The organism is Buttiauxella warmboldiae (assembly GCF_003818135.1).
GTDB classification, from domain to species: domain Bacteria; phylum Pseudomonadota; class Gammaproteobacteria; order Enterobacterales; family Enterobacteriaceae; genus Buttiauxella; species Buttiauxella warmboldiae.
Genome location: NZ_RPOH01000013.1, coordinates 1 through 43874 on the forward strand (window position 1 = coordinate 1; position 43874 = coordinate 43874).

Below are 43874 nucleotides of genomic sequence, written 5' to 3' on the forward strand. Positions count from 1 at the left end.
AAAACCTGCCGCGGCAGGTTTTTTTACGCCTGTTATTTAGCGCTTCACCTCTTTACATCCACATTTATTGCTGTTGGCACTCATTATCAGCAAGCAGATGAGCGAGAGCCTGATTTGTAACCAGCGCCTCGATAAAAGGCGGCGACAGAGAAAGCCTGCGGGCTGCACGTGGGTTGTTTGATCAATCCTCAACAATGGATGATTGCCTCACATGCGTTGCCACTAGTACTATGGCGGCCATTGCGAAACAGGAGAGAAAAGATGTCTGAACAATTATCCGCCGACCAGGAACTGGTCTCCGACGTGGTAGCCTGCCAGTTGGTGATCAAGCAAATTCTGGATGTTATTGATGTGATTGCGCCCGTTGAAGTGCGCGAGAAAATGGCTAACCAGCTAAAGACGATTGATTTTGCCACCCATCCGGCAGCGGCGGATCCGGTGACCCGCCGTGCGATTCAAAAAGCAATTAGCCTGATTGAGCTGAAGTTTACTGCGCCAAACGAAGCGCATTAATTTTGCCGCTTGATAGCCCTGGTGAAAGGGCGGTTTTCTCTCAAAAGAGAGTCATCACCAGCAGATAGCTCGCCGCGCAGGCACAGCTGACGCCGATAAGCCCGGGTAAAATAAAACTATGGTTAATGATAAATTTACCAATCCTGGTGGTGCCGGAACGATCAAACCCGATGCAGGCCAGATCGCTTGGATAGGTTGGCAGCACAAAGTAACCATAAGAGGCCGGGAAGAAGGCAATTAGCATTTTCGGTTCGACACCCAGCATCAACCCCATCGGGGCGACTGCGGTTAACGCTGCGGCCTGGCTATTCACCAGCTTAGAAACTAAAAACAGCACGATGGCGTAGGTCCAGGGGTGGTTTTTTACCACCCCTTCCAGCGCCATTTTCAGCTCTTCAAGGTGCGCCTGGAAGAAGGTGTCGCTCATCCAGGCCACGCCGAACACCGAGAAAATCGCCACCATCCCGGCTTTAAACACCGCGCCGTTGGAGATTGCCGCAGCGTTCACCTTGCACACCATCAGCATTACCGCACCCGCAATCAGCATCATCATCTGGATAACCAGATTCATCGACAGCGGCTTGAGCGCGCCTTTCATCTCAAATACCGGACGCAGCGTGGGAATCGCTCCCAATAGCACCACCACTAAAATCCCGGCGAAGAAGATCCACGTTGACCAGTAGGCCTGTTTTGGGAACACCTGGTTCATCAGGGTTTCGCTGCTGCCGTAGATAAATTCGCGCTGTTTTGGATCTGTCAGCTTTTGCTGGAACTCTTCATCATCTTCCAGATTTTTACCGCGCCGCAAACTCCACAGGGCGGCAATCAGCACGCCAAATAACGAGGCGGGCACGGAAACGCAAAGAATATCAAGAATGCCCCACGCGTGACCGATGCCGTGGTTAGCCGCCAGAATCGAAATCAGCGACACCACCGCTACCGAAACCGGAGATGCCGTGATCGCCATTTGCGATGCCACTGATGCGACCGCCATAGGGCGTTCCGGGCGAATCCCTTTTTTGAGCGCAATATCGGCAATAATCGGGAACATGGTGTATACCACGTGTCCGGTGCCGCACAGAAATGTCAGCATCCAGGTGGTGAAGGGGGCGAGCAGAGTAATATGCTGAGGATGTTTACGCAGCAGCCGTTCGGCGAACTGCATCATTACATTCAGACCGCCTGCGGTTTGTAATGTGGCGGCGCAACCAATGACGGCAAGAATGGTCAGCATCACATCAACCGGGGGTTTTCCTGGCTCAAGGCCAAATACGAAAGTGAGAATGAACAAGCCAATTCCGCTGATAAGGCCAAGCCCCATCCCGCCAAAGCGTGTTCCTACCAGAAGACATAAAATGATGACAATAAATTCAATGGTAATCATAGTAATCCCTTAACGTTACGCAGGTTAATAGCATTGCAGAACGTAAGGGTTACCAATGAGACATAGATCTTATTTGTTAAAAATCAATAAAAACAGATGGTTAATAACATTTCATTAACACCCCGCCCGGAAGCGGAGTGGCGATTTAGAACGGGCAGTGCGAACGCTGGAGGCGAGGAAGTTTTGTCTCGTCGTTTGTGATATCAATCACCAGCACATTTTCGCCCCGCTTAAGTGCAATTCGCATGCCTTCACTATCGGGCAAGACCTGCATATCGGTGATTGGCTGCTGGTTGTCAAAATCCCACGCGCAAACAAACTCAGGGCTTTTGTCATCGCTGCGCAAAACCAGATAACTTAGATCCTCAATAGCCGGATTATCGGGAGCCTTTCCTTGCCAGAGTTCGGCCTTCCCGTGTAGCCACAATGCCTGCCCATTCAGTGCCGTGCCAAAATTGCGCGGCTGGCTGTTAGTCAGTTGAGCGCAATACGCATCCTGCATAATTGCAAGCGGCCCGGTGTGGCTGAATGTCGCCAGTTCACCCTCGACATCAAGCGCTTTGCCATGAAGATGAAGTGTCCAGTCAACCTGTTGGCGATGCGGATTTTGCACGTTGCTGATGTCAATCAGGGTGTTGTCCAGCCACAGTAAACGGCGACGGAAACGCACATCGCGCCAGGCATCGCTATCCCACTGCACGCGCGTATGGCTATCCAGTTCCGGTGGCGTTTGCCGCCAGTCCACCTCTGCATCGAGCCAGCAAAACGCCTCGCTTTCATGATACTGGCGCACCACGGAAATCGCAGGCGGCTGGTTCGTTTGGTTAACGGAAATCGTATTATGCGTGGCGCTGTTTTTGTAATACGTGTAATGCATTGGCGCGCCGTAACCGGTCGTTCCCAGGTCGGGTAAAATTTCTTCCGCACCATTAAACAGCACAAGATTCAGGCGATCGTAGTGGTCATGTTCGCCACCGTAAGGGGCATGTTTCACCAGCAGAGCACGCTGCTTTGCAGCGTTGCGCCAGAGGGTCAGGCCGCAATCAGGGGCATGTAAATGCCCGGTGGGGATCAACTCCGGAACCTGTTCTGGCAATGGACGAGTGTAGAGAAATGCATCCAGATTCAGGCGTGGATGATACTGATTCATCGCCTTTAACGCGGCGGCATATTGGCTATCCTGATAGTAATACCACGCAAATTCATAAAGATGGCCGTGATCGAGTTTTTCCTGTCCGTAGATACAATCATTGATGCGCGGGAAGGTGCCGTCTGGCATCAACAACATCAGTGGGAAACTGAGCATCTTTTTATAATAGGGTTCATTGAGCAGACTCCAGCGTGTACCCATCGCCAGCTTTTCAAACGCCAGAAAACCTTGCAGGGCGTAGAAATGGTAATGAACCGAGCCTTCAAACCACAACCCTTCTTCAAACAGACCGTGTTCCAGTTGATAACGCAGCCCATAGGGCTGGTTTACCGCAAACTCCAGCAGCGAATTATCATCCAGAACCAGACCCATTACACCCACCGCGCAGCCGATTTTGACCTCATGGTTATGTAATTGCGCAGTGCGGTGAGCTATCAAAAATTGCGCACCTTCTCGCAGCAGGCGCGTGATGATGTATTCACGTTGCTCTGCGGTCAGTGCTTCAGCGATGCAATCAAACCCGAGGGTGAAATCCAGCAGGCAGTTGGCTTCGCACAGCGTCTGGGCGTTCATTTTCCCCGGCCCGTTATAAGGAATATCACCGTGAATGGCATAGCCTGGGTAAAACTCCGCATAGCGCATCAGCAAATCACGGACTTTCTCGAAATAAATGTGCTCACCGGTTAATTGCCATAACACACCAAGCTGGTGGCAGGCTTTGGCATTTAACCCGTTCAGCTCGCGCCACCATGCGCCGTCATAAGGCTCACCGCTAAACTGCCGCCCGTCTACCGGGCAGCAATGAGAGGCAGGGGAGTGTCTGTCCCACATCAGCCTGACCCCGTGGTCGGGGCAATAATAATAGAGATTCCACGTTGCCAGTGCCGTTTCAGGCACGTGCAACGGGTTGTTCAGAGCCACCGAATTATCGGCAATCAATTGTTCAATGATTGCTGGCTGCTGTTTAATCCGTTGCCGAAGAAGAATAAGTTGTTGCGTGGTGAACTGCTTCATCGCTCGATCCTTATTCTCATTCAGTGTTGTTTTAACGGGGTAATAAGATGAGAAATATCGTCCGGATATTTTGCCATTAACCACTCCGCTTTTTCAGTAAACAGTTTGTCGTCAGGCCACGCGCGAGCGACGCTCACCATATTCACCAACGCTTTTTTATCATCCATTTTATCAATATCCTTCCATGGCCAGGTTTTATTGCTATTCACGAAGTGTGCGACGTAGGTATAACCCTTGCGCAGGCTGTGATCGTCAAGATTGAAATTCCATACATCAACCCCGGTCACTTCCCCTAAACGCCCCAGCTTGTTGTAAGCCTCAAGGTGGAAATTGCTGTAATGCCAGGGGCGAGTGCGCTCAATTTCCGCCATCTGGCGGCCTTCTTTATCAAAATGAGAAGGGATTCGGCGCAGTTGCGTGATTTGCAGCCGTTTTTTAGCCGCCTGCACATCGCCACTAAACAGGGCAAATGACGCGGCCTGTAAATCAAAATAAGTGCCGTGGTTGTTGTGCCAGTTGTCCTCTTCAAAACCGTTCTGGCTGGTGGTCATCCAGTGATAAAAATCGCCATACCATTGTTTTATCTGCCGGTAGTCATCGTCGCTCAGAACATTAGCCGGGCGTAACAATTCAACAGCATCAATCACCTCCACCAGGGCGCGGCTATCAATCAGGCCGATTCCTCGTCCATCGTTAATGCCTGGAATAGCCTGCGCGTGTTGCAGATTTGGGTTCATGCGCGTTTCGGGCTTCACAAACCAGTTCAAAAGCTGAGCGCGGGCTTTTTCGGCATAGGCCGGTTTTTGCGTAAATTGCCACGCCAGCGCCAGCGTCCAGACATCATTGCTCATGTTGACCAGGCGTTTTTTGTCCGTGGCATCACTGTTGGCATCAGGGTTAGTCTGACCATCTTTGCGAATATACGGCAGCCCATCTTTGGTCGTTGGGTCCGGCCACCAGTATGGCGGGAAACTGTAGTAATCATGTTTATCACCGCTGGCCGCGGTAAGGGTTTTATCCATCACGGAATACAGCGGTTTGGTTAGCGCTTTATCCGCTCCGGCAATCAGTTTTTGATATGCGCCGATAAACTGCGGATTTTGTGCCTTTACCTGTTGTTGGCTGTAGCGTAAATCATCCAGCTTTATTTGCAGCGGATGCGCATCGGCGGCATACAACGGTGAAGTCATTAATACTCCTGCAACCGCCAGCGAAATGAATGACAGGCAGGGCAATAAAGTGGGTTTGCTCGAACACATATTTTCTCCGTCCATCGGTAGAATGAATTCAGGTTGATAAAAGCCATCACCTTATTAATTGTCGGTGTTATTAGTATTCATCGGTTATGAGAGTGGAAATAATATTATTGATGTTGCCTGCGCAGTGTAAGAGGCGGAATTAATTTTTATGTGATGTACTTCAAACTCTTGTTTATGATGCTAAATAACCCCTGAAAGCGAGTTGTAGATCACGAAAAAGAGCAGTTTTAAATCTAGTTTTATAATTTGCTAAATTTGTTTATATTTATATTGTCATGTTTTTATTGAACATTTTTTATTGTGTGTTTTGTGTCGCATTTTTAAATGTGATTGATGACACACTTCTGTATTGTGAAACGGCATTTCTGTTTTTGGTCGTTGTGTTTAACTCAACTATTCTATTTAATTATTGGGCAGCTTTTCTTTTATCAAAAATAATCTGCTTCACTCCATTTATTCAATTATCAAACCTCTTAAAATAAGGATGTGAAAATAAATGTTCGCTACAAAATTAAAATCCGTATTTCTGATATCCGCACTGGGGTTAAGTGCTTCACAAGCATTTGCAGCCCAAACGCTTAATGTCTGGATTCGTGCCAGCAACGACTCAAAAAATATCTACAAGCAAGAAGCGGAAACCTTTGAAAAAAAGACCGGCATTAAAATCGAATATTTTAATGCCACAACTGATTTCGAGCAGCGTCTGGCGCGTGCGGCGGCGGGCAATGCGCTGCCGGACCTTATCTTCAATGATGCGGTCGCCATTGGACAATTCATCCAGCTTGGCATCGCCGAAGAAATCGACCCGAAAGCAATCGCCGGTGGCGACAATATTTACCCAACCGCCTGGGAAAGTACCCGCTACACCGACGGGAAATACTATGGCGTGCCGACATCCGCTCAAACCTTCGCCCTGTTTGTACGCAAAGACTGGCGTGAAAAGCTGGGAATGCCCGCGCCAAAAACCTGGAGCGATATCGAGAAACTGGCAAAAGCCTTTACCACGCAAGACCCCGACGGCAATGGTAAAAACGACACCTACGGTTTTCTGTTGCCAGGCTCTACCACTCGCGGTTATGCCTGCTGGTTTATGAGTGCCTTCCTGTGGCAAGCCGGGGGTGATTTTATCCGTGAAGGGGCGATAAAAGGCACATTCAAAGCCTCGCTCGATGAACCCGCTGCGACGGAAGCCTTGCAGTTTATGCGCGGTATGTTGTGCGAAAAAGTGGTCCAGCCGGGCGCTATCAATGCCACGACGGCCGATATCATCCCTTCATTCCGCTCCAGCCAAACCGGCATGTTCTTCACCGGGCCGTATCATATCGCGTTATTTGATAAAGACCCCGGCAAAGACAAGTTTGAAGTGGTGATGCTCGAAGGCCCGAAAAACAGCGCCACGCTGGCTGAAGGCACCACGGTCTTTATGATGAAAAGCAGCAAGAACAAAGAAGCAGCCCGCAAGTTCATCGAATTTATGATTTCCCAGGAAGGGCAAGAAATCGGCATGGGTAAAGGCAGCAAACATATGCCAGTGGTGCGTTTGCCCGTGAACAAACAAGTAGACACGCAAGCGGTGTATGACGACGCGCGCTGGGAGAATTTCGCCAGACTCTACGCCGAACAAGGCCGCTATGTACCACAAGTGCCGAACTGGACGCCAATCCGCCAGATAACCGCCGATGGTTTTAACCGTGTTCTGGCTGACTGCAATAGCGATATCAATGCGGAGCTGAAAGCCACCAACGAGAAGGTCAACGCTGAACTTGCTAAACAGCAGGTGCTGGCGAAGTAGGTTTGGTGCCAAACGGTGGATGATGCTGCGTTTATCTACCCTACAAAACCAGACGTAGGGCGGATAAACGCAGCGCCATCCGCCACTTAACTTCAAAAAAGAGCAAAAAAACGATGTTAACTTCTCGCCAGAAACGAAACCTGGTGCCGTGGATATTTTTGGCTCCGGCACTGGTCATTTTTACCTGGTTTAAATTCATCCCCATGCTGCAAGGGTTGGTGATGAGTTTTTACAAGGTGAACTTCAATCAACCAGATGAATGGGTTGGGTTTGCCAACTTCGCCCGCGCTTTTGCCGATATCGAACTGCATTCAGCCGTGTTCAACACCTTTCTTTATGTCGTGGTGACGATGGTGGTTGGGGCGGTACTGGCATTTTTCCTGGCTATGTTGCTTGAAGGTCCCGCCCGCCATTTGCGCTTCATCCGTACCGCGATTTTCCTGCCTGCGGTAACGAGTGCGGCTATCGTCGCTGAAATGTGGCGCATCTTGTTTAACCCAACGCCGAACGGGGTGGTGAACCATATTCTGAGTTGGTTTGGCGTGGCCGACCAGGGGTTCCTCGCCAGCTCCGATCAGGCGCTGTGGGTGATCATGCTGCTGCATATCTGGAAAGCGGTGCCATACAACATGGTGATATTTATCGCCGGCCTGGCGGGTATCAGCCGTGATTTATATGACGCGTCAAATGTTGACGGCGCGAACTGGTGGAACCGCCTGCGCTACGTCACGCTACCTGGCATGATCCCAGCTATTTCCGTGGTGTTGATGCTCTCGTTTATCCGTGGTTTCCGCGTGTTTGCCGAAGTGTACGCCACCACCGGCGGCGGGCCGTCCGGTGCGACAGAGATGATCATGACCCACATCTATAAACTTGGTTTTGAGCAATTTGACTACGGCTATGCTTCGGCGGTGTCGTTCCTGTTATTCGCCTTCACCGTGGTGCTGACGATTTGTCATCTCACGCTGAAAAAGCGCATTGCCCGCTATTAAGGAGCTGCCCATGTTAGGTAAACGTTGGGATACCGTAGGCCGCTGGATGATTTATGGCCTGCTGTTAATGGTATTTGTCGGGCCGTTCTGGGGCATTGTTGCCACCGCATTCAGTGGTGCACCCGTGAAGCCTGGTGAACTGTTGGCCTGGCCGAATGAGTTTTCAATGGAGAATTTTATCTTTGCCTGGCAGGACATTGGTGTCTGGCAATACCTGTTGAACTCGATGGTAGTGGTGTTCTTCGGCACCATTTTGCAGGTCTCTGTCAGTGCGCTGGCGGCCTACGCCTTAGCGCGCAAAAAGTTCGTCGGCGTCTCGTTGGTCAGTTTGATCATCCTTTCCACCATGATGCTACCGGAAGAGGTGATCGCCATTCCGCTGTACATGATTATCAACTGGCAACTGCCGCTGATTGACTCGTCACTCTATAACACCTATCTGGGCATGATCATGCCGGTGGTGGGCTGGGCGTTTTCCATCTTCGTGCTTAGCGAATTTATGGCGGCGATCCCCAAAGAACTCGAAGAAGCTGCGCGTATCGATGGTGCCAATGAATGGCAGATTTTCTTCCACGTTATCTTGCCTCTGGTTAAACCGGCGCTCGGGACGGTTGTGACCTTCGGTTTCATCATGATTTGGGACCAGTACCTGCTGCCGCTGATTGTGGTGAACCACGACAGCCTGAACACCATTCCGGTGATCCTTGGCCGCTTGCGTACCGATGAAAGCATCACACCAAACATCTTTATTGCCATCACCTTACTGGCGATGTTGCCGAGCATCATTGTGTATCTCGGTCTGCAAAAACATTTCAATCGCGGGATTATGTCCGGCGCGGTCAAAGGATAAGGAGCGACACATGGGGTCTGTAGTGCTTAAAAATGTCTGTAAATCATATGGCGACGCACACGTTATTAAAGATGTCTCGTTGACCATTCCAGACGGTGAGTTCTGTGTGTTGGTTGGCCCGAGTGGCTGCGGCAAATCTACCTTGCTGCGCATGATTGCCGGGCTTGAAGAGATTACCGGCGGCGAGGTGGCGATTAATGAAAAAGACGTCACTGACGTTGAGCCGAAGCTGCGCGATATTGCGATGGTGTTCCAGAGTTACGCGTTATATCCGCAAATGACCGTGCGTGAAAATATGGGCTTTGCTCTCAAAATGGCCAAACTGCCAAAAGCGGAAATCAGCCAGAAAGTGGAAGCGGCAGCCGACCTTCTCGGCCTGGGTGTACTGCTCGACCGCCTGCCAAAAGATTTATCCGGCGGCCAGCGCCAGCGTGTGGCGATGGGGCGGGCCATTGTGCGTAATCCGCAGGTGTTTTTATTTGATGAACCGCTCTCAAACCTCGACGCTAAACTGCGCACTCAGGTGCGGGGCGAAATTCGTGAGCTGCATCGCCGCCTGAAAACGACCTCGGTCTACGTGACTCATGACCAAATAGAAGCCATGACCATGGGGCAGATGATTGTGGTGTTACGCGAGGGGCGTATCGAACAGGTCGGTAGCCCGCTGGAATTATACGACCGCCCGGCAAATCTATTTGTCGCCGGTTTCATCGGCTCGCCTGAAATCAACCAGTTAAAAGGTGAAGTGGTACTACAAAACGGAGAGGTGATGTTACGTCTTGCCGATGGCTCTTTGTTAAGCTTGCCGCCGGGCGTGCAGGTGAAACCGCAGCAAAAAGTAGTGTACGCAATACGCCCTGAACAGGTCAATGTGGTGGATGAAAGCGAGCAAAGCGGGGCGCTAAAGGCGACCATCACCGCCATTGAAAACACCGGCTCCGATATGCAGTTGTTCTGCAACACTGGCGGGGGATCCTTTACCTCGGTATTTAAGCAGCGATTAAATGTACGGGAAGGTGAAACGGTATGGCTGCAGCCCAGAGTGACCGGTATCCACATTTTTGATGCCGACAGTGGGCAGCGCGTAGCGTGTCATTAAGAAGGAGCGATTGATGAAGTTATACACCCTGGATGTCACGTGCCTGGAGAATGCCCGCCGTGGCTTACAGCAACCTTTTTCGCCGCTGCAACTGGCGCTGGGGAGACTGGTTAGCGAGGCGGATAAACTCCACGGGCAACCCCCTGAAAGCGTAGTGCATAAAAAGCTGCGCCCGGTGAGTGGCGACCCGCACGACTACTACAGCCTGGGGACTTACTGGTGGCCCAATCCACGCAGGCCGAATGGCCTGCCGTACATCCGCCGCGACGGGCACACCAACCCGCAATGCCAGAACAATGACACTGACACCACGCGCATTATTCGCATGTGTGAACGTAGCCTGACGCTTGGGTTGGCATGGTATTTTACCGGGCATCGCAAATACGCGCTTGCGGCGGCGGAGCAAATCAAGTGCTGGTTCCTTGATGAACAGACGCGCATGAACCCGCATTTGAATTACGGGCAGGCGATCCCAGGGATAGTCTCCGGGCGCGGCACCGGGCTTATCGACACGCGCTTATTGTGGATGGTTATCGACACCATCGGGTTGATAAGCGATGCAGGCGTACTGGATACCGACGACATTATCGGCTTGCATCAGTGGTTCCGGGACTTTAACCACTGGATGTTCTATAGCGATGTTGGCCATTCGGAGTACGTCTGGCACAACAACCACGGCACCTGGTATGATGCGCAACGCGCGGTGAATGCGCTGTTCTACGGTGATAAAGGGCTGGTGGCGCGGATTATCCAGCAGGGAATCACGCAACGCATGGCGGCGCAAATTGACCAGGAGGGCAAACAGACCATGGAACTGGAGCGCCCGGTGCCGTTCCACTATTCCTTGTTCAATCTCGAAGCCCATTTGCTGCTAAATCGCTATGCCGAACATGTCGAATTCGACCGCTGGAATGCGGAGCAAGATGGCCGAAGCGTGAAGCTCGGCATTGATTATTTAATGCCGTTTATTGCCGATCCTGATTTGTGGCCGTACCGCGATCTGGACGGTATCGTCTGGGATAGCGCTTTGCGCATATTACTGCAATCTATGCGTGGATACCCGAAAGAAGCTGCGCGATATAAAACCGTGCTGGCGAATTTCCCGGAAGATACGCTGAATTTACGCGAACAACTGATGTGGTGTGCCTGAAAAATAACAGAGGGAGTGTCGGGTGGTGACCACCCGACAGTTTAATAATTAATGATGCTGATGGTTGACGAAGGTTGTCAGAAGCTTATCCGTCTGGCTCATACATAATCCTGCTTTATGAGCGTGGCGTACTTCGTCGAGAATAGTATTAAGCAGCAATCCCTCCTCCTGTTGCTCCTGGTCCATGCTTTGTAGAAACGCCAGCGTCTGTTCGTCCTTTAACGCCGCCGCTTCAGCGCTCAATGTGCTTAAGATGGCGCAGCGCTGTTGATAATCCTCAACCATTTTTTCAAACAGCGCTTCCAGTGAGCTGCAGTCGCATCTGCCGGGTAGCGCTTCAATGCTGCCCACAAAGGGGTTGGCACCCGCCTGCTTCATAAAATTAAATATCCTCATCATCTGCGTCACGTTACATTGAGCCTGTTTTCTTAAGAAAGTTGCAGCACCCGTCAGGCTCTGTTCTGAACACCAGTTGCTCAACCGCAAATAGAGATTGGAGGAATAAAAATCACGGTTAATCTGTAAATTTAGTTTTTGAACCATACCTGAAGTTTCCATAATCATTTCCTTATTGAGCCGGAACATCGGGGTTAGCTTTGCGTATTACGATAAGCGAGCTGCCAGAGGAAATGACTGACAAAGAAGAAACGCGTTTTTCTTCTTTGCGATGGTCAGTCAAAAATTAATTTATTTTACTTATTGTTTACGGCTACCTCCGGCGCGCTTTGTGAGAATGCTTGCGGCTTGTCATCAGTCTGGTAGTTAACTTTGTAGGTTGTTATCGAACATAATTTAAATAACTCATTGTGGCTGTGATTGAGCGCTGAATAATGCATCCGTCATGCCGCAGTTTATTGTGTCAGATCATATTTTGTTGTCTGCTCAGCTTAGCCCGTGACCATTTGCGATATTGCAACGGCGTCTGCAGCATCATTTTTTTAAAACAGGTAATAAAGTAAGTCGCTTCAACAAAGCCGACCTCCTGGGCGATGGCATCAATGCTTAGGGGAGAAGTGCGCAGCAGATCGCAACTTTTCTTAATGCGCCGCGTCAGTAAATATTCATGAATACTGCCTCCGGTTTGCTGGCGAAAAACACGTGAGGTATAGCTGCGAGATAAACCGATGGATTGCGCCAGTTCATCCAGGACAAATTTCTCACCGTAATGGTTCTCTATCCAATGCATGATGCGCGCCGCAACGGTTTGTTGTTGCGGGATAAATTGCTGGGGAACAGCGGGCAGGAAAGCCATGATTTGCATCACCATCAACGCCACATCGCTGGCCGTGGAGTGGCTATTAGGATCGAGTTTGTCGAACTGCTCAAGAATGGCCTCCATAAATGCGGCCTGTTCACTTAAATCATACACCTGAGCCGGAACATGGCTGGCGCAGAAGGCGGAAAATTGTGCCTGCTGGCGCGGAAACGCAAGCAGCGTGCTGATAACAGAAGAGTGTTCGATGTGCATGGTGGTGCGGTGATACTGATTTTTATCGCTGGCATCGACATGCACCTTATGCAGCCGGAATGGCGGGAAGATAAAAAGTCGCCCCGGGCGTGCGGTGTAATGTTGATTATCTACCACAACGATGCCATATCCTTTTGAAATATAGAGAAACTCAACGCACTGGTGCCAGTGATAATATCGGGCGCTGGAAGCCCGCAGTCGATGAAATGAGATAACCTGGCTGTCGAGGGTAATTCGCTCCATTAATTGTGGTTCACTCATTTTCCCTCCAGGACAATAATTTTAAATTTTTACGCTATGGTTTGTAATTTATTACCCCGCTAAAAAGAAAAATCCAGCGAATATGAAATAACGGTTTATTTTTGTGATGCGGCTCACTCTGAGGCGTGACTAAAAGCGGCTACTCTTTGTCTCAATGCGCCGTAAAGCGTACTAAAAATATGAATAACAATAACTTAGTTTATTCTCGTGTCTGACGGGAGGACATGGTGCAACCTGAAAATATCATCCTGAATAACCCATTTAAAAGCAGGGTCGATCTGCGTGAGTTGGTGAGTGAATTATTGAATACCGTTTCGCCATTATTTAAAAAAGATGCCAGCCGTATCGACCTTTTAATCAGTGCCATTTTGGCAGGGGATGGCATCGCGTTTGAGGCGCAATCTTGCCCGCAAGCCATTATCAGCGAGGCTGCTGTACGCCTGGTGATGGGTCATCAAAGCAAACTCCTGAGTCTGGAGAGTCACCAATGAACATATCGACACCTACGCGTACCGCGCAGATAAAAATGAGCAGTTTTATCTTCCTTTATTTTTTCACCTGGTCTTCAAGCTTCGGGCTATATGCCCTGTGGCTGAGTCAAAAAGTCGGTTTAGACAGCATCACAATCGGCAGCGTTTTCGCCATCAATGGCGTCTTTGCGGTAGTGATGAAGCCGGTCTATGGCTACATCATGGACAAAATCGGTATGAGCAAATGGCTGCTCTATTTTGTCTGTGTTATTTCGGCGTTGATGGCACCATTTTTCGTGACCGTCTATCAGCCCCTGCTGCTGACACACACCACCATCGGTATTGTGGCGGGGGCGTTTTACCTGAGTCTCGGCTGGTACGCAGGCGTTGCGGCATCTGAATCTTATGCTGACCGCTTTAGCCGCTTGTACGGCCTCGAGTTTGGGCGCATTCGCATGTGGGGATCGCTCGGCTGGGCCATGGCAGCCTCGGTATCCGGTCTGTTATTTAACTACACGCCGCTGGCAAATTTCCTTGTCAGCAGCACCACCTCGGTATTGATGCTGTTGGTACTGATTAGCCTGAAGATTGGTGATGAACAGCTGCGCAATAACAATGTGATTTCAGCGAACAAAATCGTCTTTACGGATGTGCTCATGCTGCTGAAAAACCGTAAATTCTGGATGTTCAGCCTGTATGTGGCGGGAGTGGCCTGGATGATGTTTGTAGCAGAGCAACAGTTCCCGCGCTATTTCGTCTCGTTCTTCGCCACCAAAGAGCAGGGGAATGCGTGGTACGGCTACCTCAGCACGGTGCAGTCCGGCATGGAATTCGTGATGATGATGTTTATTCCGGTGCTGGTGAATCATTACGGTGCCAAAAAAGGACTGTTGTTATGCGGCTGCGTAGTAGGGTTACGCCTGATTGCTTCGGGCCTGACAACCGATCCGTTGGTGATATCCATTATCAAACCGTTCTACGGAGTAGAAATCGCATTACTGCTGATTTCGGTCTTTAAATACATTGCCGAACATTTCCACAAGAAAGTTAACGCCACTATGTATTTGCTGGGTTATCAGGCGATGATTTATGTCGGCTCAGTTGTTGTGGCACCGCCCGCGGGCTACCTGTATGACAAAATCGGCTTTGAACACACCTATTTAATGATGGGCTGCTGCGCGCTGATATTCACCCTGATTTCCGCTTTTACCCTTTCGCATTGCCAGGCAAAACGCGATGAACTCCACTCGAACACTCCCAATTTAGACGCCGTACCGGTTGAACCGGTAAAACATTAATTAAAGGAAACGTTATGACCCGTACTTTAGTCACTGAAAATGTGGTGACCGAGCCACTGCGCCCTATTGAATTACACCAGATAGACCGTCTGGCGCTGAGACATAAGCTGGATAAAGCTTTGCACAGCGTCACTAACAAGCTGGATAAGATTATTGTCATCGTTGGGGACAAATTCCCGAACGAAGCCTGTGAAGGCGGCAAGTGGAAACCTGCTGAGAATAACGAGTGGACCACCAGTTTTTGGCCAGGGCAATTGTGGCTGGCGTGGGAGATGACAGGCGATGACAAGTATCGTCAGGCAGCAGAGCGCTATTTGCCCTCTTTTACGCAGCGTTTAGACCAGCGTATCGAAACCGCGACTCACGATTTGGGCTTCCTCTATACGCTTTCGTGCGTCAATGCCTGGCGCTTAACCGGCAATGAAATGGCCCGTCAGACCGCATTACAGGCCGCAGATATTTTGATGGAACGCTACAACCCGGTGGCGAAAATTATTCAGGCGTGGGGGGATTTAAATGATCCAGAGCAGCAGGGGAGGATGATTATTGACTGTAATATGAACCTTCCGCTGCTTTATTGGGCAAGCCAGCAAACCGGTGACGCACGTTATGCGCAGGCTGCTACGGCGCACGCACAGCAGGCAGCAAAGTATATCGTTCGCCCGGATGCCTCGACTTTCCATACTTACTATATGGATGTGGTAACCGGAGAACCGCGATTTGGCAATACGCATCAGGGGTACAGTGATACTTCCTGCTGGTCGCGCGGACAGGCGTGGGGGATTTATGGTTTTCTGCTTACCTGGCGGTATACCGACGATAGAAGTATGGTGGAGCTCGCCCGAAGCCTCGCGCATTACTTTATCAACCGTCTGCCGGAAGATGATGTTTGCCACTGGGATCTGGCGCTGCTGGGAACCGATGCGGTACGCGATAGCTCAGCGGCGGCAATTACCGCCTGCGGCCTGCTGGAGCTGGTGAAAGCGCTGCCAGCGCTGGATGAGCACCGTGCCCATTATGAAGAAATGGCGCTGCGTATTATCGAGTCGCTCACCGATAACTATCTGGCGCGGGACGATGAAGCCTGTGAGGGGCTGCTGAAGCACTCGGTGTACCATATGGCAAGCGGTAAAGGTGTCGATGAGTGCTGTAGTTGGGGAGACTATTTCTATCTTGAAGCGCTGGTGCGTGTGCGCCAGACGTGGAGCCTCTACTGGTAAGCTGTGGCCCTCGCAGTAGTGCGGGGGCCATATTATGACAGTTAAATGTACGTACGCTTTTCTGTGTGAATACCCGTAGTAAGAGCCGTTCAATGACAGAAGCTGGCGGCTATACTGACTCTTTTCACCGGGAGTAAGCGATGCCTGGCGAAACCGACAGCCGACCCGGTTATGGGAAGCCGCGGAGGGGTTCATCAATTCTGGTCGCCCGCTCAACCGCAGGGATGCGTTGGCTATATTTATGGATGAATCTGCTAATTCATTTTTTATTTGTCCGACATAACCGTTTATTTTATGGCTTTAGCTGCTGAATATATGCACGGTTTTACTGTATTTCTGCCATGTGATTGCGCTCTCCTATGGACTTTTAATTTCCCGCTACAACTATCCCCAGCCCACAAAGTAAAAATCTCATGCGGCTAATAGATTGTTTTAACTAAATCTTACCCTACAGAAAATAAAATTGAGCGGGAGTTTACCATGCACAAATTTACTAAAGCGCTGGCGGCAATTGGCATCGCTGCCGTTATGTCACAATCCGCTATCGCAGAAACCATGAAGCTGGGCTTCCTGGTGAAGCAGCCGGAGGAACCCTGGTTCCAGACCGAATGGAAATTTGCTGATAAAGCCGGGAAAGACCTCGGGTTTGAAGTGATCAAAATTGCCGTACCGGATGGCGAGAAAACCCTTAATGCGATTGATAGCCTGGCGGCCAGCGGCGCGAAAGGTTTTGTTATTTGTACGCCCGATCCCAAACTCGGTTCAGCGATCGTCGCTAAAGCAAAAAGCTATGACATGAAGGTGATAGCTGTTGATGACCAGTTTGTTACCGCCAAAGGTAAGCCAATGGAAACAGTGCCTTTGGTGATGATGGCGGCGACTAAAATCGGCGAACGCCAGGGGCAAGAGCTGTACAAAGAGATGCAGAAACGCGGTTGGGATGTGAAAGCGTCTGCGGTGATGGCGATTACGGCGGATGAACTCGATACCGCGCGTCGTCGCACCTCTGGCTCAATGGCAGCCCTGAAAGCCGCCGGTTTCCCGGAAAAGCAGATCTACAAAGTTCCTACCAAGTCTAACGATATCCCAGGCGCCTTCGACGCCGCTAACTCCATGCTGGTTCAGCACCCGGAAGTGAAACACTGGCTGATTGTCGGCATGAATGACAATACCGTGCTGGGAGGCGTGCGTGCCACTGAAGGGCAGGGCTTTAAAGCACCGGATGTGATTGGCGTCGGCATCAACGGTGTGGATGCCGTTAGCGAACTGTCGAAAGCCAGCGCCACCGGCTTCTATGGTTCTCTGCTGCCAAGCCCCGATGTACACGGCTATAAGAGCAGCGAAATGCTCTACAACTGGGTCACCAAAGGTGTGGAGCCGGCAAAATTCACCGAGGTGACCGACGTGGTGTTGATCACGCGCGATAACTTTAAAGAAGAGCTGGCGAAAAAAGGATTAGGCGGTAAGTAATCCCCTGGGTGGATGGCGCTTGCGCTTATCCACCTTAGCCAAACCTCACTCTCGTAAACACAAACTGTTGGTCGGATAAGCGCATACGTCATCCGACATTGGGGTATGTCATGCAACACCAGACACCGTATCTCTCTTTTCGTGGTATTGGCAAAACCTTTCCCGGAGTGAAAGCCTTACAGGACATCAGTTTCGACTGCTATGCCGGGCAGGTGCACGCACTCATGGGGGAGAATGGCGCCGGAAAATCAACGCTTCTGAAAATTCTGAGCGGGAACTATGCGCCGAGCGAAGGCAGCATTGTGCTGCGCGGCGAAGAAGTCACCTTTGCCGACACGCCTGCGGCCCTTAATGCCGGAGTCGCCATAATCTATCAGGAGCTGCACCTGGTGCCGGAAATGTCGGTCGCCGAGAATATTTACCTCGGGCAGCTTCCGCACAAAGCCGGTTTTGTGAACCGCTCCTTGCTCAATTACGAAGCCAAACTGCAGCTTGAACATCTTGGTCTGGATATTGAACCGGGCACGCCGCTTAAATATTTATCCATTGGCCAATGGCAAATGGTGGAAATTGCCAAGGCGCTGGCGCGTAACGCAAAAGTGATCGCCTTTGACGAGCCGACCAGTTCTTTATCACGTCGTGAAATTGACAACCTGTTCCGCGTGATCCGTGAATTACGCGCCGAAGGCCGGGTGATCCTCTACGTTTCGCACCGCATGGAAGAGATCTTTGCCCTGAGAGATGCCATTACCGTCTTTAAAGATGGGCGCTACGTGCGCACTTTTGACGATATGCAGCAGGTCAACCATGACTCGCTGGTGCAGGCGATGGTCGGGCGTGAACTGGGGGATATCTATGGCTGGAAACCCCGGGAATACGGGGCCGAGCGTTTGCGTCTTGATAGCGTAAAAGCGCCAGGCGTGCGGACACCCATTTCGCTTTCGGTGCGCAGTGGCGAAATTGTCGGGCTGTTTGGTTTGGTCGGCGCCGGGCGCAGCGAACTGATGAAAGGGATGTTTGGCGGCACACGTATCACCGACGGCAAGGTGCTGATTGATGGCGATATCATCAATATCCATAAGCCCGCCGATGCGATACGTGCGGGCATGATGCTGTGCCCTGAGGATCGCAAAGCTGACGGTATTATTCCGGTGCACTCGGTGCGCGACAATATCAATATCAGCGCGCGGCGCAAGCATGTTAGCGCAGGTTGCCTGATTAACGAGCGCTGGGAAAGTGACAACGCCGCAGCGCATATCCGTTCCCTGAAGATCAAAACTCCCTCGGCTGAACAGCCGATTATGAATCTCTCCGGCGGCAACCAGCAGAAAGCTATTTTAGGGCGCTGGCTATCGGAAGAGATGAAAGTGATTCTGCTTGATGAACCTACACGCGGCATTGATGTGGGGGCAAAACACGAAATCTATAACGTGATTTATGCGCTGGCAGCCAAAGGCGTGGCGGTGCTGTTTGCCTCCAGCGACCTGCCCGAAGTGCTGGGCCTTGCCGATCGCATTATTGTGATGCGCGAAGGGGAAATTGCCGGTGAATTACTGCATGGCGAAGCCAGTGAGCAACAGGCCCTGGGCCTCGCGATGCCAAAAACCAGCGCGTCTGCCGCTTGAGTAAGGAGAAAAAAATGTCTGCATTAACCACATCGGGCAACAGCAAGAAGAAGCCGTCGAATCTGAGTTTCGGACGTATCTGGGATAACTACGGCATGCTGGTGGTGTTCGCCGTGCTGTTTATCGCCTGCGCTATCTTTGTGCCCAATTTCTCTTCTTTTGTGAATATGAAGGGGTTAGGGCTTGCCATTTCGATGTCGGGAATGGTGGCCTGCGGCATGTTGTTCTGCCTTGCGTCCGGTGATTTCGACCTCTCTGTGGCCTCGGTGATTGCCTGCGCGGGGGTCACTACGGCGGTGGCGATCAACATGACCGAAAGCCTGTGGATTGGCGTGGCGGCAGGGTTACTGCTTGGGATATTAAGCGGGCTGGTGAACGGCTTTGTGATCGCGCGGCTGAAAATTAACGCGTTGATTACCACGCTTGCCACGATGCAGATTGTACGCGGCCTGGCATATATTATTTCTGATGGTAAAGCCGTGGGCATCGAGGATGAGCGCTTCTTTACCCTGGGCTACGCTAACTGGCTGGGCCTGCCGGCACCCATCTGGTTGACGGTGGGTTGCCTGATAATCTTCGGTTTCCTGCTCAATAAAACCACCTTTGGGCGCAATACGCTGGCGATTGGCGGTAACGAAGAGGCCGCGCGTCTGGCGGGGGTGCCGGTCGTGCGTACCAAAATCATCATCTTTATTCTTTCAGGCTTAGTCTCGGCTGCGGCAGGAATTATCCTTGCTTCGCGTATGACCAGCGGCCAGCCGATGACCTCTATTGGCTACGAGCTGATTGTCATTTCTGCCTGCGTGCTGGGGGGCGTGTCGTTGAAGGGCGGGATCGGTAAAATTTCTTATGTGATTGCCGGGATTTTGATTCTTGGTACCGTAGAAAACGCCATGAACCTGCTGAATATTTCACCGTTCTCGCAATATGTGGTGCGCGGGCTAATTCTGCTGGCGGCGGTTATTTTCGACCGCTATAAACAGAAAGCCAAACGCGCCGTCTGAGTGTTGATATCGATTAGCCGGGAACGCCTGAAAAACAGTTTCCGGTTAATCTTTATTTGGCAGAAAATCCAGATATTAAATGTGATATTCCCTGCCTGATTAGTGGTTCATTCCATAAACTATTGCAAAGTAAGAGGTAAATCACTGTAACAGTTTCATGGCTAAAGTAGAGTCGGCAGCCTGAATTCGGCTTCAAGGAGATGAGCCAATGAGCAGTGATGTCAATTACACCAGCAGTAAAGTGCGCGTTCCTGGCAACCGTAAGTTCGATACAACCTGGGTTCTGAGTCTTTTTGGTACCGCAGTGGGGGCAGGGGTGCTGTTTCTGCCAATCAACGCGGGGATGGGGGGATTCTGGCCGTTAGTCGCGCTGGCCATTATCGTGGGCCCCATGACGTGGCTTGCCCACCGTGGACTCGCTCGTTTTGTCTTATCTTCACGCAACCCCGGCAGCGATATCACCGAAGTTGTAGAAGAACATTTCGGTGCGAAAGCGGGTATCTTAATCACGCTGCTCTACTTCTTTGCCATCTACCCGATTCTGCTGATCTACGGCGTGGGCATCACCAACACTATCGACTCGCTGATGGTCAACCAGCTGGGCATGACCCCGCCGCCGCGCGCGATCCTGTCGATTGTGCTGATTGTCGCACTGATGGCGGTGATGCTAACCAGCGAGCGAGTGATGCTGAAAATCACCGAGCTGATGGTCTACCCGCTGGTGGGAATTTTACTGTTCCTCTCCCTGTATTTGATGCCGCACTGGAACACCGCGGCGCTTTCCCAGGTGCCCACCGCCATGGATTTCACCACCACCCTGTGGCTGACTATTCCGGTGTTGGTATTCGCCTTTAACCACTCCCCGGCTATCTCCTCTTTTGCCCTGTCGCAACGCCGTGAATACGGGAATCAGGCAGATGAAAAGGCGAGCCAGACGCTGCGTAAAACCTCGACCATTCTGCTGGCCTTTGTGATGCTGTTTGTCTTTAGCTGCGTGCTCAGCGTGACGCCAGCCGATCTGATGGCGGCCAAACAGCAAAATATTTCGATGCTGAGCTTCCTGGCTAACAAATTCGATAATCCGTTAATCTCTATCTTTGGTCCACTGGTGGCGATTCTGGCTATTTCCAGCTCCTTCTTCGGCCATTATCTTGGCGCGCGTGAAGGCCTGCATGGTCTGGTGAAAAAAATTGCCCATCACAACGGCAAACACTTTGACGATCGCCAGCTGAATAAAGCCATTGCGCTGTTCTTTATGCTGAGCCTGTGGCTGGTGGCGACCCTCAACCCAAGTATTCTTGGCATGATTGAATCGCTGGGCGGCCCCATTATCGCGATGATTCTGTTTATCATGCCGATGTATGCGATTCATAAAATGCCGGCGCTGGCGCAATTCCGCGGCAAAGCGAGCAATATCTTTGTTACCGTAATGGGGCTGGTGGCGATTTCAGGTCTGATCGCCAGCTTCTTCTGACCCCTCCTCTCTTCCTGTCTTTTCCTACGCCAGGCTGAACGTAGCCTGGCGATTTATCCGGAAAAATTGCGACCCCCGTCACCCTGTCTATACTTACATGGCTAATCATAATCTACCGTTACGGTAGGGATATTCATTATCTAAGGAGGAGCCGCTGGTGGCTGAAGTATCATCTGTACCGCCTCTCTTTTCAGGAAATCTTGCCTTTTTCTTCGACCTTGACGGGACGCTTGCCGAAATCAAACCCCACCCGGATCAGGTCTATATTCCCGCCGCGGTGCGCACATTGCTGCAAAAGATGTCTGTCATGAGCGGTGGGGCACTGGCATTGATTTCAGGGCGCTCAATGGCCGAGCTGGACAGGCTCGCCACTCCTTTTCACTTCCCGCTGGCGGGCGTGCACGGAGCGGAGCGCCGCGACATCAATGATAACACCCATATTGTGACGCTCCCGGAGCAGGTCGTGGCTGCGCTGCAACAGCAGCTAAGCACCGCGCTGTTAGCCTTTCCCGGTACGGAACTTGAGGCCAAGGGTATGGCTTTCGCGCTGCACTATCGCCAGGCGCCTTACGCGCAACAGGCCATTTTTGCACTGGCGCAACAAATGACGCAGCGTTACCCGGAACTGGCTTTGCAGCCGGGAAAGTGTGTTGTGGAGCTAAAACCATTGGGCATTAATAAAGGATCGGCGATTCGTTCGTTTATGCAGGAAGCGCCGTTTGCGGGCCGGACACCTGTTTTTATTGGTGACGATCTGACCGATGAAGCGGGGTTTCAACAGGTTAATGCCCTGGGCGGCGTCACCATCAAAGTGGGTGTCGGTGAGACGATGGCCAAATACAGACTGGCGAATGTACGCATGGTTTATCACTGGCTTGGCCGATTAACGCAGCATATAGAACAACAAAAATCAGACATTTTACGGGGAGAAGGTTATGAGTCGCTTAGTGGTAGTCTCTAATCGCATTGCGCCGCCGGATGACAAAAAAAGTAGCGCTGGTGGTCTGGCCGTAGGCATTTTGGGCGCGCTAAAAACGGCGGGCGGATTGTGGTTTGGCTGGAGCGGTGAGGTGGGCGATCCTGACGCGCCATTAAAAAAGAGTAAACGCGGTAATATCACCTGGGCCTCATTCAACCTCAGTAAAGAAGATTATCAAAGTTACTATCTGCAATTTTCCAATGCCGTACTTTGGCCCGCCTTTCACTATCGCCTGGACCTGGTTGATTACCAGCGTGAAGCCTGGGAAGGGTACTGCCGCGTCAACACGCTACTGGCGAGTAAGCTAAAGCCGCTGCTGGAAAACGACGATATCTTGTGGGTTCATGACTACCATCTGCTGCCATTTGCGGCGCAGTGCCGGAAGCAGGGGCTTAATCATCGCATTGGTTTTTTCTTGCATATTCCCTTCCCGACGCCGGAGGTGTTTAACGCGCTGCCGCCGCATCAGGAGTTACTTGAAGCGCTGTGCGAATACGATTTACTGGGTTTTCAGACGGAAAACGATCGCCTCGCTTTTCTCGACTGTATATCAAGCCAGACGCGCCTGGACCATAAGGGTAGCAACCAGCATCAGGCTTTTGGTAACACCTTCCGCACCGAGGTCTACCCGATAGGTATCGAGCCGGAAGAGATTAAACAGAGTGCTCAAGGACCGCTGCCACCAAAACTGGCGCAGCTCAAGGCTGAGCTGGGAAGCATCAAAAACATCTTCTCGGTTGAGCGGCTGGATTATTCCAAAGGCTTGCCGGAACGCTTTCTCGCTTTTGAAGCGCTGCTGGAAAACTACCCGCAGCATCACGGTAAAATTCGCTACACGCAAATCGCGCCAACTTCACGCGGTGATGTACAGGCCTATCAGGATATTCGTCATCAGCTGGAAACGGAAGCGGGGCGCATCAACGGTAAATATGGGCAGCTGGGCTGGACGCCGTTGTACTACTTAAATCAGCATTTTGATCGCAAGCTGGTGATGAAAGTCTTCCGCCATGCCGATGTTGGGCTGGTGACACCACTGCGTGATGGTATGAACCTGGTGGCCAAAGAGTATGTGGCGGCACAGGACCCGGCTAATCCTGGCGTGTTGGTCCTGTCGAAATTTGCCGGTGCGGCAAATGAGTTATCTTCGGCGCTCATTGTTAATCCCTACGATCGCGATGACGTTGCCAGCGCGCTCGATCGGGCATTAACCATGCCTTTAGCCGAACGTATCGCACGCCACAGCGAAATGATGGCGGTGATTGAGAAGAATGATATTCACCACTGGCAGCAGAGGTTTATTAGCGATCTAAAGCAGTGTGCGGTGCGAAGTGATAAATCGCATCTGGATAAGAAGGTGGCAACATTTCCAAAGCTTGCATGAGGATGAAGACAAGTGAAGTGCCCTGGTGAAATCACGTTATTTCGCCGGGGAGCCATCCCCTGATTTTGTCGTTAACTTAAATTTCACTTATCTCAGCGGCACCAGCAATACATCAATTTTACTCGCAGCGACAACAGCCTTCGCGCAGCAAATTATTTTGCTAAAAAAACGCTGGTTATGGTTGTCACAAATCACTAAATCCAGCGAACAGCGGTTACATTTTAGCAAAATATGTGCGCTTAATTCGCCTGTGATAATAATGCCGTCATAAGTAGGGATATTGGTTTTTAAAATTAATTTATCAATAAAAAACCGGATCTCCTCAAGCATTAACTCACGCAAATCCTCCATCATCGGGGGGCAAATTGAGTATAAAGTTCGGGATCGCAAGCCTGCGTAAGCAAGGTGATTTTCCATTTACAGGCCTCGTGATGGAAACGGCTTTCGCCAGCAGCTACTGGCTTTGTACGCTGACGGCGAGGGTACCAGAATATATTGAACTCATGGCAACTCCTGCGGCTTGAGCGCCCTGCGGGTAACTGCTTTCCCTACTACAACCTACCTTTTTACGCAAGGACAGTACCCGCTTAAAATGTGAGGTTACATTCGGAAAAAGATTAATATTGCTAATGAATTTCGGTTGTACAGGCAGTGGAATGCATCGATCGCGCAAAATAGCATCAGACTTTTTTATTATTTTATCAAAATAGTCTCGCGGGAACTGTTCGCCGGGGAATTAATCTTTTTCGCTAACAAAAGACCCCGCTTTTATAGCGTAATATGCTTTTTATGGCGTTTATTTTAGTTAATCAATTCGTTTTTTTAGAAATATCCATGCCAATCAAAAGAATAAATAAACGTTGTGAAGTGATGTTGATGATGGGTGATCGGATTGTTGGTGCCAGGAAAATGTTTTTTCATGGAAAAGTAACGAAGATTTTGGATTTGCTGCTAATTTATGCAATATAAAAGCCGTACTGATGTTTTTAGAGGGCTTATAAAGTGAATTTGTGTGATATATGTCACATAAATATTAAAATTCATTGGCAACCGCATTGTATGTCTAAAAGGCTGCGAGTAGAGTTTGCGCAGAATTAGGAAAAATCTTAATTTTTCTCATAGAAATTCACTCTCAGATAACAACGCACCAACAAAGATGTCGCAATCACATTGCATAACGGTGGATTGAGTGCGTGTTAATCAGTCAATTGATTTTGGCTTTTTGTTTGACTTTTGACCGAAATTTTTCCGGCGACTCATGGGGTGCGGCAACGCCGCATGTATAAAAGTTAGTTTTTCAGGATGAACACAATGCATACATCCGAGTTGTTAAAACATATCTACGATATTAATTTATCGTACTTATTGCTTGCACAACGCCTTATTAGCAGTGATAAAGCCTCGGCAATGTTTCGTCTGGGAATGACCGAGGAGATGACCAATTCCCTGAGCGAATTAACCCTGCCGCAAATGGTAAAATTAGCGGAAACCAACCAGCTAATCTGCCAATTCCGCTTCAACGATAACCAGACTATTAGCCGCCTGACCCAAGATTCGCGCGTGGATGATTTACAGCAAATTCATACCGGCATTTTGTTATCCACCCGTTTATTAAATGAGGTGTCCGCATCAGACGAGGCGCCACGTAAAAAAAGGGCGTGACAAAATGAGCGAGAAAAGCATTGTTCAGGAAGCCCGCGATATACAACTGGCGATGGAGTTAATTACCCTCGGAGCCAGGCTGCAGATGCTGGAAAGCGAAACGCAATTAAGCCGTGGTCGTTTGATCAAATTATATAAAGAGCTTCGCGGTAGCCCGCCACCGAAAGGCATGCTGCCCTTTTCAACCGACTGGTTTATGACGTGGGAGCAAAATATTCATGCTTCTATGTTCTGCAACAGCTGGCAGTTTTTGCTACGCACCGGGTTATGTAGCGGTGTTGATGCGGTCATTAAGGCTTATCGTTTATACCTTGAGCAGTGCCCCGCACAAGAAGGTGGCCCCTTGTTGGCGCTGACACGCGCCTGGACGCTGGTGCGTTTTGTCGAAAGCAACATGCTGGAATTAAGCCGCTGTAACTGCTGCGGCGGCAATTTTATTACTCACGCGCACCAACCCCCAGGCAGCTTTGTCTGCAGTTTATGCCAGCCGCCATCACGAGCGGTAAAAAGACGTAAACTTTCTATCAACACTGCCGATATTATTCCACAACTGCTGGATGAACAGGTCAAACAGGCCGTTTAACAGTTCGGTGTGGTAAAAACACTCCAGCAGCGATAAGTGATTATCGCTGCTTTTTTTTGCCCGGGCCCCGGCTGTTTTCACCTCTGATTTGTGACTCCTCGTCATATTTAACAGCAGAAGGATGTACTCGTGCTGATTGTAATAGGTTATCTGGTCGTAATGGTGACGGTATTCGGCGGCTATATGATGACCGGTGGTCATCTTGGCGCACTCTATCAGCCAGCTGAATTTATCATCATTGCTGGAGCGGGGGTGGGAGCTTTTATCGTCGGTAATAACGGTAAGGCCATTAAAGCTACGGTAAAAGCTTTGCCATTACTTTTTCGCCGCTCGAAATATACCAAAAGCATTTATATGGATCTTATGGCCCTGCTGTATCGTCTGATGACAAAGTCACGCCAGCAGGGAATGTTTTCGCTGGAGAATGATATTGAAAATCCGCAAGAGAGCGAAATCTTTGCCAGCTATCCACGCATTTTAGCCAACGCGCTGATGCTGGAATTCATTACTGATTATCTGCGTCTGATCATCAGCGGAAATATGAACTCCTTCGAAATTGAAGCGCTGATGGATGAAGAGATCGAGACTCACGAAAGTGAGGCGGAAATACCGGCCAATAGCCTGGCTATTATGGGGGATTCGCTCCCGGCATTCGGTATCGTGGCGGCGGTTATGGGGGTGGTGCATGCATTGGCTTCCGCCGACCGACCCGCGGCAGAACTTGGCGCGTTAATTGCCCACGCCATGGTCGGAACCTTCCTCGGTATTTTACTGGCTTACGGTTTTATTTCACCGCTGGCGACCGTTCTGCGCCAGAAAAGCGCCGAAACGACCAAGATGATGCAGTGTGTAAAAGTCACCTTGCTCTCAAGCCTTAACGGTTATGCACCGCCCATTGCGGTTGAGTTCGGTCGTAAAACGCTCTATTCCAGCGAGCGTCCTTCGTTTGTCGAACTTGAAGAACATGTTCGCGCCGTGCGTTCTCCGAATGCGCAGCAGCGCGCCACGGAAGAAGAAGTATGAAGCACAATGCGCGCCCCATTATTGTCGTAAAACGCCGCAAGCACAAAGGACATGGCGGCGCGCACGGCTCATGGAAAATTGCCTACGCCGATTTTATGACCGCAATGATGGCTTTTTTTCTGGTTATGTGGCTGATTTCCATCTCCAGCCCTAAAGAACTGGCGCAAATTGCCGACTATTTCCGTACGCCGCTTTCCGCCGCGATTACCGGGGGGCAACGCATTGCCGACAGCCAGAGCCCGATCCCCGGCGGCGGTGATGATGTTACCCGGCAGCAGGGCGAAGTGAAAAGAGAGCCCAATATTGAAACGCTCAGAAAGCGGATGGAGTCCAGCCGTCTCAAGCGCCTGGGCGACAAACTGGATCAGCTGATTGATGCCGATCCCAGGCTGCGCGCGCTGCGTCCCCATCTGCAAATTGATCTGGTGCAGGAGGGGTTAAGAATACAAATAATCGACAGCCAGAACCGCCCGATGTTTAAAAATGGCAGTGCCGAAGTTGAACCCTATATGCGCGATATTTTGCGCAGCATTGCACCGTTACTGAATGATATTCCAAATAAAATTAGTCTGTCCGGCCATACGGACGATCTGCCCTACGCCATGGGCGAACGTGGTTATAGCAACTGGGAGCTCTCCGCCGATCGGGCAAATTCCTCGCGGCGCGAGCTGATGTCGGGCGGCCTGCTTGACGGCAAAGTGCTGCGCGTCGTGGGGATGGCATCCACCATGCGTCTGACGAATCGAGGGCCTGGCGATGCGATCAACCGCCGTATCAGTTTGCTGGTGCTGAATAAACAAGCCGAAGAGGCCATCGTGCACGAAAACGCCGAGAGTGATAATCAGCCAATAAGTCTTCTCCAACAGCCTGCAGCCGTGGAACCGGCGCAGAACACATTACCGCCACAACCCGGTACGAGGTGATAGCGTGAGTATGGATATCAGCGATTTTTACCAGACATTTTTTGACGAGGCCGACGAGCTGCTGGCCGATATGGAACAGCATTTGCTGAATTTGCTGCCCGATGCGCCGGATTCAGAACTGCTGAACGCCATTTTTCGTGCCGCACACTCGATTAAAGGGGGCGCGGGAACTTTTGGTTTCTCCGTTTTGCAGGAAACCACGCATTTAATGGAAAACCTGCTCGACGACGCGCGGCGTGGAGAGATGCAGCTCAGCACCGATATCATCAACCTGTTTTTGGAAACCAAAGATATTATGCAAGAACAGTTGGACGCTTATAAAAACTCACAGCTTCCGGACGCGGAAAGTTTTGATTATATCTGCAAGGCGTTGCGCCAGCTGGCGCTGGAAGCCAAAGGCGAAACGCCAGCACCGCCTGCAAAACTGACGGTTGTTGAAAAAGAGAGTGCCGATGCTGCCCCTGCCTGCGATGGACATTTGCGCATTGCCATCACCGGTCTTAAACCCACTGAACTTGACCTGTTGCTTGAAGAGCTGGGCAATCTCGGCACCCTAAGCGATGTCTCGAAAGGTGAAAGCACGGTCACCGCCACAATAGAAACGACCGTCAGCGCCGATGACATCAGCGCGGTGCTCTGTTTCGTTATTGAGCCGGAACAAATCGAATTTTTGCCTCTTACCGCGACTATGCCAGTTGCCGAAATTGCGGTTGTTGACGCGCCGGTTGCACAGGTCGCCACCCCCCCACAGCCAGTAGCAGTAGCCCCTGCGGCTGCACGTATGGAAAGAGAAACCAAGCCCACGCGCGTCAGCGAATCGAGCAGCATTCGCGTAGCGGTTGAAAAGGTCGATCGGCTGATTAACCTGGTGGGCGAGCTGGTGATCACCCAGTCGATGCTGGCTCAGCGCTCCAACGCATTAGATCCCGTTGAGCACGGCGAGCTGATTACCAGCATGGGACAGTTACAACGTAACGCCCGTGATTTACAAGAATCGGTGATGTCGATTCGTATGATGCCTATGGAGTACGTCTTCAGCCGCTTCCCGCGGCTGGTGCGCGATCTGGCAGGCAAACTGGATAAACAGGTGGAACTGACGCTGCAGGGCAGTTCCACTGAACTGGATAAAAGCCTCATTGAACGCATTATCGATCCGTTAACGCACCTGGTGCGCAATAGCCTCGATCACGGTATCGAAACCCCAGAAACACGGCTGGCCGCCGGGAAGTCGGCAGTGGGTAATCTGATACTTTCTGCCGAACATCAGGGGGGCAATATCTGCATCGAAGTGTCCGATGATGGTGCGGGACTTAATCGTGAACGCATTCTTGCCAAAGCGCTGTCACAGGGCATGGCGGTGCATGAAAACATGTCTGATGATGAAGTCGGGATGTTGATTTTTGCCCCGGGATTCTCCACGGCTGAACAGGTGACAGACGTTTCCGGGCGCGGCGTGGGCATGGATGTGGTGAAACGTAATATCCAGCAAATGGGGGGCCATGTTGAAATTAAATCTCAGGCGCAGGTCGGCACCACAATCCGTATTATGCTGCCGCTGACGCTGGCGATCCTTGACGGTATGTCGGTCAAAGTTTGCGACGAAGTGTTTATTTTGCCGCTTAACGCGGTGATGGAATCGTTACAACCGCAAGAAGACGATCTGCATCCGCTGGCCGGTGGTGAAAGGGTACTGGAAGTGCGCGGTGAATACCTGCCTCTGGTTGAGCTGTGGAAAGTATTCGATGTGGCTGGTGCAAAAACTGAAGCGACCCAGGGCATTGTGGTGATTTTGCAAAGCGCAGGGCGGCGCTATGCGCTGCTGGTCGATCAGCTGATTGGTCAGCATCAGGTGGTAGTGAAAAACCTTGAAAGCAACTACCGCAAAGTGCCGGGTATTTCTGCCGCCACCATCCTCGGTGATGGCAGCGTGGCGCTGATTGTTGACGTCTCCGCGCTGCAGGGTTTGAACCGTGAACAACGCCTGAATGGCCAGGCCGCCTGATCCTTCGGGCTTAAGAACAGGATAAGAAAATGACTGGATTAACCAATGTGACAAAACTGACCGGAGAAACGGTAGGACAGGAGTTTCTGGTCTTCACCCTTGGTGATGAAGAATACGGGATCGACATCCTAAAAGTGCAGGAAATTCGTGGCTACGACCAGGTGACGCGTATCGCTAACACTCCGGCATTTATTAAGGGGGTGACGAACCTGCGCGGTGTGATTGTGCCGATTCTCGACCTGCGAATTAAATTTGAGCAGCAAGGGGTGGAGTATAACGATAACACGGTGGTTATCGTGCTGAACTTCGGCCAGCGCGTGGTGGGCATCGTTGTCGATGGCGTGTCAGACGTGCTGTCTCTGAGCGCGGAACAAATCCGTCCGGCACCGGAATTTGCCGTGACGCTGTCAACGGAATATCTTACCGGCCTCGGTGCTCTGGGCGATCGAATGCTGATTCTGGTGAATATTGAGAAGCTGCTGAACAGTGAAGAGATGGCGCTTATCGATAGCGCAGCGCGCGTGGCATAAATTGTCGCCCGGGTGCGGCGAATGCACTCCCGGGCGACAAAAAACGCGCTATTTAATTGTCGGGCGGAAGCGCTATTGTCAGTCCGCCGCTATCAAAAGCAACTCACGCTTCTACGCGTTCGCCTGCTTCCACTTCTTCTTCCATTTCGCCTTCATTCTTCGACAGCATCGCGGTAGCCACGCCATTTCCCAGCACGTTAATCGCAGAACGCCCCATATCGAGGAAGTGATCGATACCCATCAGCAGTAAAATACCCGCAACCGGAATATTGAAGCTTGGGATGGTTGCTGCCAGTACTACCAGCGCCGAACGCGGCACGCCGGCAATACCTTTAGAAGCCAGCATTAACGTCAGCATTAACACCATAATTTCAGAGAATGTCAGATGGATGTTATAAGCCTGCGCGATAAACATGGAAGCAAACGAGCAGTAGACCATTGAGCCCACCAGGTTAAATGAATAACCAATCGGCAGCACAAAAGAGGCAATATTACGCGAGCAGCCAAAACGGGTCAGCTGATCGAGAGTTTTTGGGTAGGCCGCCTCTGAACTGCTGGTGGTAAATGCCACCAGCACCGGATCTTTGAGCATCGCAATCAGGCGGAACACATCGCGCTTGAGCACCATATAGCCGACGCCAACCAGCACCATACAGGTGAGGATAATCGCGAGGTAGTAGCCGCCAATAAATGAGGCATAGTTCAGCAAAATGCCCAGGCCTTCCGTTGCCACAACCGATGAGATCGCCGCAAAGATGGCCAGTGGCGCAACGTACATCACGTAGCCCGTCACTTTCAGCATAATGTGTGAAACCACATCCAGGGCGGCCACTAATGGCGTATTAAATTTCTCCCCAAGTGAGGCACCCGCAATACCGAAGAACAGCGAGAACACCACAATTTGCAGGATTTCGTTGTTCGACATCGCGCCTGCGATGCTGGTTGGAATGGTATGCGAGATGAACGCTTTCAGATTCATACCGCTGACCGCAAGACCCGTCTGCACATCGCCGGCGGGTACCTGAAGGTTCATTCCCGTACCCGGATGCTGGATAGTCACGATAAACAAACCGACCAGAATCGACAGGATGGAAGAGGAGACAAACCAGACCATCGCTTTGCCGCCCACGCGGCCAATGGTAGAGGTTTCGCCCATCTTCATAATGCCGACCGTCAGGGTGCTGAACACCAACGGGGCTATCACCATTTTGATCAGGCGTAAAAAGATATCGGTAAACAGCGTGATGTTTTCGGCATAGCTTTTAACGTTTTCAGCGGCAGCATATTCGTGAATGGCCGCGCCAGAGAGGATCCCGGCAAACATGAAAAGCAGAATAAATAGCGTGAGTTTGTTTGAGCTGGACAATTGCGTAATAACCCCGTCGGTGAGTAACATTTAATTAACTTATTGAGCTTTATATAATAATTATGAGCACCCAATATCTATTCGGCCCATAAATTGAACCAAAGCGCCGCGGGATTCAACTATTTTTTACTATTTGTCATATTTGTTAATTCAATGATTCTGATGCAACAGGACGATTACAATAAAGGAAACGGACTGAGTTTTGCTGATGCCCTTGTTTTCGCTTAATAAATCACCTTATGACGGGCGCGAATCCGTGGTAGACGTCTTAAAACCATTAGCAATGATAAATTTTTGCGCTAATCCAGCGTACGCCTGGTTTCCGTTAAAGTTCCGTTTCGTGATGCCGATAACACCGATAAGAAATCATTAAAAGGGTGTTATATGTTGAACCGTATTCGCGTTGTCACCATGCTGATGATGGTGCTGGTGGTGTTCGCACTCCTTCAGCTCATCTCTGGCGGAATGTTTTTTAACTCACTCAAACAAAATAACGATATTTTAAAAGTTTCCAAAGAGTTACGCATTCAGCAGTCAGAGCTGGTAAACACCTGGGAGCTGATGCTGCAAACGCGCATTCACCTGAGCCGTTCCGCGGCTCGCATGACGATGGATGCCAGCAATGGGCAAAGCGCGGCCAAAACCGAGTTGCTTAACAACGCTAAACAATCCCTTCTTGCAGCGCAAAAACATTACGCCCGCTTTAAACAAATTCCGGCGATTAATCCCGAACTGGAAGCGCTGGTGCGGGATATTGACAATGACTACCAGAATTACAACCGGGCGCTCGGTGAACTGGTGGGACATCTGGAAAGCGGCAATATGGATGCCTATTTTGCGCAGTCCACCCAGAGTCAGCAAAACGCCCTTGAGAAAGCCTACGACAGCTATATTGCGCTCAATGAGCGCATGTATGAACACGCCTTTATTACCAGTACCCAGGATTACAACTTTGCCAAATGGCAGATTGCTGGCCTTGCGTTAGCGCTGGCGGCGGTAATCGTGCTGGTGTGGTTTGGTATACGCCGCATCCTGCTGCAACCCCTGGCGGTGGTGATTAACCATATCCGGGAAATTGCCAACGGCAACCTCACCGAAAATATTATTTCTACCGGCCGCAATGAAATCAGCGAGCTGACGTCCAGCGTGCGCCATATGCAGCAAGAACTGATTATTACCGTTGGCAGCGTGCGTGATGGTTCAGACGCCATCTACAGCGGGGCGACGGAAATTGCCGCCGGCAACAACGATCTCTCTTCCCGAACCGAACAACAGGCGGCATCACTTGAAGAAACCGCCGCCAGCATGGAGCAGCTCACCGCGACGGTGAAACAGAATGCGGAAAATGCCCGCCAGGCATCGCAACTGGCGCTGAGCGCATCCGAAACCGCTCAGCGCGGCGGCAAAGTGGTTGATGGCGTGGTGAGAACCATGCATGACATCGCGGGCTCCTCGAAGAAAATTGCCGATATTACCGGGGTTATCGACGGTATCGCCTTCCAGACCAATATCCTGGCGCTGAACGCCGCAGTAGAAGCCGCCCGGGCAGGGGAGCAAGGGCGGGGATTTGCCGTGGTTGCCGGTGAAGTTCGTAACCTGGCAAGCCGCAGCGCTCAGGCTGCCAAAGAGATCAAATCCCTGATTGAGGATTCCGTCTCCCGCGTCGATACCGGCTCCGTGCTGGTAGAAAGCGCCGGAGAAACCATGAGTGATATCGTTAATGCGGTAACCCGCGTGACCGACATTATGGGGGAGATAGCCTCCGCCTCAGATGAGCAAAGCCATGGAATCGACCAGGTGGCGCTGGCGATTTCCGAGATGGATCGCGTGACTCAACAGAACGCTTCACTGGTGGAAGAGTCTGCGTCAGCCGCCGCTGCACTTGAAGAGCAAGCCAGCATATTAAGCCAACTGGTCGCCGCCTTCCGTTTAATTAAGGAGCCGGCTGCAAAACCTCCCGTTAGCGTCACCATGCCCGTTGCCCCGGTACTCAAATTGAGTAAACCGGCCGCCAGCGGGCATGACGACAACTGGGAAACTTTCTAAGCATCATTAATGGCCGACAGACGTGTCGGCTGAGGGACTGAGATGTTCAACCGTATCCGAATTTCAACCACGCTGTTGTTAATCTTAATCGTCTGCGGTGTCGTGCAGATTGGTAGTAACGGCCTCTCCTTCTGGGCTTTCAGGGATGATTTTCAGAATTTAAAAAAGGTTGAAGTGGGCAACCAGCAGCGCGACACCTTAACCCAGAGTCGTTCGGCGTTATTGCAGGCCAGCACCGCTCTGAACCGTGCTGGCACGCTCACGGCGCTGAGCTACCCACCGGAAGATATTAAGCGCCTGATGGCGAGCGCTCGTGGCAGCCTGAAACAAGCGGATATGCTGTTTAACCAGTTCCTTGAGATCCCTCTTTTAAATAAAGAAGGTGAGGAGATGATGGCGTCGACCAAACAGAGTTACGCCACCTATCGCGATGACTTACAGCACCAGGCTACCTGGCTTGAAAGCAACCAGCTTTCTGATTTCCTCAGCGCCCCGATTCAGAAATCGCAGGATATTTTTGACGCCAACTTTAACGCCTGGCAGCAAAGCATCAATGACACCGTGGCGGCATCGAGCGCAGACAGCAGGCTGAACTACCAGATCTCAGCGATTATTTTTGCCAGCGTGTCGCTGATTGCCATTCTGATGCTGATTGGCTCGATCCTATGGTCGCGCAGAATGCTGGTACAGCCGCTGGAAGTGGTGCGCAGCCACTTTGAGCACATTGCCGCAGGGGATTTAGCGCACCCGATTAGCGTCTCCGGGCGTAATGAAATTTCCGAGATTTTCCGTAGCCTGAAAAACATGCAGCAGGCGCTGAAAGAGACGGTGAGCCAGGTGCGCCACGGCAGCAGCGCCATGCATACGGGGATCGCAGAAATAGCGGCGGGGAATAACGATCTTTCTTCGCGTACCGAGCAGCAGGCGGCATCCCTCGCACAAACGGCCGCCAGCATGGAGCAACTGACGGCCACCGTTAGCCAGAATGCCGACAACGCCCGCCATGCGGCGCAACTTTCCCGCAGTGCCGCAGACACCGCCCAGCAAGGCGGCCAGCAGGCGGCAAACGTCGCCCGCACTATGCACGATATTGCGGGCAGTTCGAAGAAAATTGGCGATATCACCAGCGTTATCGACGGCATTGCTTTCCAGACCAATATTCTTGCGCTGAACGCCGCAGTTGAAGCGGCGCGCGCCGGTGAGCAAGGGCGTGGGTTTGCCGTCGTTGCAGGTGAGGTGCGCAATCTGGCACAACGTAGCGCGCAGGCGGCCAAAGAGATCAAGGTACTTATCGAAGAGTCGGTCAACCGCGTGCAGCAAGGCTCGCAGCTGGTGGACACCGCCGCTACTACGATGGCGGAAATCGTGCGCTCGGTGACACAAGTTAACGACATCATGGGCGAAATTGCCTCAGCCTCTGATGAACAGCGTCGCGGTATTGAACAGGTTGCGCTCGCGGTTAGCCAGATGGATCAAGTGACACAACAAAACGCCGCGCTGGTCGAAGAAGCGGCGGCGGCAACCGATGCTCTGGCAAACCAGGCTGAACACCTCAGCGGTGTGGTCGCGGTATTTAATCTGGAAAGCGTCGGGCAGGAAGACGCTACCGGAGATTTAGTAACCAATGGGACGCTCGTTACCCTCTGATTGTGACTGAGAAGGCGCTATGACATCACCCCTGTCCCCTGGACAAACGTCATTAATGTTACAGATGACACAGCGTCTACCGCTATCCGACACGCACTTCCAGCGGATATGCCAGTTGATTTACCAGCGCGCAGGTATCGTGCTGGCCGATCACAAACGCGACATGGTTTACAACCGTCTGGTGCGCCGTTTGCGCACCCTGGGACTGGAGGATTTTGGGCATTATCTGAGCATGCTGGAAGCCAACGGCAGTAATGCTGAATGGCAGGCGTTCATTAATTCCCTGACCACCAACCTGACGGCGTTTTTTCGCGAAGGCCACCATTTTCCAATCCTTGCCGAACATGCGCGCAAACGGAGTGGGGAGTACAAAGTCTGGAGTGCGGCGGCCTCGACCGGAGAAGAGCCGTACTCCATCGCCATTACGCTCGCCGATGTGCAGGGGCTGACGCCGGGGCGCTGGAAAGTCTTCGCCAGCGATATCGACACTCAGGTACTGGAGAAAGCGCGCAGCGGAATTTACCGCCAGGATGAACTGAAGACGCTGGCTCCCCTCCAGATGCAGCGCTATTTCATGCGCGGCACCGGGCCACACTCAGGTCTGGTACGGGTGCGCAGCGATGTGATGAACCATATGGAGTTCGCACCGGTCAATCTGCTGGATAAGCAGGCATCCATTCCCGGGCCGTTTGATGCCATTTTTTGTCGCAACGTAATGATTTATTTTGATAAATCGACGCAGCAGCAAATTTTGCAGCGCTTTGTACCGCTGCTAAAACCGGGCGGATTGCTGTTTGCCGGCCATTCGGAAAATTTCAGCAACCTCAGCCGTGAGTTTTTGCTGCGCGGGCAGACCGTGTACGGGCTGAGTAAGGAAAGAACGTGACAAAAATAACCGTGCTGTGCGTCGATGATTCTGCCCTGATGCGCCAGATCATGACCGAAATTGTCAACAGCCACGACGACATGGAAATGGTGGCTACCGCCCCCGATCCCCTGGTGGCGCGTGATTTGATCAAGAAATTTAACCCTGATGTGCTGACGCTGGATGTGGAAATGCCGCGCATGGACGGGCTGGATTTCCTCGAAAAACTGATGCGCCTGCGCCCGATGCCGGTGGTGATGGTTTCCTCACTGACGGGTAAAGGTTCTGAGGTGACGTTAAGGGCGCTGGAGCTGGGGGCGATTGATTTTGTCACCAAGCCGCAGTTGGGTATTCGTGAAGGGATGCTGGCCTACAGCGAAACCATTGCTGAAAAAGTACGCACCGCGGCGAAGGCCAGGCTGGCGGCACGTGCGCCGGCTGCCGCCCCCATGGCGCTGAAAGCCGGGCCGCTGCTGAGCTCGGAAAAATTGATAGCTATCGGTGCTTCTACCGGCGGCACCGAGGCTATCCGCCACGTGCTGCAACCGCTGCCGCTATCAAGCCCGGCGGTATTAATTACCCAGCATATGCCCCCGGGGTTTACCCGCTCGTTTGCTGAGCGGCTCAACAAATTATGCCAGATAACGGTGAAAGAGGCGGAGGACGGCGAACGCGTGTTGCCGGGGCACGCCTACATCGCCCCCGGCGATAAACATATGGAGCTTGCCCGCAGCGGGGCGAACTACCAAATCAAGATTCATGACGGCCCACCGGTAAACCGGCACCGTCCGGCGGTGGATGCGCTGTTCCATTCCGTCGCGAAGTTCGCCGGGCGCAATGCCGTGGGCGTGATTCTGACAGGAATGGGGAATGACGGTGCCGCCGGGATGCTGGCAATGCATAAAGCCGGGGCATGGACTATCGCCCAAAACGAAGCAAGTTGTGTGGTGTTCGGCATGCCGCGCGAGGCCATTAATAGTGGTGGCGTTAGCGAAGTGGTCGATTTAAGCGAAATCAGTCAACAGATGTTGATAAAAATTAGTGCCGGACAGGCAATACGTATTTAACCGAAGGAACTCTATAAATGGCAGATAAAGAACTCAAATTTTTGGTGGTGGATGACTTCTCTACCATGCGTCGCATTGTCCGTAACCTGCTAAAAGAGCTGGGGTTCAACAATGTAGAAGAGGCGGAAGATGGCGTCGATGCGCTTAACAAGCTCAACGCCGGCGGTTTTGGTTTCGTGATTTCCGACTGGAACATGCCGAATATGGATGGCCTGGAATTACTGAAAACCATTCGAGCCCATAGCGCAATGGCGGCGATGCCGGTACTGATGGTGACCGCTGAGGCGAAGAAAGAGAACATTATTGCCGCGGCACAGGCGGGGGCGAGCGGTTACGTGGTAAAACCCTTTACCGCCGCGATCCTGGAAGAGAAGTTGAACAAAATCTTCGAAAAGCTGGGTATGTAAGGAGAGGCATATGCACCCATCGACCCATCCCACAACAGAATTACATACCGCCGGCGATATTATCGTTCGGATAGGCAGCCTCACCCGTATGCTGCGCGATAGCCTGCGTGAACTGGGCCTCGATCAAGCGATAGCCGAAGCCGCGGAGGCCATTCCCGATGCTCGTGACCGCCTGGACTACGTGGTGCAGATGACCGCACAGGCTGCCGAGCGCGCGTTGAACTGCGTGGAGCTGGCGCAGCCTCACCAGAATAAGCTGGAAAGCGATGCCAAAGCGCTTAATGGCCGCTGGGATGCCTGGTTTGCAAACCCCATTGAGCTGGGCGAGGCCCGCGAACTGGTGAGCGATACACGCAGCTATCTCTCGGGCGTTTCGTCACACACCAGTTTCACCAATGCCCAACTGCTGGAAATTATGATGGCGCAGGATTTCCAGGATTTAACCGGCCAGGTTATCAAGCGCATGATGGATGTTATTCAGGAGATCGAACGCCAGTTATTGATGGTGCTGATGGAAAATATGCCCGAGCTGGATGCGCGAGTGAAGCGTCCTGCCGATAGCCTGCTCAACGGTCCCCAATTGAAAACGGGGGCTGCGGGGGTGGTGGCAAGTCAGGATCAGGTTGATGATTTACTGGATAGTTTAGGCTTTTAATACGCCACGCAGTGCCTGAAGGTTGGCACTGCGCATTGCTTAACCCGCAAACAAACCCACAAATCCCCCCGTTTTCCTCCCATTAGCGCTTCCCCTCTCTGGCATGCTGGGCTGGTAATTGTGGCCACGGGATTGTTGCAGTGTCAGAAGAGAGCGACGAGGAAAAAACAGAAGCCCCCACACCCCACCGCCTTGAAAAAGCGCGCGCAGATGGGCAGATCCCCCGATCCCGTGAATTGACCTCGCTGCTGATGTTACTGGTAGGGCTCAGCATTATCTGGCTGGGCGGCGAACCGCTGGCGCGGCAGCTGGCCGCCATGTTGTCCTCCGGGCTGCATTTTGACCACCGCATCATTAACGATCCCAACCTTATCGTTAACCAAATCAGCCAGCTGATAAAACAGGCCGTCTGGGCGCTGCTGCCGCTAATTTTTGGGCTGGTGGTGGTGGCGATTGCCGCGCCGATGCTGCTGGGCGGCCTGCTGTTTAGCGGCAAATCGATGCAGTTTAAGTTCAGCAAACTGAATCCGATTTCCGGGCTGGGGCGGATGTTCTCAGCCCAGGCGGGAGCCGAACTGCTGAAAGCTTTTCTGAAAGCCATTCTGGTTGGCAGCGTCACGGCCTGGTACTTGCTCCGTAGCTGGCCGGAGATGATGCGCCTGATGAGCGAGCCGCCGCTGGCGGCACTGGGACACGCGCTGAACATGGTCGCGGTATGCGGCCTGCTGATAGTCCTGGGACTGACGCCGATGGTCGGCTTTGACGTATTTTTCCAGATTTTCAGCAACCTGAAGAAACTGCGCATGAGCCGTCAGGACATTCGCGACGAGTTCAGGCAGCAGGAAGGTGATCCGCACGTCAAAGGGCGTATTCGCCAGCAGCAGCGCGCCGCCGCCCGCCGCCGCATGATGACGGATGTACCAAAAGCCGATGTGATTGTGACAAACCCGACGCACTACTCGGTCGCATTACAGTACGACGAAAATAAAATGAGCGCGCCGAAAGTGCTGGCGAAAGGAGCAGGCCTTGTGGCACTGCGCATTCGTGAAATTGGCCATGAACACCGTATTCCAATGCTCGAAGCTCCGCCGCTGGCGCGGGCGCTATATCGCCATGCTGAAATCGGGCAGCAAATTCCCGGGCAGCTGTACTCCGCGGTGGCCGAAGTGCTGGCATGGGTATGGCAGCTGCGGCGCTGGCGCATAGCGGGGGGCTTAATCCCGAAAAAACCTGAAAATCTTCCCGTGCCTGAGGCGCTGGACTTTGCAAACGAGAAGGACTCCGATGGCTAACCTGTTGGCGCAGCTGCGCCTGCCGAGCACCATGAAATCCGGACAATGGCAGATCCTTGCCGGCCCGGTGCTAATCTTGCTGATTTTGTCGATGATGGTGCTGCCGCTGCCGGCGTTCGTGCTGGATTTGCTGTTCACCTTTAATATCGCGCTGTCGATCATGGTGCTGCTGGTGGCGATGTTCACCCAGCGCACGCTTGAGTTTGCCGCCTTCCCAACGATTTTGCTGTTTACCACATTGCTGCGGCTGGCGCTCAACGTGGCTTCAACGCGTATTATTTTAATGGAAGGCCACACCGGCGGGGCGGCGGCGGGTAAGGTGGTGGAGGCTTTTGGCCACTTCCTCGTGGGCGGCAACTTTGCTATCGGCATCGTGGTGTTCATCATCCTCGTGATTATCAACTTTATGGTTATCACTAAAGGTGCCGGGCGTATTGCCGAGGTGGGCGCGCGTTTCGTGCTCGATGGGATGCCGGGCAAACAGATGGCGATCGACGCCGATCTTAACGCCGGGTTGATCGGTGAAGAAGAGGCGAAAAAACGCCGTTCCGAAGTGACCCAGGAAGCCGATTTTTATGGTTCGATGGACGGGGCCAGTAAATTCGTGCGTGGTGATGCCGTCGCCGGGTTGATGATCATGGTGATAAACGTGGTCGGCGGCCTGCTGGTGGGGGTTCTGCAACACGGTATGCCGGTAGGCGCGGCGGCAGAAAGCTACACTCTGTTGACCATCGGTGACGGGCTGGTCGCACAGATCCCGGCGCTGGTAATCTCGACGGCGGCGGGCGTTATCGTCACCCGCGTGGCTACCGATCAGGATGTCGGCGAACAGATGGTGACCCAGCTGTTCAATAACCCACGCGTCATGCTGCTGAGCGCCGGGGTGCTCGGCCTGCTGGGCATGGTGCCGGGAATGCCGAACTTTGTCTTCCTGCTGTTTACCGCGGCACTGCTGGCGCTTGCCTGGTGGATGCGTGGCCGCGAAATGGCTTCCCCGGCGACGCCTGCGGCAGCGGTCAAGCCGCAGGAAAACCCACAGGCGGTTGAAGCCACCTGGAATGACGTGCAGCTTGAAGATTCACTCGGCATGGAAGTGGGCTATCGCCTGATCCCGATGGTGGATTTCCAGCAGGACGGCGAGCTGTTAGGGCGGATCCGCAGCATCCGTAAAAAATTCGCTCAGGATATGGGATTTTTACCGCCGGTGGTGCATATCCGCGACAACATGGATCTGCCGCCTGCGCGCTACCGCATCCTGATGAAAGGGGTTGAGATTGGCAGCGGCGACGCTTATCCGGGGCGCTGGCTTGCTATCAACCCAGGTACAGCCGCAGGCACTCTTCCCGGCGAAACTACGACTGACCCGGCGTTTGGCCTTGCCGCCACCTGGATTGAAAGCGCGCTCAAAGAGCAGGCGCAGATCCAGGGCTTTACCGTGGTGGAGGCCAGCACCGTGGTTGCCACGCATCTGAACCATCTGATTGGGCAGTTTGCGCCAGAACTGTTTGGCCGCCAGGAGGCGCAGCAGCTGCTCGACCGCGTCACCCAGGAGATGCCGAAGCTGACGGAAGACCTGGTGCCGGGCGTGGTGACGCTCACCACGCTGCACAAAGTGCTGCAAAACCTGCTGGCCGAGAAAGTGCCGATTCGCGATATGCGCACCATTCTGGAAACGCTGGCAGAACACGCGCCCGTCCAGAGCGATCCCCATGAGTTAACGGCGGTGGTACGTGTGGCATTGGGGCGGGCAATTACCCAGCAGTGGTTCCCCGGCAACGGTGAAGTACAGGTGATAGGCCTGGATGCGGCGCTGGAGCGCTTGTTATTGCAGGCGCTGCAGGGGGGCGGTGGGCTTGAACCCGGACTGGCCGATCGTTTGCTGGAGCAGGCCCAGGAAGCGCTGAAACGCCAGGAAATGCTGAGCGCGCCGCCGGTGTTGCTGGTTAATCACGCCTTGCGTCCGCTGCTGGCGCGTTTTCTGCGCCGCAGCCTGCCGCAGCTCATGGTGCTGTCAAACCTTGAGCTTTCTGAAAACCGCAATATCCGCATGACTGCGACCATTGGAGCGAAATAATGAACCGCCTGTTCATTGTGCTGCTGTTTCCTTTTATCACGCACGCCAGCGCCGAGGGCGCATGGCAGGCGAGCGGCGTGGGGGCGACGCTTAGCCACCGGGGGCTTGCGGCCTCATCCCGCCCCCTGGCGCCCGCCCAGCCGGTTAGCGGCGTAATGACGATGGTCGCCTGGCGCTATGAGCTGACCGGGCCAACGCCCGCGGGCTTAAATGTCCGGTTGTGTTCGGTCACGCGCTGCGTTGAGATCGAAGGGCAGAGCGGTACTACGCGTGGGTTAACTAACGTGGCGGCAAACGAGCCGCTGCGATTCGTCTGGCAAGTGCCCGGCGGCGGTAGACTTTTCCCGCCGCTTAAAGTACGCAGTAACCAGGTCATCGTGAATTATCACTGAGCATCAGGGCCGCACCTGCGTTGCGGCCTTTCCCCTGTTCGATCTCATTTCTAGCCCTATCTTTTGATAAAAACAAACCATTGTTTTATAAATTGGTGAGGCCGGTATCCTGACTCTTTGCAATTTTGCCAGTATTATCAAAGCCGTGGCAAAAACGAAAAGGTATCTCTTCCCCCGTCCTTCTACCTTAGCAGGATAAGATTTTCGCAGACCTGCGGGCATAAGCCGGAACGTGCACGATCCAGTGACAAAAGCAACGGAGTCTGGCGGCAATGAATTCGAAGACATCACAGAGGTTAAGTTAATGATTATTTATCCTGTCAAACACAGCCCTTTACTGCGCCAGCCGCAGCATTTTATCGCCCGGGATGAGCTGAAAACCCTGATCCACAAGGTGACGGATAATCTGATTAATATTAAGGATGAAACGGGCCAGTTCCTGCTGCGGCTGGATGACGGGCGAGTCATTGACACCAAAGGTTGGGCCGGCTGGGAGTGGACGCACGGCGTCGGTTTGTACGGTATGTATCAATATTATCGCCAGACCGGCGATGAGAAGATGCGTGAGATTATCGATAGCTGGTTTGCGGATCGCTTTGCCGAAGGGGCAACCACCAAAAACGTCAATACCATGGCGCCGTTCCTGACGCTGGCCTACCGCTTTGAGGAAACGCGCGACCCATCGTACTTACCCTGGCTTGAAAGCTGGGCGGAGTGGGCGATGTATGAGATGCCGCGCACCGAACACGGCGGCATGCAGCACATTACGCTGGCAGAAGAGAACCATCAGCAGATGTGGGACGACACGCTGATGATGACGGTGTTGCCGCTGGCGAAAATCGGCAAACTATTGAATCGCCCGGAATATGTAGAGGAAGCAACTTATCAGTTCCTGCTGCATGTACAGAATCTGATGGACCGGGAAACCGGGCTGTGGTTCCACGGCTGGAATTATGAAGGCAATCATAACTTTGCGCAGGCGCGTTGGGCGCGTGGTAACAGCTGGCTGACGATGGTTATTCCTGATTTCCTCGAGCTGGTGGATTTACCCGAAAATAATGCGGTGCGCCGTTACCTGGTGCAGGTGCTGGAAAGCCAGGTCGCTGCGCTGGCGAAATGCCAGGATGACAGCGGTTTGTGGCACACTTTGCTGGATGATCCCCATTCTTATCTTGAAGCGTCGGCCACCGCCGGTTTTGCTTACGGCATTCTGAAAGGCATCCGTAAACGCTACATCGGCAAGCAATACGCTGAAGTGGCTGAGAAGGCGATGAAGGGGGTTGTGAAAAATATCTCCCCTGAGGGCGAGCTGTTGCAGGTGTCATTCGGTACGGGGATGGGCAGTAATCTGGAGTTTTATCGCCAGATCCCGCTAACGTCGATGCCGTACGGTCAGGCGATGGCCATTCTGTGCCTGGGTGAGTATTTACGTATTTATCTCTAAGCACATTTTCATCACAAAAGGCTAGGAAAAAGCGTGGTTTTTC

Annotated in this window: 38 protein-coding genes; 31 read left to right on the plus strand and 7 right to left on the minus strand. The window is 52.3% G+C overall.

The window, feature by feature from the left end; translation table 11 throughout:
* Positions 1-261 precede the first annotated feature (261 nt).
* A complete protein-coding gene (locus EHN07_RS04215) occupies positions 262-513 on the plus strand; it encodes a DUF2766 family protein (protein WP_124022949.1) in 252 nt (83 codons plus the stop codon).
* 40 nt (positions 514-553) lie between these two features.
* On the opposite strand, the gene EHN07_RS04220 is transcribed toward EHN07_RS04215, so the two are convergent.
* The 3 genes from EHN07_RS04220 to EHN07_RS04230 form a co-directional block, all read right to left on the minus strand.
* Positions 554-1897, minus strand: a complete 1344-nt coding sequence (locus tag EHN07_RS04220) for an anaerobic C4-dicarboxylate transporter (RefSeq protein WP_124022950.1) — start codon at positions 1895-1897, stop codon at positions 554-556.
* A gap of 145 nt (positions 1898-2042) precedes the next feature.
* Positions 2043-4061: a heparinase II/III domain-containing protein gene (locus EHN07_RS04225; protein WP_124022951.1), complete on the minus strand. Its 2019-nt coding sequence runs from the start codon at positions 4059-4061 to the stop codon at positions 2043-2045.
* Positions 4062-4081: 20 nt separating this feature from the next.
* Positions 4082-5320: an alginate lyase family protein gene (locus EHN07_RS04230; RefSeq protein ID WP_124022952.1), complete on the minus strand. Its 1239-nt coding sequence runs from the start codon at positions 5318-5320 to the stop codon at positions 4082-4084.
* 496 nt (positions 5321-5816) lie between these two features.
* Between EHN07_RS04230 and EHN07_RS04235 the strand changes: the two genes are divergently transcribed.
* The 5 genes from EHN07_RS04235 (at position 5817) to EHN07_RS04255 (ending at position 11203) form a co-directional block, all read left to right on the plus strand.
* Positions 5817-7112, plus strand: coding sequence for an ABC transporter substrate-binding protein (locus tag EHN07_RS04235; protein ID WP_124022953.1), 1296 nt, complete (start codon positions 5817-5819; stop codon positions 7110-7112).
* A 113-nt stretch (positions 7113-7225) separates the two neighbouring features.
* Positions 7226-8104 carry a carbohydrate ABC transporter permease gene (locus tag EHN07_RS04240; protein ID WP_034496117.1) on the plus strand — a complete coding sequence of 293 codons (879 nt, stop codon included), beginning with the start codon at positions 7226-7228 and terminating at the stop codon, positions 8102-8104.
* Positions 8105-8114: 10 nt separating this feature from the next.
* Positions 8115-8954: a carbohydrate ABC transporter permease gene (locus EHN07_RS04245; protein ID WP_124022954.1), complete on the plus strand. Its 840-nt coding sequence runs from the start codon at positions 8115-8117 to the stop codon at positions 8952-8954.
* Between the two features lie 10 nt (positions 8955-8964).
* A complete protein-coding gene (locus EHN07_RS04250; RefSeq protein ID WP_124022955.1) occupies positions 8965-10053 on the plus strand; it encodes an ABC transporter ATP-binding protein in 1089 nt (362 codons plus the stop codon).
* A gap of 13 nt (positions 10054-10066) precedes the next feature.
* Positions 10067-11203 carry an alginate lyase family protein gene (locus EHN07_RS04255; RefSeq protein WP_124022956.1) on the plus strand — a complete coding sequence of 379 codons (1137 nt, stop codon included), beginning with the start codon at positions 10067-10069 and terminating at the stop codon, positions 11201-11203.
* Between the two features lie 48 nt (positions 11204-11251).
* Here EHN07_RS04255 and EHN07_RS04260 read toward each other — a convergent pair whose 3' ends face one another.
* Positions 11252-11761: a non-heme ferritin-like protein gene (locus EHN07_RS04260; RefSeq protein ID WP_124022957.1), complete on the minus strand. Its 510-nt coding sequence runs from the start codon at positions 11759-11761 to the stop codon at positions 11252-11254.
* Positions 11762-12062: 301 nt separating this feature from the next.
* Entirely contained in the window at positions 12063-12932 is an 870-nt protein-coding gene (locus tag EHN07_RS04265; protein WP_124022958.1) for an AraC family transcriptional regulator, read from the minus strand.
* Positions 12933-13156: 224 nt separating this feature from the next.
* On the opposite strand from EHN07_RS04265, the gene EHN07_RS04270 reads away from it, so the two are divergent.
* The 9 genes from EHN07_RS04270 (at position 13157) to otsA (ending at position 23853) form a co-directional block, all read left to right on the plus strand.
* Entirely contained in the window at positions 13157-13423 is a 267-nt protein-coding gene (locus EHN07_RS04270; RefSeq protein WP_124022959.1) for a hypothetical protein, read from the plus strand.
* Positions 13420-14700, plus strand: coding sequence for an oligosaccharide MFS transporter (locus EHN07_RS04275; RefSeq protein WP_124022960.1), 1281 nt, complete (start codon positions 13420-13422; stop codon positions 14698-14700). The genes EHN07_RS04270 and EHN07_RS04275 overlap by 4 nt, the downstream gene beginning before the upstream one ends.
* Before the next feature lie 14 nt (positions 14701-14714).
* The gene (locus EHN07_RS04280; protein ID WP_124022961.1) at positions 14715-15920 is read left to right on the plus strand and encodes a glycoside hydrolase family 88 protein; all 1206 of its coding nucleotides are present in this window, start codon (positions 14715-14717) and stop codon (positions 15918-15920) included.
* A 480-nt stretch (positions 15921-16400) separates the two neighbouring features.
* Positions 16401-17390 (plus strand): arabinose ABC transporter substrate-binding protein, encoded by a 990-nt coding sequence (locus EHN07_RS04285; RefSeq protein ID WP_124022962.1) that lies wholly within the window; start codon positions 16401-16403, stop codon positions 17388-17390.
* Between the two features lie 110 nt (positions 17391-17500).
* Positions 17501-19015 carry an L-arabinose ABC transporter ATP-binding protein AraG gene (gene araG, locus EHN07_RS04290; protein WP_124022963.1) on the plus strand — a complete coding sequence of 505 codons (1515 nt, stop codon included), beginning with the start codon at positions 17501-17503 and terminating at the stop codon, positions 19013-19015.
* A gap of 14 nt (positions 19016-19029) precedes the next feature.
* Positions 19030-20019 (plus strand): L-arabinose ABC transporter permease AraH, encoded by a 990-nt coding sequence (gene araH, locus EHN07_RS04295; protein WP_124022964.1) that lies wholly within the window; start codon positions 19030-19032, stop codon positions 20017-20019.
* 208 nt (positions 20020-20227) lie between these two features.
* Entirely contained in the window at positions 20228-21493 is a 1266-nt protein-coding gene (locus tag EHN07_RS04300) for an HAAAP family serine/threonine permease (RefSeq protein WP_124022965.1), read from the plus strand.
* Positions 21494-21650: 157 nt separating this feature from the next.
* Positions 21651-22454, plus strand: coding sequence for a trehalose-phosphatase (gene otsB / locus EHN07_RS04305; protein WP_124022966.1), 804 nt, complete (start codon positions 21651-21653; stop codon positions 22452-22454).
* Positions 22429-23853, plus strand: coding sequence for an alpha,alpha-trehalose-phosphate synthase (gene otsA, locus EHN07_RS04310; protein ID WP_124022967.1), 1425 nt, complete (start codon positions 22429-22431; stop codon positions 23851-23853). The genes otsB and otsA overlap by 26 nt, the downstream gene beginning before the upstream one ends.
* A gap of 87 nt (positions 23854-23940) precedes the next feature.
* Here the strand turns inward: otsA and EHN07_RS04315 are convergent, their stop codons facing one another.
* Positions 23941-24270, minus strand: a complete 330-nt coding sequence (locus tag EHN07_RS04315) for an adenine nucleotide alpha hydrolase family protein (protein ID WP_425267168.1) — start codon at positions 24268-24270, stop codon at positions 23941-23943.
* An 894-nt stretch (positions 24271-25164) separates the two neighbouring features.
* Here EHN07_RS04315 and flhD point away from each other — a divergent pair.
* The 6 genes from flhD to cheW all read left to right on the plus strand — a co-directional run bounded on the left by flhD (position 25165) and on the right by cheW (position 30576).
* Positions 25165-25515 (plus strand): flagellar transcriptional regulator FlhD, encoded by a 351-nt coding sequence (gene flhD, locus EHN07_RS04320; protein ID WP_208646977.1) that lies wholly within the window; start codon positions 25165-25167, stop codon positions 25513-25515.
* Positions 25516-25519: 4 nt separating this feature from the next.
* On the plus strand, positions 25520-26098 hold the full coding sequence (flhC, locus tag EHN07_RS04325; protein WP_124022969.1) for a flagellar transcriptional regulator FlhC: 579 nt from the start codon (positions 25520-25522) through the stop codon (positions 26096-26098).
* A 129-nt stretch (positions 26099-26227) separates the two neighbouring features.
* Positions 26228-27121, plus strand: a complete 894-nt coding sequence (motA, locus tag EHN07_RS04330; RefSeq protein ID WP_124022970.1) for a flagellar motor stator protein MotA — start codon at positions 26228-26230, stop codon at positions 27119-27121.
* Positions 27118-28044 (plus strand): flagellar motor protein MotB, encoded by a 927-nt coding sequence (gene motB / locus EHN07_RS04335; RefSeq protein ID WP_124022971.1) that lies wholly within the window; start codon positions 27118-27120, stop codon positions 28042-28044. Before motA ends, motB begins: the two co-directional genes overlap by 4 nt.
* A gap of 10 nt (positions 28045-28054) precedes the next feature.
* The gene (gene cheA / locus EHN07_RS04340; RefSeq protein WP_124022983.1) at positions 28055-30046 is read left to right on the plus strand and encodes a chemotaxis protein CheA; all 1992 of its coding nucleotides are present in this window, start codon (positions 28055-28057) and stop codon (positions 30044-30046) included.
* Between the two features lie 29 nt (positions 30047-30075).
* On the plus strand, positions 30076-30576 hold the full coding sequence (gene cheW, locus EHN07_RS04345) for a chemotaxis protein CheW (protein ID WP_124022972.1): 501 nt from the start codon (positions 30076-30078) through the stop codon (positions 30574-30576).
* A 103-nt stretch (positions 30577-30679) separates the two neighbouring features.
* Here the strand turns inward: cheW and EHN07_RS04350 are convergent, their stop codons facing one another.
* A complete protein-coding gene (locus tag EHN07_RS04350; RefSeq protein ID WP_124022984.1) occupies positions 30680-31942 on the minus strand; it encodes a dicarboxylate/amino acid:cation symporter in 1263 nt (420 codons plus the stop codon).
* Positions 31943-32326: 384 nt separating this feature from the next.
* Between EHN07_RS04350 and tar the strand changes: the two genes are divergently transcribed.
* The 10 genes from tar to bglB all read left to right on the plus strand — a co-directional run bounded on the left by tar (position 32327) and on the right by bglB (position 43831).
* On the plus strand, positions 32327-33988 hold the full coding sequence (gene tar / locus EHN07_RS04355; RefSeq protein ID WP_124022973.1) for a methyl-accepting chemotaxis protein II: 1662 nt from the start codon (positions 32327-32329) through the stop codon (positions 33986-33988).
* Positions 33989-34030: 42 nt separating this feature from the next.
* On the plus strand, positions 34031-35635 hold the full coding sequence (locus tag EHN07_RS04360; protein ID WP_124022974.1) for a methyl-accepting chemotaxis protein: 1605 nt from the start codon (positions 34031-34033) through the stop codon (positions 35633-35635).
* A 19-nt stretch (positions 35636-35654) separates the two neighbouring features.
* Complete coding sequence (cheR, locus tag EHN07_RS04365; protein WP_124022975.1) at positions 35655-36521, plus strand: protein-glutamate O-methyltransferase CheR; 867 nt, start codon at positions 35655-35657, stop codon at positions 36519-36521.
* Positions 36518-37567 (plus strand): protein-glutamate methylesterase/protein-glutamine glutaminase, encoded by a 1050-nt coding sequence (locus EHN07_RS04370; protein WP_124022976.1) that lies wholly within the window; start codon positions 36518-36520, stop codon positions 37565-37567. The genes cheR and EHN07_RS04370 overlap by 4 nt, the downstream gene beginning before the upstream one ends.
* A gap of 17 nt (positions 37568-37584) precedes the next feature.
* Positions 37585-37974, plus strand: coding sequence for a chemotaxis response regulator CheY (gene cheY / locus EHN07_RS04375; protein ID WP_124022977.1), 390 nt, complete (start codon positions 37585-37587; stop codon positions 37972-37974).
* A 10-nt stretch (positions 37975-37984) separates the two neighbouring features.
* Positions 37985-38629: a protein phosphatase CheZ gene (gene cheZ, locus EHN07_RS04380; protein WP_124022978.1), complete on the plus strand. Its 645-nt coding sequence runs from the start codon at positions 37985-37987 to the stop codon at positions 38627-38629.
* A 140-nt stretch (positions 38630-38769) separates the two neighbouring features.
* Positions 38770-39921: a flagellar biosynthesis protein FlhB gene (flhB, locus tag EHN07_RS04385; RefSeq protein WP_124022979.1), complete on the plus strand. Its 1152-nt coding sequence runs from the start codon at positions 38770-38772 to the stop codon at positions 39919-39921.
* The gene (gene flhA, locus EHN07_RS04390; RefSeq protein ID WP_124022980.1) at positions 39914-41995 is read left to right on the plus strand and encodes a flagellar biosynthesis protein FlhA; all 2082 of its coding nucleotides are present in this window, start codon (positions 39914-39916) and stop codon (positions 41993-41995) included. The genes flhB and flhA overlap by 8 nt, the downstream gene beginning before the upstream one ends.
* On the plus strand, positions 41995-42387 hold the full coding sequence (gene flhE, locus EHN07_RS04395; RefSeq protein ID WP_124022981.1) for a flagellar protein FlhE: 393 nt from the start codon (positions 41995-41997) through the stop codon (positions 42385-42387). Before flhA ends, flhE begins: the two co-directional genes overlap by 1 nt.
* 304 nt (positions 42388-42691) lie before the next feature.
* Positions 42692-43831 (plus strand): beta-galactosidase BglB, encoded by a 1140-nt coding sequence (gene bglB / locus EHN07_RS04400; RefSeq protein ID WP_124022982.1) that lies wholly within the window; start codon positions 42692-42694, stop codon positions 43829-43831.
* The last annotated feature ends 43 nt before the right edge of the window (positions 43832-43874 follow it).

Coding starts and splice junctions, on each gene's coding strand:
- EHN07_RS04215 (WP_124022949.1), top strand. CDS start 262: ATGTCTGAACAATTATCCGCCGACCAGGAACTGGTCTCCGACGTGGTA.
- EHN07_RS04220 (WP_124022950.1), bottom strand. CDS start 1,897: ATGATTACCATTGAATTTATTGTCATCATTTTATGTCTTCTGGTAGGA.
- EHN07_RS04225 (WP_124022951.1), bottom strand. CDS start 4,061: ATGAAGCAGTTCACCACGCAACAACTTATTCTTCTTCGGCAACGGATT.
- EHN07_RS04230 (WP_124022952.1), bottom strand. CDS start 5,320: ATGTGTTCGAGCAAACCCACTTTATTGCCCTGCCTGTCATTCATTTCG.
- EHN07_RS04235 (WP_124022953.1), top strand. CDS start 5,817: ATGTTCGCTACAAAATTAAAATCCGTATTTCTGATATCCGCACTGGGG.
- EHN07_RS04240 (WP_034496117.1), top strand. CDS start 7,226: ATGTTAACTTCTCGCCAGAAACGAAACCTGGTGCCGTGGATATTTTTG.
- EHN07_RS04245 (WP_124022954.1), top strand. CDS start 8,115: ATGTTAGGTAAACGTTGGGATACCGTAGGCCGCTGGATGATTTATGGC.
- EHN07_RS04250 (WP_124022955.1), top strand. CDS start 8,965: ATGGGGTCTGTAGTGCTTAAAAATGTCTGTAAATCATATGGCGACGCA.
- EHN07_RS04255 (WP_124022956.1), top strand. CDS start 10,067: ATGAAGTTATACACCCTGGATGTCACGTGCCTGGAGAATGCCCGCCGT.
- EHN07_RS04260 (WP_124022957.1), bottom strand. CDS start 11,761: ATGGAAACTTCAGGTATGGTTCAAAAACTAAATTTACAGATTAACCGT.
- EHN07_RS04265 (WP_124022958.1), bottom strand. CDS start 12,932: ATGAGTGAACCACAATTAATGGAGCGAATTACCCTCGACAGCCAGGTT.
- EHN07_RS04270 (WP_124022959.1), top strand. CDS start 13,157: ATGGTGCAACCTGAAAATATCATCCTGAATAACCCATTTAAAAGCAGG.
- EHN07_RS04275 (WP_124022960.1), top strand. CDS start 13,420: ATGAACATATCGACACCTACGCGTACCGCGCAGATAAAAATGAGCAGT.
- EHN07_RS04280 (WP_124022961.1), top strand. CDS start 14,715: ATGACCCGTACTTTAGTCACTGAAAATGTGGTGACCGAGCCACTGCGC.
- EHN07_RS04285 (WP_124022962.1), top strand. CDS start 16,401: ATGCACAAATTTACTAAAGCGCTGGCGGCAATTGGCATCGCTGCCGTT.
- araG (WP_124022963.1), top strand. CDS start 17,501: ATGCAACACCAGACACCGTATCTCTCTTTTCGTGGTATTGGCAAAACC.
- araH (WP_124022964.1), top strand. CDS start 19,030: ATGTCTGCATTAACCACATCGGGCAACAGCAAGAAGAAGCCGTCGAAT.
- EHN07_RS04300 (WP_124022965.1), top strand. CDS start 20,228: ATGAGCAGTGATGTCAATTACACCAGCAGTAAAGTGCGCGTTCCTGGC.
- otsA (WP_124022967.1), top strand. CDS start 22,429: ATGAGTCGCTTAGTGGTAGTCTCTAATCGCATTGCGCCGCCGGATGAC.
- EHN07_RS04315 (WP_425267168.1), bottom strand. CDS start 24,270: ATGGAAAATCACCTTGCTTACGCAGGCTTGCGATCCCGAACTTTATAC.
- flhD (WP_208646977.1), top strand. CDS start 25,165: ATGCATACATCCGAGTTGTTAAAACATATCTACGATATTAATTTATCG.
- flhC (WP_124022969.1), top strand. CDS start 25,520: ATGAGCGAGAAAAGCATTGTTCAGGAAGCCCGCGATATACAACTGGCG.
- motB (WP_124022971.1), top strand. CDS start 27,118: ATGAAGCACAATGCGCGCCCCATTATTGTCGTAAAACGCCGCAAGCAC.
- cheA (WP_124022983.1), top strand. CDS start 28,055: ATGGATATCAGCGATTTTTACCAGACATTTTTTGACGAGGCCGACGAG.
- cheW (WP_124022972.1), top strand. CDS start 30,076: ATGACTGGATTAACCAATGTGACAAAACTGACCGGAGAAACGGTAGGA.
- tar (WP_124022973.1), top strand. CDS start 32,327: ATGTTGAACCGTATTCGCGTTGTCACCATGCTGATGATGGTGCTGGTG.
- EHN07_RS04360 (WP_124022974.1), top strand. CDS start 34,031: ATGTTCAACCGTATCCGAATTTCAACCACGCTGTTGTTAATCTTAATC.
- cheR (WP_124022975.1), top strand. CDS start 35,655: ATGACATCACCCCTGTCCCCTGGACAAACGTCATTAATGTTACAGATG.
- cheY (WP_124022977.1), top strand. CDS start 37,585: ATGGCAGATAAAGAACTCAAATTTTTGGTGGTGGATGACTTCTCTACC.
- cheZ (WP_124022978.1), top strand. CDS start 37,985: ATGCACCCATCGACCCATCCCACAACAGAATTACATACCGCCGGCGAT.
- flhA (WP_124022980.1), top strand. CDS start 39,914: ATGGCTAACCTGTTGGCGCAGCTGCGCCTGCCGAGCACCATGAAATCC.
- flhE (WP_124022981.1), top strand. CDS start 41,995: ATGAACCGCCTGTTCATTGTGCTGCTGTTTCCTTTTATCACGCACGCC.
- bglB (WP_124022982.1), top strand. CDS start 42,692: ATGATTATTTATCCTGTCAAACACAGCCCTTTACTGCGCCAGCCGCAG.